Origin of the sequence: Flavobacterium sp. NRK F7, from assembly GCF_024054195.1 — a bacterium.
Lineage (GTDB): Bacteria > Bacteroidota > Bacteroidia > Flavobacteriales > Flavobacteriaceae > Flavobacterium.
In genome coordinates this window covers 704,164-761,834 of the sequence record NZ_JAMXLB010000001.1, presented here as the reverse complement: position 1 = coordinate 761,834, position 57,671 = coordinate 704,164, and the positions used below count along the sequence as shown (strand labels likewise).

Genomic DNA, 57,671 nt, shown 5'->3' with positions numbered 1-57,671 from the left:
ACTAAATCACATTCCGATTTAAAGAGATTGCAACAAAAAGAAACCATTAAAAGATATCAGTTTATTAATGACACTTTAAAAATTGGTCAAAAAATAGACATCACAAAAGCTTTCGATTTAAGAGCTAAATTAGATCGTATTCTTACTCATAAAGTATTTGGCTATCTTATTTTCTTTAGCATTTTATTGTTGATTTTTCAATCTATTTTTGATTGGAGCACAGTCCCAATGGAATTTATTGATGAAACCTTCACTTCTTTAAGTGCCTTTACAAAAAATCATCTGCCTCCTGGAGAATTTACTAATTTATTGAGCGAGGGAATTATACCTGGCATAAGTGGTATTGTTATTTTTATTCCTCAAATAGCCTTTTTGTTTTTATTTATTTCCGTTTTAGAAGAAAGTGGCTACATGAGTCGCGTTGTTTTTTTAATGGATAAAATTATGAGACGTTTTGGACTTTCGGGTAAAAGTATTGTTCCTTTAATTTCGGGGACAGCTTGTGCTATTCCTGCTATTATGGGAGCCCGAAATATAGAGAATTGGAAAGAACGACTCATTACTATTTTAGTGACCCCTTTTACAACTTGTTCGGCTCGATTACCTGTATATGCAATTTTAATTTCTTTAATTATACCTGAAGAAAGAGTCTTTGGTTTTTTAAGTTTACAAGGGTTAACACTTATGTTGCTTTATTTGATTGGATTTGGGATGGCCGTACTTTCTGCCACAATCTTAAATTATTTTTTAAAATTAAACTGCAAATCCTATTTTGTTATTGAGATGCCTTCTTACAAAGTTCCAATGTTCAAAAATGTAGCTTTAAATGTAATTGAAAAAACCAAAGCTTTCGTAACTGGAGCTGGTAAAATCATTTTAGCATTATCTATTATTTTATGGTTTTTAGGTTCACATGGTCCATCTGAAAATTTTAAGAATGCAGAAGCAATTGTTACAACAGAATTAAAACAAGAGAATACTTCTATAGATGCAATGGTGCTCGAAAATAAAATCAATAGTTATAAATTAGAACATTCCTATATTGGTATATTAGGCAAAACTATTGAACCTGTAATTCAGCCTTTAGGATATGATTGGAAAATTGGAATTGCTGTAGTTAGTTCTTTTGCTGCAAGGGAAGTTTTTGTAGGTACTTTGGCAACTATATATAATGTAGGAAATCACAGTGACGAAGAAGTAACCATAAAAAATAGAATGGCCGCTGAAGTACATCCTGAAACGGGAAAAAAAGTTTTCAATTTTGCTTCCGGTATTTCCCTATTGCTTTTTTATGCTTTTGCTATGCAATGCATGTCGACCATTGCTATCGTAAAAAAAGAGACCAATTCTTGGAAATGGCCTCTGTTACAATTTATTTTTATGAGTGGTTTCGCTTATGTTACCGCTTTAGTTGCTTATCAAATTTTAAAATAAAGTATGGATTTTCAACAACTTTTAGTTTACGTTACACTTGCTATTGCCATTGGATTTTTAGTTCGAAAATTTGTTTGGAAAAAAAAGAAACCCAAAAGTTCGAAATCTTGTGGTGATGATTGTTCGTGTCATTAATCCTATTTAATGACTAACTGATACTCACTTTCTTTTATTTCTTGATCTTTTACCCTTTTTGGCAAAACTCCAATAAAAGTGATTTTCTTTGTACTGTATTGATTTGCCCAAGCTACATTTTTGTCTGTAGTTTGTGAATTTACGATTAGCTCTTTTTCTTCAACTAATTCCTTTTCTTTGTATACAGAAACCACCATTTCAACTTGTCCTTCCCACACACAATTTAATCCTTCAGGGCAACGAGAATCAGCGGTAACTTTTTTCAATTTAAATTGATATTCTTCCTTATTTTGATCTAATTGTTCTTCATTCCTATTACTCGAAGTATCCTTAGTTTCATTTTCTTTTGAATCACATTGTGCTACTAAAAGCGTTAAAAAAATTAAAATAGTTTTCATGTGTTTTGTTTATTTGTTTTTTATTATGAATAAAGGTACTGAAATTTTATGACGTAATTTATCTACTGTTGTACCAAACAACAAGTCTTTAATTCCAGAATGTCCGTGTGTACCCATAACTAAAATATCAAAACTATTTTCATTTACAATTTTAGGTAATACTTTTCCAGGTCTACCAAAGCCTAATTGCGTTTCAATTTGATATCCCTTATCTACTAATAAAGTTTTATATTCTAACAATAATTTTTCGTCTATAGAGGTTTCATGATCATCTGTATTTCTACCATACATCATGGCGCCAACCGTTTCCACTACATGAATTAAGGTATATTTTGCTTGTAATCCTCCTAATTCAAATGCGCTGTTTATGGCTAATTCATCCGCTTTAGAAAAATCAACAGCAATAGCAATATTTTTTGCAGAATACGTATTTAATGCTCTTAATTTTAATTTTAAATTATGAGGTGAGTGATTATCAATATTATGTTTAGCTTTAACAAAAAACGGTTTAAAAACGATATACAATAGTAAAAATAGAAATCCGATTGCCAAAGGAACTACCGTCGTCCAAATTAAGGTAGGATGATTCGTAATTTGCAACCAGTTTTTGATCTCATCATAAACTAATTTTCCGTTTAATGTTACAATAATGGAAGCAATCAACCAAGCGGCAACTTGTATGGTTTTGGAAATATGAAATCCTTTCATTTTAGACTTATCACTCACAAAATGGATTAATGGAATGATAGCAAAACCTAATTGCAAACTCAAAATTACCTGACTTAAAATTAATAATTTACCTGTAATATCTTCTCCAAAATAAAGTATGGTTATTACTGCAGGAACAATCGCTAACAATCTTGTAATGATTCTTCTTACCCAGGGTTGAATCCTTAAACTTAAATATCCTTCCATAATAATTTGTCCGGCTAAAGTACCTGTAATCGTCGAACTTTGTCCTGCGGCAATTAAAGCCACTGCAAATAATATAGGCGCCCATTTGGTTCCTAATAAAGGTTCTAAAAGCTGGTGTGCATCTTGAATTTCAGCCACTTCAAATAATCCATTTTTATAAAAAGTGGCCGCTGCTAAAATTAGAATTGCAGCGTTGACAAAAAAAGCTAAATTTAATGCAATAGTACTATCGATTAAATTATATTTTAAAGCTTGTTTAATTCCTTTTTTACTTCTGTCAAATTTTCTGGTTTGAACCAATGAAGAATGCAAATATAAATTATGAGGCATAACGGTTGCCCCAATAATTCCAATGGCAATATACAACGCATTTTCGTTTGGTAAGGTAGGAATTAATCCCGTCATTACTTTTCCTATTTCTGGTTGAGCAAAAAACATTTCAAAGACAAATGAAAAACCAACTATTGCCACTAAAGCAATAATAAAAGCTTCCATTTTTCGTATACCTTTATTAATTAAAAAAAGCAATAAGAAAGTATCTAATACTGTTATAATAACTCCATCGAGCAACGATATATTGAATAATAAATTTAGACCAATAGCCATTCCTAAAACTTCTGCTAAATCACAGGCAGCAATTGCAATTTCAGCTAAAAAATAGAGAATATAATTGACAAATGGGGAATAGGTTTCTCTTGAAGCTTGTGCTAAATCACGTTGGGTTACAATTCCTAATCTGGCACTTAAACTTTGCAATAATAAAGCCATCACGTTACTCATAAGTAACACCCAAATTAAGGCATATCCAAACTGACTTCCTCCAGCTAAATCGGTTGCCCAATTTCCAGGATCCATATAACCCACACTAATTAAATAGGCTGGACCAAAAAAGGCTAGAATTCTTCTAAAAGTAGATGTTTTACCTTGTGTAGCAACAGATTCATTAACTTCTTCTAACGATTTACCCATATTTTATTTATTATTGCACATATAAATTAACAGCTATTTTATTGGAAAGAATTACTTCCTTCCCATCTACCTCAACCTTGATTAATTCATCAAAAGTTTCTTTTTCTAAAATTTTAATTTCCGAACCTAAAGTAATCTTTTGTTTGTCTAAATATTGCAAAAAATCGGCCGAAGAATCTTTGACACCTACACATTTACAAACTACTCCTGTTGGCATTTCTGAAAGTAATTGTTTTTCTTGTTTTTTTATTTCACCTTTTTCATTTGGTATAGGATCACCATGTGGATCAAAGGCAGGAAAATCTAAATAAGCGTCTAAACTATTAATCAATTTTTCGGATTTTATATGTTCTAATTCTTCCGCAATTTCATGCACTTCATCCCAAGTAAATTGTAATTTTTCAACTAAAAAAACTTCCCATAAACGATGTCTTCTTACAATTTTTTTGGCTTGTAACAAACCATTATTCGTTAAAGATACACCTTGGTATTTTTTATAGGTTACCACATCTTTCTCTGCTAATTTCTTGAGCATATCTGTTACGGAAGAAGCCTTAGTATCTAACATTCCAGCTATTGCATTTGTATTAACACCTTTTGGAGAAACCAATGATAAATGATAAATCACTTTTAAATAATTTTCTTCAGAAATCGTCATTATAAAATAAAATTTAATCAAATATAACAATTATATTCTGTTATTGTAAAAAATATTTTTAGTTTTGTCAAAATTTAATTTTTATTGTTTTGAAAAAAATAGTTCTTTTCTTTTTAACTTTAAATATTGTAGCTTTTGCTCAAACCACTATTAAGGGCAAAATAACCGATAAAAAAGATCCTTTAGCATTTGCTTCTGTTTCTATACCGGAACTTAGTAAAGGTGTAAATGCCAATGAAAATGGAGCATATGCTTTAGAAGACATACCTAATGGCAGTTATACCATTCATTTTTCATTCATTGGATATAGAACAAAAAAGAAAACAGTTAGGGTAGAAAATAATAGTTCAATATTATTAGACGTTGTTCTGGAAGAAAACCAAAGTTTAGATGAAGTTGTCGTTACAGGAACTCTCAAAGCCGTATCCCGATTGGAAACACCAGTTCCAGTAGAAGTGTACACGGCAACTTTTTTGAAAAAAAATCCAACACCCAATATCTTTGAAGCCTTACAAAATGTAAATGGTGTAAGACCCCAACTGAACTGCAATATTTGCAATACGGGCGATATTCATATTAACGGTTTAGAAGGGCCTTACACTATGGTCACGATTGACGGGATGCCTATAGTAAGCGGACTTTCAACAGTTTATGGCTTATCTGGTATTCCTAACTCTTTAATTGAAAGAATCGAAATTGTAAAAGGCCCAGCTTCTTCATTATATGGAAGCGAAGCCGTTGGTGGATTAATCAATATTATTACTAAAAGTCCAACTACTGCACCATTACTTTATGTGGATTTTTTCAGTACCTCTTGGTTAGAAAACAATCTTGATTTAGGTGCAAAATACAACTTAGGTAAAAAAGTGCATGCTTTATTAGGGTTGAATTATTTCAATTACAATAACCCTGTAGATAACAATCAGGATAATTTTACGGATGTTACCCTACAAGAACGAATTTCGGTTTTTAACAAATTGAGTTGGGATAGAAAAAGCGAAAAAGAAATTTCAATTGCAGGTCGTTTCTTTTATGAAGACCGATGGGGTGGTGAAATGCAATGGAACAAGAGTTACAGAGGTGGTGATCAAGTATATGGAGAAAGCATTTACACGAAACGATATGAATTGCTAGGTAAATATGAACTGCCCTTTGTAGAAAATGTTACAAGCTCCTTATCTTATACGAATCACCATCAAAATTCCGTGTATGGAACAACCCTTTTTGAAGCAAAACAAGAAATAGCTTATGGTCAACTTACATGGGATATAAAAAGAACAAATCACGATTTTTTGGCAGGAATGGCGTACCGATATCAGTTTTATAATGATAACACCACAGCAACTAAAGCACCAGAGAAAAATAAGATTAGTAGTGTCTTCGTTCAAGACGAAATAAAATTATCCGAAAGAAATCATGTCCTTCTTGGTTCCAGATTGGATTATCATTCGATTCATGGTTTCATCTTTACACCAAGAATAGCCTATCGATGGAAACCTACAAAAAATGATATTTTTAGAATAAATGCAGGAACTGGTTTTAGAGTGGTTAATTTGTTTACAGAAGAACATGCAGCTTTAACAGGTTCTCGGGAGGTTATTATTAAAGAAAATCTAAATCCCGAAAAATCCTACAACATCAATTTTAATTACTTAAAAAAAGGACAAATTGGAGAAAACATTCAATCAATAGTAGAATTTTCTAGTTGGTATACTCATTTTAAAAACCAAATCATTCCAGATTATGATACCAATGCCAACCAAATTATTTATGAAAATTTAAAGGGATATTCGAAAACTTTTGGTATCACTGGAAATGTAGAATTTCTTTTCCCATTTGGTCTAAAGACAATGACAGGGTTTACCTTATTAAATTCTAAAAATAAAAGAGATGCTGTAGTATCAACTCCTATTTTAACTGAGAAATTTAGTGCTACTTGGGGTATTTCTTACACTCTCGCTAAATGGAATGCAACGCTCGATTACACTGGAAATATTTATGGCCCGATGCGATTACCGCTTTTAGGAGATTTAGATCCAAGAAGCGAATATTCTCCTTTTTGGAGTATCCAAAACATTCAATTTACCTACAAAAATATAAAGAATTTCGAATGGTATCTAGGAGCTAAAAACCTATTAAATTGGACACCTAATAAAAAAAATCAGTTTTTAATTGCACGAGCTAATGATCCATTTGATAAAGAAGTCGTTTTTGATGCAAATGGTAATCCTATGGCAACAGCAAACAATCCTTACGCATTAACTTTTGATCCAAGTTATGTGTACGCACCGAATCAAGGAATTCGTTTGTTTTTAGGAATGCGATATTCTTTAAACTAAGCTGCTTTTTCAAAAGCAATATAGTTTAAAAAAGTACCATCAGTATTAAATTTTGGATACGCTTCAATTTCACAAAAATAGGTCTCTCCATTTTTCTTGTAATTTAAAACAATCGCTTTAAAGGGTTCACGATTACCAATCGCTTTTCTTATTTTTAATGTTGTATCTAATGAAGTTTCGCTTCCTTGAAACATTTTTGGAGAATTGCCCATAATTTCTTTATAATGATACCCATTCATTTGGATAACATTACTTGTGGCAAAAACAATTTTAAAATCACAATCCGTTACAATAACTGTACGGTTCTTGTCTTTTTTAACTTTAGCAAAATCAACTTTTTGTGACCAATGCTTTTGAATTTCATTAAACTCTCTTTGTTCTGCTCTTGGTAATTGGTAAAACTCCCATGAAGTTATAGGAATTGGCAAAAGAGACAACCGCTCTTGGTATTTAGCCCAAGCTTTATCATATTCTTTAAACATAACATATCACTTTACAGTTCAAAAATAACGCATTTCTCAATTAAAAGTCTATTTAAGAGTAGGTTTAACGTTTGTTTGACCAAAAATAAAACCTTAAATTCAATATCTTTGGAAGGTGAAACACTACAATTATATATTTTCTGGCACAGGTTTAGCTGCACTATTAACGGTTTATGAAATGAGTCTGTCTCCTTATTTTAGGGATAAGACCATTCTTCTAATTGACAAAGACACTAAAAAAACCAATGACAGAACATGGTGTTTTTGGGATGAAACCCATCTTTTTGACACAATTGTCTCTAAAAAATGGGAAAAAATTGCGTTCATTACCGCTTCTGAAAATAAAAAATGGTCTATTAATCCCTATACCTATAAAATGATAAAAGGGATTGACCTATATCAGTATGTTTTTAACTTAATTCAACAGAATCCTAACATTACTTTTCTTAAGGATGAAGTGCTATATTTTGAAGATCTTGGAAAGCAATGTAAAGTAACTACAAAAAGTAATGCTTTTTATTCAGATATTTTATTCAATTCTATATTTAATGCTGAAGTTGTAACTTCACAAAAAAAATATCCTTTACTACAACAACATTTTATAGGCTGGTTTATCAAATCCAAAGAACCTGTTTTTGATTCTGAGACAGCCACTTTTATGGATTTTTCAGTAGCACAAAATAAAAATACCCGTTTCATGTATTTGCTTCCGTTTTCAAAACACGAAGCTTTGTTAGAATATACTTTATTCTCAAAAGAGCTTCTTCAAAAAGAAGAATATGAGCAAGAAATTAAAAACTATATTCAAAAAATAGGTATAACAGAATATGAAATTCTTGAAAAAGAACAGGGTAATATTCCTATGACTAGCTTCCCTTTTTGGAAACAAAACACAAATACTATTATTCATATTGGTTCTGCAGGTGGTTGGACAAAAGCCAGCACGGGTTATACTTTTAAAAAAGCCTATAAAAAAACTAAAAATTTAGTCCAACTCCTACAAAAAAAGGAAATTGATTTTAGTAATCAAAAAGAACTAACTAAAGATAAATTTTGGTACTACGACTTATTATTTATAGATGTTTTGTACCAAAATAATGAAATTGGTGCGCAATTATTTTCCGATTTATTTCAAACAGACAATCCAACTTTAATCTTCAAATTTTTAGATGAAGAAACTACTCTTCTTGAAGATTTACAAGTCATTTGGAACTGTCCTAAAACCCCTTTTCTAAAAGCGCTTCTTTCTCGATTAATACCATAAACCCGAGGTAATTATCTATTTATAAGATATTTGCATTAATTTAGTTATATTTGTTTTACAACTAAAAAAACTAAATTTACTAACATGATTAAAAAATACTATCTGACCTTAGGTCTGATGGTGTGCTTGGTATTCCAATTTTCTTGTAGTGATGATGACACAAATTACACAGAAATACCCACACCAGAAGTTTCACCCGTAACCGTTACTTTATCTCAAGTACCTTACAGTAAATTATCGGAATATCATTTTTTTACTGGATTATTAAAAAACCAATCGCCTTCTTTAGATGTTTTACCTTATGAACCAGCCAGTAGTTTGTTTTCGGATTACGCACACAAAAAAAGATTTGTTTGGATGCCAAAAAACACACAAGCTACCTACAATGGCGATGATAATACGTTAGAATTTCCAATAGGATCTGTTTTGATAAAGACATTCTATTACGATAATGTACTGCCAAATAATACTCAAAAAATTATTGAAACAAGACTTTTGATTCGAAAAACAGATGGTTGGAAAGCGTATGATTACATCTGGAATGATGCACAAACCGAAGCCAATCTAGATACCGTTGAACAAGGTGTATTTATTCCCGTTGAATGGTCTGAAAATGGTATACCAAAAAGTACAACTTACAAAATTCCTTCTCAAACAGAATGTGTTACTTGCCATAAAATTAATCCAAATCAAGAAGAAAATGGTGAGATTACCATACCTATTGGAGTAAAACCACAAAACTTAAACCTTGCTTATAATTATGGTAATGAAACTGTCAACCAATTAATCAAATGGAAAAGTGTCGGATTTTTAGATCCTAGTACTCCTACTCCTTCAAATACAACTATTAATTGGCAAAATACAAATGAAACTTTAGAAAAAAGAGTACGCTCTTATATTGATATTAATTGTGGTCATTGTCATAGGACTGGTGGTCATTGTGATTATGTAGATTTAAGGTTGAATTATAGCAATACAGACTTGAATACTTTCGGTGTGTGTATGACTCCTTTATTTAGTATTACAAACGGACCTTATGTAATAAATGGAGGGAATGCTGATCAATCTGAAATGATACAAAGAATAAGCTCTACTGAAGAAAGTCTTATGATGCCTTACATTGGACGTACTTTAGTACATGAAGAAGGTGTCGAATTAATTCGATCTTGGATTAACACTTTACCAGAATGTCGCTAATAAAAACATACTAAATAAAAACCAAATTATGAAAAAAACTACCTTATTCTTTTTATTAAGCTTGTGCTTTCACTCATTTGCACAAGATGATTGTGCCTCAGCACCCACAGTAACAGCTGGAACCTACACAGTAGGTCAAATAAACGGCACACAAATTCCTCAAAGCTGTATTAATAATAATGCAAGTGCGGGTGAATGGTATAAATATGTCGCTACTGATAGTTTTACAGTTACGGTTACTACTGACTTAGCTATTAATATTTGTAAAGATACTCGAGTTCATATTTATTCAGGCGACTGTTCCAACTTAATTTGTGTAACGGGTGATGATGATTCTGGGATTATCCAATGCAATAATGGGAATACCAATTCCTACCTGTCAAGAGTAAGTTTTAATACTACTCCAGGAACCACTTATTATATTGCTTTTGATAATCGATGGAGTGCTTCAGGTTTTGATTTTCAATTATCTGAAGTTCCTTATGTAGCCCCACCAGTAAGTTTTACTCAACAAACAATCCCTTCCAGCGCAACCATTTGTTGTGTAGTGGACATGAATGGCGATTATTTGGATGATATTGTTACTGTAAGTTCAAATGCTATGACTATTTTAAAACAAAATATTGGTGGCGGTTTTACTACTTCTACTATTTCTTTGCCTGGCTTAACTGCAACACCTACTTGGAGCATTGCTGCTGGTGATTATGATAAAAATGGTTATAATGATTTAGTGTTTGGAAGCGGAAGTAGGTTAACAATAGTTAGAGCAGATGCAACCGGTAGCAATTATACCGAAGTACCTTACTCTCAAAATATTTTTACACAAAGAACTAATTTTATTGATATCAATAATGATGGAAATTTAGATCTTTGGGCTTGTCATGATGTTGCACAGAGCCATGCTTATAGAAATATGGGCTCTGGTGATCTTGTGTTTGATATTTCTTTGATGGAAACCTTACCAGTAGGCGGAAATTATCAATCCATGTGGTCTGATTATGATAATGATGGTGATATGGATATGTATTTGGCTAAATGTCGTGGTGGCGCACCCGTTGGTGATTCGCAAAGAATTAATTTATTGTATAAAAATAATGGAGACGGCACTTTTACCGAATCTGGAGCAATTGCTGGAATTAATGATGGATCACAGTCTTGGTCAACTGCTATCGAAGATTTTGATAATGATGGAGATATGGATTTTATACTTTCTAATATTTCTGATACTAATAAATTTTATTTAAATAATGGAGATGGAACTTTCACCGATATTTATGCTTCAACAGGAATTGATCCACAAGTAGGATCATGGGAAATACAAGCTGCCGATTTCAATAATGATGGTTGGATTGATTTTCTATGGCAAAATGGAAAAGAATTATATTTAAACAATGGTGATTTAACGTTTACGGGCTATGATATGGTTTTTAGCGAAGGAGGAATAGGAGATTTAAATAACGATGGTTTTCTAGATATACAATTTGCTAGTAATGTTTTTTATAATGTCCCCAATGCGAATCATTGGGTAAAAATTAATCTTCAAGGATTAGTGAGCAATCAAAACGGTATTGGCGCTAGAGTTGAAATTTATGGAAATTGGGGAAAACAAATTAGAGAAATTAGAAGTGGACATGGTTTTAGTCATCAAAGTACTATGAATGCTCATTTTGGAATTGGCTCCGAAACAAGTATTAATCAAGTAGTTGTTAAATGGCCGTCTGGAGTTGTAGATGTTATTGATAATCCTAATATTGATCAGGCTTTAACTGTAATTGAAGGCTCTTCTCCACTAAGCACACCAAGTCTAGAAAGCTCTGCATTTGAATTATACCCAAACCCCAGTAGTGATTTTATCACAATACGTAATATAGAAAACAGAAATATAAAATCAATTGCAATTTATGCAATACATGGGGCATTGGTAAAAAAACCCACCGAAATAGCTACTAAAATTAAAATTAGTGATTTAAAAGAAGGTATTTATATTTTAACCTTAGAAACAAGTGACGGTGAAAAATTCTCTAGAAACTTCGTTAAAACAAATTAAACTAAAGATTTTAGTATAATCATTTTTGTAGTACACGATAACAAATCTTTATGATTTAATTAGATATTCAATTGTTTAATCTTTGTAACTTTGCAACATTAATTAAAATACAAAGAATATGTATCCAGAAGAAATGGTAAAACCAATGCGCGCAGAACTTTCTGAAGCTGGTTTTAAAGAATTATATACTGCAGCAGATGTTAAAAATGAAATTCAAAAAGAAGGAACTACGTTAGTAGTAGTGAATTCTGTTTGTGGTTGTGCAGCTAGAAATGCACGTCCAGGTGCTAAAATGAGTTTAGATGGTGCTAAAAAACCTTCTAATTTAATTACAGTTTTTGCTGGTGTTGATAAAGAAGCTGTTGATGCAGCAAGAGAAGAAATGTTTCCTTTTCCTCCTTCTTCACCAAGTATGGCTTTATTTAAAAATGGAGAATTAGTGCACATGTTAGAACGCCATCACATTGAAGGTCGTCCTGCAGAATTAATTGCAGAAAATTTAAAAGACGCTTACAACGAATACTGTTAATTCTAAAAAACAAAATTACAGGAAAACCATCTTTTACTGATGGTTTTTTTGTTTTATATAGTACCTTTGTTAAAAAGTCTATTCTGTTATGCAAAAGATTCTTTCTTATCCCATTTCTATTGTATATTATATACTATTTTTATTTTGGTTGTGTGTGTTTCACCTCATCCAATGGGTTTGTTTAAATGTATTTGGCTATAATGCGCATCGATGGAGTGTGGCTATTCTTAATTTATTTTTAGTACGAACCACTCATTTATTAGGAACCACTTATAATTTTCAAGGCAGAGAAAAATTACCTAAAAAGCAACCTTTAATTATTATTTCCAATCATCAAAGTTTGTATGATATTCCTCCTTTTATTTGGTTCTTAAGAGCTTGGCATCCAAAATTTATTAGTAAAAAAGAATTAGGAAAAGGAATTCCGAGTGTTTCTTACAACTTAAAACACGGTGGTTCTGCATTAATTGATAGAAAAGATGGAAAACAAGCCTTAGCAGAAATAAAAAAATGTGCAGAATTTATCAATAAAAACAACTATTCTGTCGTTATATTTCCAGAAGGAACACGTGCAAAAAAAGGGGAACCAAAACCTTTCTCTGTAAATGGTTTAAAAATGCTTTACAAATTTGCACCCGATGCCTATTTTGTTCCTGTGACTATTAATAATTCATGGAAATTAGCTAGATACGGAGCTTTCCCTTTAGGACTTGGAAACCGATTGGATTTCCAAATTCACGAACCTCTAAAAATTTCGGATTATACTTTCGAAGAAATTTTTGAAAAAACGGAAAAAGTAATAACAGATCATATTAAAAAATAAAAAAATGTCCCTAAAAAATGTTCGCTTAGAAGTAATGCAGTTTTTGGAAAAAAAAATTGATTCCTTTGTGGAAGAATTTTTAATTCCAGTTGAAAAAATTTGGCAACCTACTGATTTATTACCCAATTCACAAAATGAAAAATTTTTTGATGAAGTTACGGAGTTACGAGAAATTGCAAAAGAATTACCTTATGATTTTTGGGTAGTTTTAGTTGGAGATACTATCACAGAAGAAGCTCTACCTACTTATGAATCTTGGTTAACCCAAGTAGAAGGTGTTGATCAAGAAAACGGTGGAAATGGTTGGAGTAAATGGATTAGACAATGGACGGGTGAAGAAAACCGTCATGGAGATACTTTAAATAAGTACTTATACTTATCAGGACGTGTTGATATGCGTGAAGTAGAAATGACAACCCAACATCTAATCAATGATGGTTTTGATATTGGTACCAGTAATGACCCATACAAGAATTTTGTATATACCAGTTTTCAAGAATTAGCCACTTACATTTCGCATAATCGAGTGGCTCAAATGGCTAAGAAATTTGGTGATAATAAGTTGTCCAAAATGTGTCGTTTAATCGCAGGTGATGAAATGCGTCACCATCAAGCCTATAGTACTTTTGTAAACAAAATATTTGAAGTAGATCCAAGTGAAATGATGTTGGCTTTCCAACACATGATGAAACATAAAATTACAATGCCTGCTCATTTTTTAAGAGAATCCGGACAAAAAATAAGTACGGCTTTCGAACAATTTTCAGATGCTGCCCAACGAATAGGCGTGTATACCGCACATGACTATGTTGACATCATGCAAAAGTTAATTGACAAATGGCAAATTGATAAAATTACTAACCTAACAGACGAAGCTGAAAAAGCAAGAGATTTCTTAATGAAATTACCAGCAAGAATGGCTCGTGTTTCTGAAAGATTAGTAATCCCAGAAACAGGTCATGTCTTCAAATGGGTACAACCTGCTTTAGTAAAATAATTCTTTAAATTCTAAAAATAAAATTCCAAATTCCATTAGTAATGAATAGAATTTGGAATTTTTCTATATAAAAATGACAGTAATAGATACGACCATACTTTTTGTAAAAAAACAATTGCAACAGGCTGAAGGAGGTCATGATTGGTTTCATATTGAAAGAGTGTACAAAAATGCGCTCCTATTGGCAAAAGAAGAAAACTGCAATCTGGAAATTGTAAAGTTAGGTGCTTTACTACATGACATTGCAGATAGTAAATTTCATTATGGAGATGAAACCATCGGACCTAAAATAGCTCGTGATTTTTTGGTGAGCCAAAATGTTGCTGTAGATACTATAGACGCAGTAGTTGCTATTATTGAAAATATTTCTTTTAAAGGAGGAAATTTTGAAAAAACATATACTTCCAAAGAATTAGAAATCGTACAAGATGCGGATCGATTGGATGCTTTAGGTGCTATTGGAATCGCGAGAACCTTTAATTATGGCGGTTTTAAAAACAGAACGCTTTATAACCCTGAAATTCAACCCAATCTCAACATGACTAAAGAAGAATATAAGAAAAGTAATGCGCCTACTATAAATCATTTCTACGAAAAACTATTGCTTTTAAAAGATAAAATGAATACCAAAACGGGGAAAAAAATAGCAGCAGAAAGACACCGATTTATGGAACAGTTTTTAGCTCAATTTTATGCCGAATGGGAAGGCGAAAAATAATTAGAATAAAAAAGCGATTCCAATTTGAACCGCTTTTTTAATGTCTTTTTTATTTAAAATTCGCTTTTCTTTTTTCTAAGAAAGCAGTTGTTCCTTCTTTAAAATCATCCGTACCGAAACAAGCTCCAAAGTTTTCAATTTCTACTTGATATCCGTTGGTACCGTCTACAAAATTTGCATTAATAGCTTCAATAGCCTTTGCGATTGCAGTACTGGAGTTTTTAGTAATTTTTGCAGCAATTTCTTTGGCAAAAGAGAGTAATTCAGCTTGTTCCACTACATGATTTACTAATCCATAATGTAAGGCCGCAGAAGCATCAATCATTCCAGCAGTCATAATCATTTCCATTGCTCTTCCTTTTCCTACTAATTGTGCCAATCTTTGTGTTCCTCCATAACCAGGAATAACTCCTAAAGTCACTTCTGGTAGACCCATTTTTGCATTCGTTGAAGCAATTCTAAAATGACAAGCCATGGCCAATTCTAATCCTCCACCTAATGCAAAACCATTTACCGCAGCAATAACAGGTGTTGTTAAATTTTGCACAAAATCAAACAATAATTCTTGTCCTTTAGCTGCTAATTTTCCACCATCCTCTACTGAGAAATTGGCAAATTCAGAAATGTCTGCTCCAGCAACAAAAGCTTTTTCTCCACTTCCTGTTAAAATAATTACTTTTACTGTTGCATCTTTATTTAACGAATGAAAAGCTTCATGCAATTCTAAAATTGTAGCTTTGTTTAAAGCGTTTAATTTTTCAGGTCTGTTAATGGTAATAATAGCAATTTGGTCTAATTTGTCAATTAAAATATTTTCCATTTTAGTTTGATTGTTTTATGTATGTTTTTAAATTATTTCTTGTTCCGCTGTTATGGGAAAAGAGACTGTAAATTCAGTTCCTTTACCTTCTTCACTTTCAAAAGTAATGGTTCCATTATAATTTTCAATGATGTTTTTTATAATGGCTAAACCAAGTCCCATTCCACTCGATTTTGTGGTAAATTTAGGTTCAAAAATACGCGCTTTATTTAGTTCCGAAACGCCTTTACCATTGTCTTTCACTGTAATAATCGCATGATTGTCTTTTCTAAAGACACGTACAAAAATATCTTTATTTTCTTGATTTTCAGGAATCGCTTGAATGGCATTTTTAACCAAATTCGTAATCACACGTATCAATTGCGTTCGATCCAAACTGGCTATAATTTCTTCTTCCGAATAAGAAAAACGGATAAAATCTTCATTAAAGATATCCAAAGCCAATTGAACCACCTTAACCACATCTAAGGTTTCATTTTGTTGGGCTGGCATCGAAGCAAAATTAGAAAAGGCACTAGCAACCGAACTCATCGTATCTATTTGCTGAATTAAAATTTTCGCAAAATCATCTAATTTTTCTTTAGCCTTTGGATCATTTAAATCAAATCGTCTTTGATAACTTTGTACCGTTAATCGCATGGGCGTTAACGGATTTTTAATTTCATGTGCCACTTGTTTTGCCATTTCTCTCCATGCTTGCTCTCTTTCACTTTGTGCTAATTTGGTTGCACTATCCTCTAATTTATCCACCATGTTATTATAGGATTCAATCAACAAATTGATCTCTTTACTACCTTCATCTAATTCAATCTTCTGATTTTGCTGATTGAAATTGGTCTCTTGAATTTTATCAGATATAATTTTTAAAGATTTTGTAATATAACTGGATAAAAAATAGGACAAGAAAATAGAAATCAATAACATCACAAAATACACTTGTCCAAAACGTATCAAAAAATTCTTGATTTCATTATCATAGAATTCGGTATCTTCTTCATAAGGCAAATTTAAAATCGCCAGAGGTTTAAATTTATTATCTTTAATATAACAGTAAGAAGAACGATAAGGCAATCCATCTATTTTCTTAAATTCAACATAGCGTTTATCTATGGTTCCTTGCAAAATTTTAAGTGTGGAAGCATTTATTTCTGGTCGTATGCTATCCATCTTAAAAACAGGCTTGGAAGAAATAATTAAATTCCCTTGCAGGTCAAAAAAATTAATCTCTAAACTATGAATATCCGCAATTTCATGAATCTTCTCTTTAAAGATATATTGAATGTTTTCTGTTGTTAGAGGAAAACTCGTGTTATTTAAAATATAATTGATGTTTTCAATAATGGCATTTTCTTTACGTTCTAACCGATCTTGATGATATTCCCTTGCTTCTTTTTTAAATTGATAATACGATACAAAAGCAATTAATATAGAAGCAATAAGCGTTAAGAATATCATTGAAATAAAAATTCTTAACCGTAGAGAAATATGTTTAATATTGAAGAGTGCGTACATTATTTGTTTTTTTCTCGTATCCTTTTATAAAACTTAAAACCTAGCATAATTAAAATGGAAAAAATAAAAATCCCGACCACACCATAAATCCAATTGATGGCGCTTTTTAAAATAACTAAAAAAACGATAGCAAATAAAATAATGGTAGCCCCTTCATTCCAAATTCTAAAAAAATTGGAGCTATGCTTTACTTCATCTTTTTGTAATTGTTTAAAAAATTGATGGCATTTTCCATGATACAAATAAAGTAACAAAACAAATGCCAGTTTTACATGCATCCAAGGTTGGGTTAACCAAAATTTTCCAGATTCTGTAAAAAAAAGCATCCAAAAAGCAAAAAAACTAGCTAAAACTGCACTTGGCCATGTAATGATATACCAAAGTCGGTATTGCATTAATTGGTATTGTTGAATTAAAATATCTTGTTCTGGTTGTGGTTTTTGCTTGGCTTCTGCATGGTATACAAACAAACGAACGATATAAAATAGTCCAGCAAACCAAGTAATCACAAATATGAGATGTAAAGCTTTAATGTAATTATATTCCATCTTGAACGTACGTTAATTTTCTATTCATTTCTCTTTTTAAAAAAAAACCTGTGACTAAAGTAGATAAAATATCTGCAATGGGAAAGGCAATCCATACTCCAAAAATACCATAATAATTTGGTAAAACTAAAATTAATGGAATGAGAAAAAATCCTTGCTTGGTTAAAGTTAACAATAAAGCAGGAATTGCTTTTCCAGCGGCTTGAAAGTAAGCTGCTCCAATTAATTGTATCGCTATGATAGGGGAAGCTGCAAAAACCAATCGCAAAGCACTTGGTGTTTCTTTGATAATCGTGGCATCTTTAGAAAAAATAGCAACGATGGGTTCCGCTAAAACTAGTATTACAATGAAAATTACGGTGGCTAAACCGGCCGCCCATTTTATAGATTTAGAAATGGTTTCGTTCACTCTTAGATAATTTTTGGCTCCATAATTATATCCTGCAACTGGTAAAAACCCTTGTGTTACTCCTAAAATAGGAAAAAGAGCAAACATCAACATTCGACTTATAATGCCATAAATGGCAACTGAAATTTCTCCTCCATGAATATACAACGTATGATTTAAAATAATCGATAAAATAGCTACAACACCTTGTCTTGCAAAAGTAACAAACCCGAGTGAAGTTATTTCAGAAACTATCTTAATTTGAAGCACATAATGATGCATTTGCAAGCGCAATTCACTTTTGAAAATAAAAAACCAAAAGATAAAAACAAAACACATGAAATAGGACAAAGAGGTGGCTAGTGCAGCACCAAACATACCTAAATTTAAAAATTTTATAAAAATGACATCTAAAATAATATTGCCAAAAGCAGGAATAATCATGGCAATCATGGCAAATTTTGGTTTTCCTTCAGCTCGAATAACCGTATTTCCCATCATACATAAAGCTAAAAAAGGTACTCCATATAAAACCGGAATAAAAAAATCCATGGCTGGTTGCATGATTTCACCATTGGCACCAAATAAAAGAAGTACTTCTTCAGAATACAATAAACCAATTAGCACTGCCAATATAGCCAATCCTAAAGTAAGTACAATTTGGTTTCCAAAAGTTTGTAGTGCCTTTTCTCTGTTTTCTGCTCCTAAGGCTCTAGAAATAATGGAACTTCCTCCTATTCCTAAAGCCATTCCTAAGGAGGAAATTAAAAAAGTTATGGGCAAAACGACAGAAACAGCAGCTATTGCAAGCGATCCTATCCATTGCCCTACAAAAATAGTATCAATAAGTATATTAACAGACATAAACAAGATGCCTATAGAAGCAGGTACTGATTGTTTTATCAGTAGTTCTTTAATAGGTAATGTGCCTAATTCTGTTGATGATACTGCCATTACACATTTTGTTCTTCCGATTGAAAGGCCCATTGATCAATCCAACGGCTCAAAGTCTTACACCAATCGTCATCATCATTTAAACACGGAATTGCCTTAAATTCTTCACCACCATGTGCTTTAAATTCATGATTAGCTTCCATAGCAATTTCTTCCAAAGTCTCTAAACAATCCGAAACAAACGCAGGAGTTACCACTGCTAATTTTTTAATCCCTTTTTCTGGCATTTTATTAATTTCAACATCGGTGTAAGGTGTTAGCCATTTATCTCCTGCTAATCGAGACTGAAAAGTTTGGCTGTATTTTCCTTCTTCAATACCAAGAAATTCGACAACTTGTTTTGTGGTTTCATAACATTGATGACGGTAGCAAAATTCGTGAGCTGGTGATGGAGTATGGCAACAACTACCGTCTATTTTACAATGGCTTTTTGTAATATCTGTTTTGCGAATATGACGTTCTGGAATACCATGATAGGAGAACAGTAAATGATCGTAATCAAATCCTTCTAAATGTTTTTTGATGAGATTAGATAAATCCCTGATATAATCTTTTTGATTATAGAAAGCAGGAACAATCGTAAAATTCATATGCGGAAATTTCTTTTTACGAATTTCTTCTGCCAAAACCAAAATGGTTACCGTTGAAGCCATTGCATGTTGTGGATACAAAGGAAACAACAAAACTTCCGTAACACCCTTATCGCTTAACTCTTGCAAACCACTTTCAATACTTGGGTTTCCATATCGCATCGCTAAAGCAACAGGTATACTTACATTTTGTTCTACCTTAGCTTTCATTCTTTTGGAAAGCACAATTAAAGGAGAACCTTCTTCCCACCAAATTTTTTGGTAAGCTGCAGCCGATTTTTTAGGTCGGGTTTGTAAAATGATACCTCTAACTAATAAAGCACGTAATAAAAAAGGAACGTCTATTACGTATTTATCCATTAAAAATTCATCTAAATAAGGTTTTACATCCTTTGGGGTTGGACTATCAGGGGAACCTAAATTCACTAATAATACGCCTTTCTTCATGGTTATAACTTGGATTTCTATGATTATTAACTTGAGTAAAAATAGATAAAGTCAGTTTTATATTTCTCTCAAGGTTAGTTTTTATTTCTATTTCAATATTATGTAAATCGATGATACAACAATTACACATTAAGGTTTAAATTCATCAAATATTTTTTAGGTGTAATCCCAAATTTCTTTTTAAAAGCGGCTATAAAATGACTGGAAGTGCTGTATCCAACTTTTAACCCTACTTCATTTACATTATAAGAACCTGAATCGAGCATCTTTCGAGCATATTCCATTTTATAATCAAATAAAAAGCTGTATACACTATCACCATAGATTTGTTTAAAACCTACTTTTAACTTTTTTAAAGTTAACCCAACTTGGTCAGCCAACTCTTGCAAACCTGGAGGTTCAGCCATGTTGTTTATAACAATCTCTTTTGCTTTCTTTATTTTTAAGACATTTTCTTCGTCAATTAAAAAAGGGCAGTGTTCGGCATTGGGGTCCTCATTTTGATTGAAATACAAACTCATTAGTTCGTACCCTTTCCCTTTGAGATACAAGTTCTTAATAGACGAATTTTGATTGTAATGGAAAATTTGATTGAGTACAATAGCCATGGACGGGCTTATGTCTTCTTCTCCGTAATATTTTTTATCTAAATTTTCTTTACTTAAGAAAGGAATTACATCAGCTTCGTTAGAAAATAAAGCATGAAATTTTTTAATAGAAATAAGCATGGATATAATCCACGATTTCGGACTTACTTCAAGATGCAGTGGTAATTCCTTTTGAGGATTATAAAGCAGTAATGACTTTTCTTCATTCAAATCCAAAGCATAAGTACCTTGATTAAAAATAAATTTTGCTTTTCCTTTAACATTAAAGTGAAATTGAATCAAACCTGTTTTTACTTGTTTTTCAATACGTTCCATATTATCTGAATCGTTTTGAAAACGCAATAGTGTAAAGTCTGTCTCAATTTTTATTTCTTCAAATGAACTCATAGCGTTGTTTTTTGAGTTATTAAAGCCAATTTAAAATTTGAACTTATTTAGATTGGTTATAAATAAAAAAGTTCTCGTGAACCAATTTTACTACAAAAATAGCGTAAATACTAAAAACAAATCATAAATTTTACAAAAAATCTGCAATCGACACAAAAAGTCCTTTGAGCGTTATTTTTAAAAACACTTCTATACTAATTTTGTTTTTCTATAAGGGAAGTAGAATTTTATGGAGAACTTTACAGGAGTCAAACACACTAGTTTTTACGCAATTGGTCTCAGCTATAAAAAAGCAGATGCCGAAATGAGAGGTAAATTTAGTTTAAATGAAAAAACTAGAATTGATTTATTAAAACAAGCCAAAGAAGAACATATTGAAAGTTTATTTGTAATTTCTACTTGTAATCGAACAGAAATTTATGGCTTTGCAGAACATCCTTTTCAGCTTATCAAATTACTTTGTGATAATAGTTTAGGAACTGTTGAAGATTTTCAAAAAATAGCTTACGTATATAAAAATAAAGAAGCCATAACGCATTTATTTCGAGTAGGAACTGGTTTGGATAGTCAAATTTTAGGGGATTTTGAAATTATTTCACAAATAAAAATTGGGTTTACCGAAAGTAAAAAAAATGGGTTAGGAAATAGTTATATAGAACGTCTAGTAAATGCCGTTATTCAAGCTAGTAAAAGAGTAAAGAATGAAACCCAAATTAGTTCAGGTGCTACTTCTGTTTCATTTGCTTCTGTTCAATATATTATGAATACAATTACCGATATTGGTTCCAAAAATATTTTGCTTTTTGGAACAGGTAAAATTGGTAGAAATACATGTGAAAATTTAGTAAAACACACTAAAAACGACCATATTGTTCTCATAAACAGAACCAAAGAAAAAGCAGAAAAAATTGCGGGTAAATTTAATTTACTAGTAAAAGATTATGCAGATTTACAGTTAGAAATTCAAAAATCTGATGTTTTAGTAGTCGCAACAGGTGCCCAAAACCCAACCATTGATGCTAAAATTTTAAATCTAAAAAAACCTTTGCTTATTCTAGATTTATCTATTCCAAAAAATGTAAATGAAAATGTTACGGACATAGAGGGTGTCTCTTTGGTTCACTTGGATTATTTATCACAGGTTACAGATGAAACTATTGAAAAAAGGAAAGCCCATATTCCAGCTGCAGAAAAAATTATAAATGAAATTGTAGAAGAATTCATAAATTGGTCCAAAGCACGCAAGTTTGCTCCCACCATTCATTCCTTAAAAGAAAAATTAGCAGATATTAAGAATTCGGAATTAAATTATCAAAGAAAAAAAATGGATAATTTCAATGAAGAACAAGCTGAAATTATTAGCAATCGCATCATTCAAAAAATTACTACACATTTTGCGAATCATTTGAAACATGAAAACACCATGGTGGATGAAAGTATTGAATGGATTGAGAAAGTCTTCCGATTAAACCCATAAATTACTTCTTTTGAAAAAAACAATACGCATTGGTACCCGTGATAGTGAATTGGCTCTTTGGCAAGCACATACTGTTCAAAATAAGCTCAACACATTAGGATATAGCACAGAAATTATTGCCGTAAAATCTACTGGTGATCTTATCTTAGACAAACCTTTATATGAATTAGGAATTACAGGAATTTTTACCAAAACTCTTGATGTTGCTATGTTAAAAGGCGAAATAGATATTGCCGTTCATTCCATGAAAGATGTTCCCACAAGTTTACCCAAAGGAATTGTTCAAGCAGCGGTTTTAGAAAGAGCGAACACTTTAGATATATTGGTTCACAAAGGAAATTTAAACTTTTTAGATACCGAAGGAATTATTGCAACTGGAAGTTTAAGAAGAAAAGCCCAATGGCTTCATAAATATCCGACTCATATAGTTGAAGATTTAAGAGGAAATGTGAATACGAGAATGCAAAAATTACATGATCATTCCTGGAATGGTGCAATTTTTGCAGCAGCTGGTTTAGAACGAATTAATTTAAAACCAGAAACCTTTATCAATTTAGATTGGATGATTCCTGCTCCTGCTCAAGGTGCAATGGTAGTGGTAGCGATGGAAGAAGATACTTTTGCAAGAGAAGCTTTGCAGCATTTAAATCATAAAGAAACTGAAATTTGTACCGCAATTGAAAGAAACTTTTTGAAAACTTTAGAAGGAGGTTGCACTGCTCCAATAGGTGCGCTAGCAACTATAGAAAAGGATTCCATTTCATTTGAAGGTGTCTTGTTTTCTTTAGACGGAAAAGAAAAACATTACATCAAAAAAAGTTGTAATTTTGCTGATTATAAATCTTTTGGAAAAAATTGTGCGGAAACTATTTTAGAACAAGGAGGAGCCGTTTTAATGCAACAACTTCGTTCTCAATTGAAAGTGAAATAAATCACTGCTAAAAATGGAAAGAGAATCATTACTCAATTATATTTATCGGTTTTTTGATATTATTGTCCTGCTTTTTATAGTCTTTGATTTTGGCTATGACTTTGCAGAGAATTTCAACAGCCCGCATGTTATAGGATTAATCATTCTGACCATTCTATTGTTAGTCTTTAATACTTTTAAATTCTTTATTTATAAGTATAAAAGTAATAAAAAGGTGGCCTTAGTGAACATGATTATCATTTCACTTTTACTAGCTATATCTTTAATTATTGCGATTTTAAATACCGATTTTAGTTACCACTATATTTTACAAAAAATCAAACCTGTTTTAGAAGGTGGTTTAATTATGTATTTCCTTCTTCGATTACTGGTCTTGGTACGTCATATTTATGACATTTATTTCAATCCAGCTATTGTATTCGTAGGTAGTTTTTTAATATTAGCCTTGTCAGGCGCTTTTTTATTAATGCTGCCCAGTGCCACAACTAATGGAATAAGTTTTACCAATGCATTATTTACAGCAACTAGTGCTGTTTGTGTTACTGGTTTAGCGGTAGTGGATACAGGAGTTGATTTTACGACTGTTGGTCAATCTATTATTTTAGTGTTGATTCAACTTGGTGGAATTGGTATCTTAACTTTTACTTCCTTCTTTGCTTTTTTCTTTAGAGGTAGTTCGTCGTTTAAAGAAGGACTAAATACCAAAGACTTTATTGCTCAAGAAGGCTTAAAAGATGTATTTAGAGCTGCTTTAAATGTGGTTATTTTTACGGTTAGTATAGAGATTATTGGAGCCTTATTTATTTATTCTTCCATTGCGAATAATTATGCCATAACAAATAAATTATTCTTTTCATTATTTCACTCTATTTCAGCCTTTTGTAATGCTGGCTTTTCCATTTTTTCCAATGGATTATATGACGAAAGTATTCGTTTTCATTATTATTTCCAATGGATAATTATGATACTTATTGTTTTTGGAGGATTGGGACATAATATTATTTTTAATTTTTACCGCTATCTGAAAACGTATGTTTTAGAATTATTTGATAAAAAATTGATTCACAAACAAGTTCCTGTAATTACTTTAAATACTAAAATTGTTATTTACACCACTATCATTCTTTTATTTGGGGGTTGGGTGTTTTTATTTATATCTGAATACAACAATACCTTGCTAGAACATCCAACGGTTTTTGGTAAAATTACTAATGCGGCTTTTAGTTCAGTAACTCCTAGAACAGCTGGTTTTAATGTAGTGGATTATACGAGTATGACGGTTCCTTCTTTATTATTTATCATTTTTTTAATGTGGATTGGAGCGTCACCTGCATCCACTGGAGGTGGTGTTAAAACAAGTACTTTTGCTTTAGCCACTTTAAATATATTTGCGGTTGCAAAAGGAAAAAGTAGAATTCAAATTTTTGGCAGAAGAATTACAAGTGAATCTACCTCTAGAGCCTTTGCCATTTTATGTATTTCATTAATTGTAATTGGTGTGGCTATTATGGCTTTGCTCATTTTTGAACCCAAAGACACTCCTGTATTAACGGTTGTTTTTGAATGTTTCTCGGCATACAGTACCGTAGGTTTAAGTTTAAATTTTACACCTACCTTATCGGAACCTAGTAAATATGTGATTATTGCGGTAATGTTTATAGGACGAATAGGAATGCTCAATTTAATGATTGGTTTACTTAGACAAATGAACCATCAATTTTATGAGTATCCCAAAGAAAATATTTTGATTAACTAAAAAAATTTCAAATGAAAATAATTGTTTTTGGACTTGGAAATTTTGGAATGTCACTCGCTTTAAGTTTGACAGAAACAGGTAATGAAGTAATTGGAATAGACAAACAAATGGATAAAGTGAATTTAGTAAAAGATAAAATTTCACATGCCATTTGTATGGATTCCACTAATGAATTAGCCTACGATGCTGTTCCTTTAAAAGATTCAGACAAAGTCGTTGTAGCCATAGGTGAGAATGAAGGTGCTGCGATTATAACTACTGCGATTATTAAAAAATTAAGTAATGTAAAAATCATCAGTAGAGCGCTATCGCCCATACACGATACGGTTTTGGAAGCCATGGGTATTTACAGTATCATTCATCCAGAACAAGATTCTGCAGATCGTTTAACCAAACAAATTAATTTTAAATCTACTTTAGAAAATTACCAATTGGATAACAATTTTACAATTTCTGAAGTACGTGCTAAAAAAGAATTTTATGGGAAAACTTTAGGCGAATTAGACTCTGTAGACAAGTATAGTTTAACATTAGTCACTATCATTCGTAAGAAAGAAAAACGCAACTTAATCGGAAAAAAAACAATAGTGAAAGAATCTATTGGAAGACCCAATCCAGAAACTATTGTGAAAGAAGATGATATTTTAGTGGTTTATGGAAACAACAAAGACATCGAAAATTACTGTATGGGTCAAGAAGAATATGATTTGAGAAATAAAAAAATATAAATGGTTATTTTAAGTACAAAAGAACTTAACAAAAAACAACTTGCTTTATTTGATAAAAAAAAATTTGCACTCATTCATGTCAACTTTATCAAAATCAAATGGCTAAAATTTGTAGCAAATACAATAAATGAATGCCTTATTTTTACGAGTAAAAATGCTGTTAAGAGCGTTTTAAAAAATAAAAATATTGGTAATTTAAAAGATAAAGATTGTTTTTGTGTAGGTGAAAAAACAAAAAAACTATTGGAAACAAACGGATTTCGTGTAGTAAGTCATGAAAAAGATGCCAATACTCTAGCCGAAACCATTTGTGAAAAGTACTTTCAAAAAACATTTACTTTTTTCTCTGGAAGTTTACGTAAAGAGATTTTACCAAAAAAGCTTTTAGATAACAAAATTCGATTAGAAGAAATTACCACCTATAAAACAATTTTACAACCCAAACGAATTGTTTTAGAAACAGCAGCCATATTGTTTTTTAGTCCTTCTGCAGTAGAAAGTTTTTTGGAAAAAAACACCATTCAGAATCAAATTTGTTTTTGTATTGGAAATACTACCGCTCAAAGCTTAGAAAAAAACAGTACTTATATTGATACGGATAAAATTATTATTGCTAATGAGCCTACCGTCGAAAGTGTAATCGAAGAGGTAATACAGTATTATAATTCCTAACTTAAATAGATTCTTTAGAACCAAAATAGACCAAATTCTTTAAAAAAATAAAAAATAATGATAAAAAACGATTTGTTTTTAAAAGCTTTAAATAATGAAACTGTGGAGCGTCCACCTGTTTGGATGATGCGTCAAGCAGGTAGGTATTTACCAGAGTTTATGGCTATCAAAGAAAAATATGACTTCTTTACCCGTTGTAAAACTCCTGAATTAGCATCAGAGATTACGGTGCAACCAATTCGAATTATAAAACCGGATGCTGCTATTTTATTTTCAGATATTTTAGTGGTGCCACAGGCAATGGGAATACAAGTAGAATTACAAGATAATATTGGTCCTGTTTTACCAAATCCAATTCGTAGAGCGAGTGATGTAGATCATGTTTTTATCCCAGATATTAATGAAACGTTGGGTTATGTTATGGATGCCATAGACATGACTCGCGAAAAGTTAGACAATGAAGTTCCGTTAATCGGTTTTGCAGGTTCTCCTTGGACTATTTTCTGTTATGCAGTAGAAGGAAAAGGTTCCAAAAGTTTTGATAAAGCCAAAGGTTTTTGTTTTTCAAACCCTGTTGCGGCACATCAATTACTACAAAAAATTACAGATACTACAATTCTCTATTTAAAAGAAAAAGTAAAGCATGGTGTAAATGCAGTTCAAGTTTTTGATTCTTGGGGCGGGATGCTTTCACCAGCAGATTACACTGAATTCTCATGGCAATATATTAATCAAATTGTAGAGGCTTTATCCGATGAAACTAAAGTGATTGTATTTGGTAAAGGATGTTGGTTTGCTTTAAACGATATGTCAAAATCCAAAGCAGCTGCTATTGGAGTAGATTGGACGTGTTCTCCAAGAAATGCAAGATATTTAACTGGTGGAAAGAAAACGTTACAAGGTAATTTTGACCCTTCTCGATTATTATCTCCAATTCCTGTGATTAAGAAAATGGTGCATGAAATGATAGATGAATTTGGAAAAGACAATTATGTAGTAAACTTAGGCCATGGCATTTTGCCAAATATTCCGGTGGATCATGCGAAAGCCTTTGTGGATGCTGTGAAAGAATATAAAAAATAAATCATTTACGAATTAAAAAGAGTATGGCTCATGGATCTAAAAGTCAAAATAAAAAAGATTTTCATACTCTTTTTTTTCTTACTATTTACAATTTTAACCTTAAATAGTCAGAACAAGATTAAAGGAAATATTGCTTCTGCATTACTAGGTATTCCTAATTTTAGTTACGAAATTAAGATAGGAAGTAAGACTTCCTTTCAAGTGGATGCAACTGCTTCTTTTTGGGAATCTTTTAACCATGCTCCTCAAAAATTTATCATGTTTTTTCCTGAATTTAGATATTATACGCAATCTTTCAATAAAGGATTCTTTCTGGGTACACATGTTGGGGGAAGTAGTTATACCATGCAAAAATATAATTATTGGTCTACCGATTTTTATCAAAAAGGCTATAATATAATGTACGGAATGACTGTCGGTTACACTTTTGAATTTTACAAAAAATGGAATTTAGAGTTGTTTTTAGGAGGTGGCTCAAGTCAAGCTTATTATAAAGGATATAGAATTAGTAATCAAACGCGTTATGATGACGCTAAAAAATTCAATAAAAGTGGAGAATGGATTCTTTATAAAGGAGGATTAATGTTGGTTTATCAATTTTAATATACCAAATAATTAGCTGCTTATGAATAAATTAATGAACAATGAAAAATAAATTTTACGCTTACATACAACAACTACAAGATCAAATTTGCAAAGGCTTAGAACAAATTGATGGGAACGCTTTTTTTAAAGAAGATTTATGGACAAGACCTGAAGGGGGTGGTGGAAGAACACGCGTTATTGAAAATGGTACTGTATTTGAAAAAGGAGGTGTGAATATTTCTGCTGTTCATGGAAAATTACCCGATTCAATGCAGAAATTGTTCAATGTAGGTGAAGCTGATTTTTTTGCTTGTGGATTAAGTTTAGTCATTCATCCTAAAAACCCACTGGTTCCAACTGTTCATGCAAATTGGAGGTATTTTGAAATGTATGATGAGCATGGAACTATTATCAACAGTTGGTTTGGTGGCGGTCAAGACTTAACCCCTTATTACCTTTTTGAAGAAGATGCTGTTCATTTTCATCAAACTTGTAAAACCGCTTGTGACAAACATGATCCAACTTTCTATCCAAAATTTAAAAAACAATGTGATGCGTATTTTTGGAATGCGCATCGTAATGAAGCTAGAGGAATTGGTGGGTTATTTTTTGATTATTGCAAAGAAACGGAGACCTTTTCAATGGAAAATTGGTATGCGTTTGTAACTGAAGTTGGAAATAGTTTCTTAAGCGCTTATTTACCTATTGTTGAAAAACGAAAAAATCTAAGTTATACTCACGAACAAAGAACCTGGCAAGAAATTCGTCGTGGGCGTTATGTTGAGTTTAATTTAGTACATGACAAAGGCACCTTGTTTGGTTTAAAAACAAATGGTAGAATTGAGAGTATTTTAATGAGTTTACCACCTCATGTGCAATGGGTATATAATCACCATCCAGAAAAAGGAAGTGATGAAGAAAAACTAATTGAAGTACTAGAAAAACCGAAGGATTGGATATAAAAAGAAGCAATTGAAATTCTATTTTAGTTTCATATTATTACTTTGTTTTCGTCTTTATGCTCAAGATGAAGGGGCAGTTTTACACGCAAAAAATCATAAATACTATCCAGAGTATCGCATAAATTACTTTGATAAAATGATCTTCAAAATAGATTTGAATAGTGATGTAGACAATTATTCCATTCCTAATTTGAATCGGGCATTGGGAGATGAAAGTAAATTTGTTCCCAACCAAAAAACAAAACTGCGCTTTTCATTTGATTATAAATTCCTAGGCCTTTTCATTTCTTATTCGCCTAATTTTTATGCGAAAGATGAATCTGTTTATGGTGAAACAAAAACCTTGGATTTAAGTTTTAAATTTTTTTATACCGATCGATTGCGACAAGAAGTTGATTTTAAAAACACGCGAGGGTTTTATGTAGAAAGTCCATTACAATCTACACCCTTAGATGTTTATCCTCAACTAGAAATTCGAACTATTGGTGGAAAAACGTTTTATATTATGAATAATAATTTTTCCTATCGTGCCTTTGAAAACATGACCGAAAGACAAGTTAGAAATGCAGGAAGTTTTATCCCATCCATTGGTTATTATTTCAATAAGTTAAAATCGAAAAGAGTAGATGAAAACGAGAAATCATTATTAAAAGTGTATTCGTTTGATGCTTTGTTTCAATACGGTTACATGCATAATTTCATATTAAGTAGAAAATGGTTTGCCACATTAGGAGCGCATCCAGGATTTGGGTTAAATAATTCAAGGAGTTATTATTACGAAAAAGCAACTGATGAACAAACTATCATAAAATCACTTAATATGAATTTTAATTTGGATTTAAATTTAGCATTAGGATATAATAACAAGAATTTATTCGGTGGGTTTAAAGTAAATTTTAGAGATTATCAATACGACAACTCCAAAACTGCTGAATTAATTAATTCCAAATTGTATATCGATTTTTTTGTAGGCTATCGTTTTAAAGAAAATAAGAAAATAAAAAAAGTATTTGAATTACTTGAAAAGAAAATATTCTAAAAAACAAAGCCGCATTTGATATCTAACAAATACGGCTTTTGACTTTACTACCTTCTTTTTTTAATTATTTAAAATAGAAATTAAATCTAAGGTTTGCAAAATAATGTTTTTATCCGCAACTGAAGAACGCAAACTCATCTCAATTTGCAGTTTGTTATTTTCCATCTTTTTAGACGATTTAAAATCTATCGCTTCAAATTGCTGACTTACTTTGTGCATCTTATCCTTATCTTTATTAGAATGTTCTTTGGCTGCTAATTGTGCCATCAAATCTTTCATGTTTAAGTTACCAAAGGCAAAATTATGTTTCATTTGTTGTTTGAATTGCGTACTAAATGAAGTATTAGGGCGATTGATGTGGTTATATCCATTGGTTATTACCATAACATCTCCCTCTTTTAGAATTCTTAAATCTCCTAATTCATTTTCTACACCTCTAACTTTATAATAGTTGTTTTCTTTTATAAGACCCCCTTTTCTTTCAGCTAAATTCAATAATTTTTGACCCATCGTTTTATGTGTGGAAGTCAATACAACTGTAAAAATGGGAGTGTTTTTTGTATCAGTCTTTTCAATTGCTATCTCTTCATAATTTTCATCATATTCATACGAAGTGTATGTATATTCTGTTTGTGAAATATCATGTAAGAAAAATGTAAAATCACCATCCATTAAAGAAGCAATTGCTTTTTCATCTAATAGTGTTTCAATAAAATCAGTTAGTAATTCTACATCTTCTTTTTGTAGGAATTTATTCTCTGGATACATTTGTGCCGTAATCGCTGGAAAGCCATTTAACATTTCTTCCGAATTAATGTGATAGCTCATATAAGCTAAAGGCGATTCATTTGGAAAATACTTAAAAATATTCTTGTTTACTTTTCTATTGACTACTTTTTTCATTAGAGAAGCTAACGGACTAGAATATTCTACTATCTGTTCCATTCTTGCTTGGTCATTATCAAAATACATATTAAAATTAACTCCTTTAATAAAACTATCGATATCATCTGTACTAAAATCTCTAGACCCTTTTGCTATTGATTGTATAATGCCTGAAAAATCTTTTATAGAATTAAAAACAGATTGATAATTTACCCAAGCCGAAATATCTGCTTTAGTTGTAATTTTATCAGATGTTGGTACCTTAAACCCATTTTCAAATAAGAAAGCAATCTGTTGTTGCTGTAAGGCAATGCGCTCCAGTCTTTCTTCTTCTAGTTGTTTTAAATAGGCTTCATTTTCTTTTTCATAATCATAATTTTCTATGAAAACAACAGGATCTTCTCCTTCTTCCTTCCATTCTTCAGGTGTTTCTTCTTCTACTACAACTTCTGTGTCAACTTCTTCTACAGCTTCATCTACAATTTCTTCTGTTTCTTCAACTACAACTGGCTCTTCATAATCTGGATAGGGAATATCATATAAGTTCGAATAATTGTCATGGGTTAACCTAGGTTTTAGAAACTCAATAAAAATCAAATACTCCTTATTCCATGCCATAGATACAGACTCCTTCGGATTCGTATAAACCGTATAGTTTTCGTGTTCAACTAGAGCTGAACCTATTGAATCCTGAACTTTACTGCTAGTTTGTTTTATAATAAAATCTTTAAGACCTTGACTATTTGTAATGGGAATTGTAATTTGATAAAAAGGACGACTGTGAGAAGTATAATTTCCATGAATAAAGCTATTTTTATCCAAATTAACAAAAGACAAATATTCTTTAATATTAAAATCGGAATTGGAATTGGAAATCTTTTTTAAAGCATCATGATTTAATATTTCATCTAAGGCTACTTTTTTAGAAAACTGATTTCCATTAAATTGAATAAAATAATCTAACTCATCAGGAGTAGATTGACCAAAAACAATAGTACTGGCTAATAGTAATAAAACATGCAACTGTTTTTTCATAATTATGGATTAAAATAAATTGTATTATTCATTAAAGTGTTGTTTTTTAAAACATTATAAATATTATGCTTTAAAAAGACAGTTTGTTTGTTCTTTGAAATTTTACTGCTTGGATTTGAAATTTTAGAAATTTCTTTATCGAATGTATAAATTGTAGTAATATGAGCGTCTTCCAAATCTTCTTTTTTATCTTCTTTATTTACCAAATTTTTTGGAATAGGATACGAAGCATAACGCTGAAAAAGGTTTTCTTTAGAAATGCTAAAATGTGTAATGGGGTCCTCGGTATTCATACTGTTTAAAACAGCATTTAAAGTAGCTAAATTCTTATACTGAAAGGTAATTGTAAAAATATACGATTTGAAATTATAAGTAGTAGCAACATTGGTAATACCTTCAATTTTAGAAGCCTTTGTTTGAAAATCTGCCAATTTGTTTTTTATATCTTCTTCACTTGGAATACTTACTCCATCTACTTCTTCTAACCAAATAGCAGATCGCGTTCGAATCCAAGATTTTGAAAAATCTACCTTTAAGCTATATTCGCCACTTTCATTACTATTGTGCTTTATTCTTTCTGTTATTTCAAAGCAACTGGTTAAAAGGAAACACCAACTTAAAAGTATCATTTTTTTCATTTTGCAAACTTACTATTAATAATTTAAATTTTTAAATTTTCATCCGTATTAAACCTTGTTAAAACCTTTATTTTAGAGTAATTTCATTAACTTTGTGAACGAAATTTTTACATAGATATACGATCATAATCCTTCTAAAAAACAATATTATATGTTCCCATTACGAAGAAACAGAAGATTAAGAACCAGCGAAAATCTACGAGCATTGGTTCGTGAAACGATACTTACACCCAATGATTTTTTAGTACCTCTTTTTGTCGTAGATGGAAAAGGCATAAAAGATGAAATTCCGTCCATGCCTAATTATTTCAGGTATAGCTTAGACTTACTTGAAAAAGAGGTTAAAGAACTAGCGGCTATGGGTCTAAAATCAGTTTTACTTTTCGTAAAAGTTCCTGAAAATTTAAAAGACAATAAAGGTGTTGAAGCCTTAAACCCAAATGGCTTAATGCAACGTGCTATTAAAACCATCAAAAATGCAGTTCCAGAAATGATTGTGATGACCGATGTAGCTTTAGACCCTTATTCTATTTATGGACACGATGGGATCATTGAAAACGGCCAAATTGCAAATGATAGTACTTCTAATTTTTTAGCTGAAATGGCTTTATCTCACGCACAAGCTGGTGCCGATTTTGTAGCTCCTAGCGATATGATGGACGGACGCATTTTGGATATTAGAGAATTATTAGAAGAAGAAAACTTTATCAATACTGGAATTATGAGTTATAGTGCAAAATATGCTTCTGCACATTATGGCCCTTTTAGAGATGCTTTGGATTCTGCTCCAGTGGATTTGATGGATATTCCAAAAGATAAGAAAACCTATCAAATGGATTTTCATAATAGAACAGAAGCAATCAAAGAAACAAGAATGGATATTGAAGAAGGAGCCGATATTGTAATGGTAAAACCTGGTATTGCTTACTTGGATATTGTTAGAGAAATTAAAAACATGTCGGAAGTACCTGTAGCAGTATATCAAGTTTCGGGTGAATATTCCATGATAAAAGCAGCCGCGGAAAAAGGTTGGCTAGACCATGATGCCATTATGATGGAGCAAACCACAGCGATGAAAAGAGCAGGAGCAGATATCATTGCGAGTTATTTTGCAAAAGATATCGTAAAGCTTTTAAAATAACGTTTATTTTCAAGAGGAATTCATTATTTAGTTTGCTTTGTCTTTTTTATTGCTTACTTTAGAATTTTAAAATTTAAATTAATGACACTATTAATTATTTACGCAGTCACTTCTATTTTCTTTTCTTTTTTATGTTCCATTTTGGAAGCGGTTTTGTTAAGTGTTACTCACACATTTATTACCGTAAACAAACGAGAAGGGAAATCATTTGCCTTGCGTTTAGAAGCGTTAAAAAGTGATATCGACAAACCTTTAATTACGATTTTAACCCTCAATACAGTAGCACATACTGTTGGCGCTATTTTAGTGGGAGTTCAAGCAGAGAAAACATTTGGTAATGGAAATAATGCGGTTGCAATCGTTTCATCCATTATGACTTTTTTAATCTTAATCCTGTCTGAAATTATCCCGAAAACCATTGGAGCCAAATTTTGGAAACCTTTAGCATCTTTCACAACAAGTACCTTGTATTTTTTGATGTTTCCTTTAAAGATAACTGGTATCCTTTGGTTATTGCAATTGGCTACCAAATTAATTGGTGGTTCTGGGCATGTTTCTATTTTAAGTAGGGATGACTTTACTGCTATGGCTGATTTAGCCGAAAAAGAAGGAGTCTTTAAAGAATCAGAATCTAAAGTTTTAAGAAATTTACTAAGTTTAGAATCTGTCTTTGCAAAAGATATCATGACACCTAGAACCGTTGTAAAAATTGCTAATGCGGCAACTTCAATTGCTTCCTTTTATAATGACAATAAAACCCTTCGTTTTTCTAGAATTCCAATTTATGATAATTCCTCTGATAATATTATTGGACTTGTTCTAAAAACGGATTTGTTAGATGCTATCATCAACAATAATAGTGAAGCGACACTTGGATCCATCAAAAGACCTATTATATTAACCAAAAGAAATCAGCCTGTTCCGCAACTTTTTGAAGAATTAATCCAAAACAAAAACCACATGGCTGCAGTCTTTGATGAATACGGTTCTTTTAGCGGTTTAGTCACCCAAGAAGACGTTATTGAAACACTTTTAGGTTTGGAAATTATGGACGAAAGTGACTCAGTAGAAGACCTTCAAAAATTAGCCAAGAAGAATTTAGAAAAAAGAATAGAAGCACTAAAAAAGAATTAAAATGAAAAGGTATCTAATTTAAGATACCTTTTTTATTCGATTTGGTTATTCCAAAATTAACCCTACTTTTGTGTATTATATAAGCCATTTATTTATTACACGCCATGTTACAAAACGATTTATACTACACGCTTGCATTATTGCAAGTGGAAGGAATTGGTGATATTCTTGCCAAAAAACTAATTCAAAATTGCGGTTCCGCAGAAGCTGTTTTTAAAAGTAAAACCACAACTCTTGCTAAAATTGAAGGTATTGGCAAAACCATACTGAAAAATCTCCAAGACTCAACCATTTTTCAAAAAACGGAAAAAGAAATGCTTTTTATCGAAAACGAAAACATTTCAGTTTGGTACTATTTAGATGACTTTTATCCTGAAAAACTCAAACAATGCTTTGACGCACCTGTTCTACTTTTTACCTCTGGTAACATAAACCTCAACAATTCAAAAATAATTAGTATTGTAGGCACACGACAGGTGACCACGTATGGTTCAGAAATGACCAGAAAAATAATCGAAGAATTAGCACCTTTACAACCCATAATTGTAAGTGGCTTTGCATATGGTGTGGATATCGTTGCACATCAAGCAGCTATGGAATTTGGACTACAAACTATTGGTGTTTTGGCACATGGTTTAAACCAAATATATCCCAAAAATCATAAAAAACATATGGTTAAAATGGAAGAAAATGGTGGCTTTATTACTGAATTTTGGAGCAATTCAAAACCAGATAGAGAAAATTTTGTAAAAAGAAATCGCATTGTAGCTGGAATGAGTGAAGCGACACTTGTGATTGAAAGTGCCGAAAAAGGAGGTTCATTAATCACAGCTCAAATCGCAAATGATTATAACCGAGATGTTTTTGCTGTTCCAGGAAGAACTACTGATAAATACAGTCAAGGCTGTAATAATCTAATTAAAACCCAACGTGCCCATACGCTTACTTGTGCTGCCGATATACTTTACATGTTAAATTGGGAAATCAAAGCCAAACATAAAACAAATCAAAAAGCCATACAAAAACAATTATTTGTTACTTTATCGGATGAAGAACAAAAGATATACAATTATTTACAAACCCATATTTCCGAATCAATTGATACGATTGCCTTAGAATGTGCGCTACCTGTTTTTAAAACCTCATCCATTTTATTAAATATGGAATTAAAAGGCGTAATACGACCCTTACCGGGAAAAATATTTGAATTAATTTGAAAAATTCATAAAAAAATAACAATGTGTTTAATTTGTAACTGTCTTAGTAGGAATTCTTTAAAATTATTACCGTAAATTAGTGACAAATTTATTTGCAATGTATTCTTTACCCAAACTAGAGCGTTTTGAACAAAACGTAGCTTCCAAGTTTAATATTTACAACAGTATTTTTATCACGCTTCCTTATGATGAAATTAACAATACAGGCGTTTTATTACCGTTGTTTTCAGATGTTTGTCAGCAAGGCTATAAAAACAATCATAGTCCCGATGAGATTTTTGAAAATTTTACCACCAAATATCTCGAAAACGCTTCTGAAAAAGAGAAAATAGACTTAATGTTTCGTTTTATTCAATATGTGGAAAGACAAGTGGTATTATTTGATGCCATTGAAGATGCGGCTTTTGATGTGGTAAACAATTTAGAAGGAAGTGGCTCACTACGTAGTATGAAAGAAAGAGCAGAACAACGTTTTAAAAAAGAAGAATTAATTACTTTTTTGAACGAGTTTAAAGTGCGAACTGTTTTAACAGCACATCCAACCCAATTTTATCCAGGCTCTGTTTTAGGAATTATTACCGATTTAACCGAAGCAGTTAAAATTAATGACTTGAATTCTATCAAAGAACTGCTAGCTCAATTAGGAAAAACACCTTTTATAAAAAAAGAAAAACCAACACCTTTTGACGAAGCAGTAAGTTTAATTTGGTATTTGGAAAATGTATTCTACCATACTGTCGGTGAAATGATGCAATACATTCAAAAGAATATTTTTAAGAAAAAATCAGTATTGCAAAATGATATTTTAAATCTTGGCTTTTGGCCAGGTGGAGATCGTGATGGGAATCCATTTGTAACCACAGAAATAACCTTAAAAGTAGCCGACCGATTACGAACCGCTATTTTGAAATGCTATTATTTAGATATTCGAAAATTAAAAAGAAAACTAACCTTTTCTGGTGTAGAAGAAGTAATCAGTGTTATCGAAAATAAATTGTATCGATCCGTATTTTATTCGGAAGGAACCGTCTTCATTTCCAAAGAAGAATTACTTGCCGAATTAAATAAGGTGAAAGACCTTTTAATTCACAAACACCAATCGTTGTATTTAGATGAGATTGAAGATTTACTCAATAAAGTAAAAGTGTTTGGATACCATTTTGCTACTTTAGACATTAGACAAAATAGTAAAATTCATCAAGCAGTTTTTCAAGATATTATTTCTAAAAATCCAGCTTTATTTTCTGTAAATTATAATGAATTAGACGAAGCTGCAAAAATTGAAATTTTATCCACGGTTACTGCAAATTTAAATGAAGATGATTTTTCTGAAATAGGTACAAAATCAACATTGGGTTCTATAAGAGCCATTAAAACCATCCAAGAAAAAAACGGCGAATTAGGTTGTAATCGCTATATCATTAGTAATAATGAAAATGCTTTAAATGTCATGGAAGCCTTGTCTTTATTTCGTTTGACCAATTGGAAAAATCCTCCTGTAGATATTGTGCCTCTTTTTGAAAGTGTAGCCGATTTGGAAAAGGCAGATGTTGTTATGGAACAATTGTATACCAATCAAACGTATAAAGAACATTTAGAAAGAAGAGGAAACCAACAAACCATTATGCTTGGTTTTTCTGACGGTACCAAAGATGGTGGTTATTTAATGGCCAACTGGGGAATTTATAAAGCCAAAACGGCTATTTCAGCCATGTCTAGAAAATACAACATTAAAGTAGTCTTTTTTGATGGTCGTGGTGGTCCTCCAGCGCGTGGTGGTGGAAAGACACATCAGTTTTATGCTTCTTTAGGTCCCGAAATTGAAAACAAGCAAATTCAATTGACCATTCAAGGACAAACGATTAGCTCTAATTTCGGCACGCTAGATTCTTGTCGCTACAATCTAGAAAATCTTTTGAGTGCTGGAGCCAATAATCAGGTTTTTCATCATGAAGAAAATCATTTGACAGAAAAAGAGAAAGAAGTGATGCAGAAACTTTCTGAAATTAGTTATCAAAAGTATATCGATTTTAAAAAGCACCCCAAATTTGTTCCATACTTGGAAAACATGAGTACCTTAAATTATTATGCTAAAACCAATATTGGAAGTCGCCCTTCGAAAAGAAAACAATCGGCCCAACTCAATTTAGACGATTTGAGAGCCATTCCTTTTGTAGGTTCTTGGAGTCAATTGAAACAAAATGTACCTGGTTTTTTTGGTGTAGGAACTGCTTTAAAATATTTTGAAGAAAACGGAAATTGGGAAGATGTTCAAAATTTATACAAGAACTCCTTATTCTTTAAAACGCTATTAGAAAATAGTATGATGGCTTTGAGTAAGTCGTTTTTCCCATTAACGGCTTATATGCAAAAAGATCCTGAATATGGTGCGTTCTGGACGATTATTCATGACGAATATTTGGAAACGAAACTATTGTTATTGAAAATATCTGGTTTTACCGAATTAATGGAAAATTATCCCGATGGAAAAGCTTCGGTAGCCATGCGTGAAAAAATTGTCTTACCCTTGCTCACCATACAGCAATATGCTTTATTAAAAATTAAAGCCTTAAAAGAGAGTGACAACCCAGATGAAAATCAAATTGCAGTTTATGAAAAAATCGTAACCCGATCCTTGTTTGGAAATATCAATGCGAGTCGAAATTCGGCTTAATTTTTGAAGTACCTTTTCTTATTAATATTGTGTTATGAGAAAAGGTACTTTTATTTTAATACTATCCTTGTTTTTTATCAATTGTAAAGAAAACACAAAAACAATAGATAAAACCTACGAACAACTAGAAGCAGAAGTACTGTGCGATGTGTTGCCTGAAATTATACCACCATTTATTCAATTAGATTTAGTTCCACCACAACCACAAAGTTCTGATTTATTAAATAAAATTGATGAAACTTTTTCAGAAGATGATTCAATTGTAATCAACTTGAAAAGTAAATTAGAATACATAAAGAAACTAGCAAAAGAAAAAAACAAAATATATATTGGTTTAAATTCACTCATGTTTTCTATCAATAAATCTGAATTTAATTGCTTAAACCAAAATCAAATCATGTTTGACAGCATAAAAGAAAGAAAAATCAGAAATAATGAAATAGTAAAATCTACATTAAAAATAAAACTTTTAGATAACGATACTATTGCGTCTATGGGAGAGTTCATATTGGATCGGAATCTTACTGCAATGATTAGTACAACACGAGTTCTTTTTAACAAAACTAAATCAAAAGCCTATTTTAAATTACATCCCTTTGGTTGTTTACCATATTCGATTGAAGTTATGGCAGAAAAAATAAATAATAAATGGACAGTAAAAGAAATTGTTAAGTAATAAATTTGACATGAAAAATATTTGTGTGCTTTTAATTTCTTTACTATTGTTTTCTTGTATAGATAAAACCTACGAACAACTAGAATCAGAAGTATTGTGCGATGTGTTGCCTGATATAATTAAAGATTATTACAAAAAACAACCTGTATTTATACCTCCACCGTATGAAACACATAGTAAAATCATTTCCAAAAAGGAATTAGATAGTATAAATACTGCTAATACAAAAGAATGGCTAAGGACAAACAATGAAATTCAAAAATATAGGTCTAATTTTATAAAACTAATACCTCAACATAAAAAAGTAACCTTTGGAATAGTTGACTCATTATGGGAGATTTCTTCAGATGAAATTAAAGGAACAGAAAACTATTTCTTCTCTATATATGATTCTTTAGGTACAAGAGCAGTTTATAATCGTGATTTTTTGAATTGTTCTGTAAATATTAAAACAATTCCTGTTGATTCCATTTTTGAAGGAGAAGTTAGGAATAATACTGGTTTAGCAGTTATTAGTTTAAGTAGGGTTTTAATAGACAAACCACAAGAAAACGCTTACTTAGAGGTTTTTGACTATTTTAATCGAAAAAAAGTTTCTTGTTTTTATTCAAATAAACAAAAGAAATGGGTTGTAAAAGAAATCAAAGATAATGATGAATTGCCTTAAAGTTTAAAATCAAAAAAGCAGCTCAATTGAACTGCTTTTCTATATCTCACATTTTCTTAATACCCTAATTTCACTCGTACTCTTCCTAAAACACCATTAGCAACTATGCTTGCTTTTGCAGCACCTTCTTTTAATAACGCATCCACCTCATCCAAATTATTGATGTAGTAACTGTATTTTTCACGTACAGTTTCAAATTTTTCTACAATCAAGTCAAACAACGCTTGTTTCGCATGACCATAACCGTAATTCCCTCCTAAATAATTAGCTCTCATGGTTGCTGTTTGTTCAGCAGTAGCTAAAAGTTGGTACAAAGCAAAACAATTGCACGTATCGGGGTTTTTAGGTTCTTCTAGAGGAGTGCTATCCGTTTGAATAGACATAATTTGCTTGCGCAAGGCTTTATCATCTAAAAAAATATTAATCGTGTTATTTCTAGACTTACTCATCTTTTGTCCGTCGGTTCCTGGAATCAACATCGTGTTATCATCAATTTTGGCATCTGGCAATACAAATGTTTCTCCCATTTGATGATTAAAACGAGAAGCCACATCTCTAGTGATTTCTAAATGCTGCAATTGGTCTTTTCCAACAGGAACAATATTTGCATCATACAATAAAATATCCGCTGCCATTAACATTGGATACGTAAACAAACCTGCGTTTACATCTTCTAATCTATCGGCTTTATCTTTAAAGGAATGCGCTAAGGTTAATCTCTGAAAGGGGAAAAAACAACTCAAATACCAAGACAACTCAGCGGTTTGCGGCACATCGGATTGTCTATAAAAGACAACTTTATTCGTATCCAATCCACAAGCAAGCCATGCAGCAGCCGTACTGTAGGTGTTTGCTCGCAAGGTTTTTCCGTCTTTTATTTGCGTAATCGAATGTAAATCGGCAATAAAAAGAAACGATTCATTGGCTGGATCATTTGCCATTTCAATTGCTGGTAAAATGGCACCTAATAAATTTCCTAAGTGTGGAGTTCCTGTACTTTGAACGCCAGTTAAAATTTTTGACATTTTTTTCTTGTTGTTTCTCGCAAAAATACCACTTTTACAGAAATGGGAAAAGGTTATTTCTAAAGAGTTGAATAATATTGCTATTTTTGAGAGAATTTTAAAAAACACCCTTTGTTTGAGTCTACTCCTGATAGTAGTGATATCCTTTTAAACAACGTTTAAAAGATAAAACGAATAGCAGGAAAATGATGGAAACGACACCCTAACGTTTGGTTTTAAAAATATGAAGATACTAAAATATGCTTTTTGGATTGTATGGCACATTTGGTTTTACCTTTTGGTAATTGTTCCAATTCTAATTCTTTTTCCAATATTATTTCTCACTATTTTAAGTGAAAAGACCTATCCTCAATTTTTCTTTTTAGCTCGTTTTTGGGCGAAACTTATTTTTTATGGAATGGGTTTTTATCGTAAAGTAGAATACGAACAAAAACTAGTCAAAGGAGAAAGTTATATGTTAGTGGCCAATCATACTTCTATGACCGATATTATGTTGATGCTTTTAGTGGTTAAAAAGAATCCTTTTGTATTTGTTGGTAAAAAAGAATTGGCTAAAATTCCTGTTTTTGGTTTCTTTTTCAAACGCGTTTGCATTATGGTAGATCGAAGCAGTAGTAAAAGCCGTTTTAAAGTGTTTGAATTGGCTCAAAAACGTTTACACCAAGGATTAAGTATTTGTATTTTCCCAGAAGGTGGTGTTCCTGATGATGAAAGTATTGTTTTGGATGAGTTTAAAGACGGTGCTTTTCGTTTGGCAATCGAACATCAAATTCCTATTGTTCCGATGACTTTTATAGACAATAAAAAACGCTTTCCTTTTCGTTTTTTTAGTGGAACCACAGGGCGTATGCGTGTAAAAGTTCATCCTTTTATTGAAACCAAAGGCTTGACTTTAGATCATAAGGTAGCCTTGAAAGAACAAACACGAGCTGTTATTTTAAACGAATTGGAAAAATACAATAAGTAACTGTTTTCTACAAAACACTTTCTATTTTAGAGGTAACCGTTTGTGGAGCAATCGATCGCATCACGTCTTCGTATCCTGCAACTTTTTTATTTCCATAAACCGATGTGGGCAACAGTGGGTATTGGGTTCTGTCTGCAGTAATACAAAAGGCATCCGGTTGATGGAAGGGCTTAAAACCAGCATAAGGATGGGTTGCTCCCCAAAGGGTAATTACTTTAATACCTAACATGGCTGCGATATGCGCATTCCCAGAATCCATAGAAAGCATCAAATCTAGATTAGAAATTATCATAAGTTCTTGTTCCAAAGTTAATTTACCAGCCAAAACAATGACATTAGAATAATTCGATTTTAATTGTTCCAATAACTGAATTTCTTTTGCTCCACCTCCAAAAAGATAGATGTTATAATGAGAATGAGACGCTAATTGTTGGATTACTTGTTGCATCAAATCGAAAGGATATACTTTACTTTCATATTGTGCAAAAGGGGCAATTCCAATATTTTTTTTATGGGTATCAAAGGGTACTTTTTCAAGAATTGCTTCCGATAAAATTGCTTTTTCAGGAAATGGAACTACAGACAAATCCATTGGAAAACCTAATTTTTGAAAAGTGTCTGCATGATTTTGAAACATGGGTTTTACGGGAGCGAAAATCTTATTCTCTAATCGGGTTAATTCTTTTTTAGCTTTTCTGCCTTTATCAGTTGCTGCCACTTTTTTTCCAGAAAGAAAAAACAAGATTCGGATTATTTTGGAACGCAACACATTGTGTAAATCAGCAACAGCATTGATGTTTAATTTTCGTAAATCAAAAAACAAGCGTAACAGTCCTAGAAATCCTTTATGCCTTTTTACTAAATCCACTGCAAAGAAATTTACATTTGGAATATCTTGAAAAAAGGGTTTAAAAAAAGGCCGAGAAACTACAGTTATAGAATGTTCAGGGTATTGCATAGAAAAAGCTCTCAACACAGGAACTGTCATAGCAACATCACCCATAGCTGAAAGCCTTATTACTAAAATATGTATTGGTGTAGACATCTAGCGATGACTATTTTTTATTTTGATACAACACAGGATTCAATTCCTCGTCGTTATACATTTTCATTTGTTTGTATACTTTCATGTACTTATCACCATTTTCAATATCTTCAATCAATTGGCTAATGGAAGTAAACATGTCATTTTTTTGGTCTAACAAAACATTCAATTTTTCTTGACATTTTGCTCTATGTTCTGGGGTTGCTTCTGTTCTTGTAGCTTCTTCATTCATATGATAAATTTTCAACGCTAAAATCGAAAGTCTATCAATGGCCCAAGCCGGACTTTCTGTATTGATTTTTGCATCTGCTTTGACCTGAACATTTGCATATTTTTGAAGAAAATAACTATCTATATACTCTACCATATCCGTACGTACTTGATTAGAAGCATCAATTTTTCTTTTTAAATCTAAAGCCGCTACAGGATCTATTTGTGGGTCACGAATAATATCTTCATAATGCCATTGCACTGTGTCTACCCAGTTTTTTGCATACAATAAGTACTCAATAGTTCCTTTTTCATATGGATTTTGTACGGGTTGGTACACATCGTCAATAACGTGATAATCGTTAATCGCACGCTCAAATATGGGAAATGCAAATTCTGCAAACATGATTATAATTTTTAAATTTCTACAAAAATAAGGTTTTTTTGTACTTTTAACCTGAAATTTAAAAACTAATCCAATGCATATTCATTATATTTCAGAAGAAAACAGCATTTTAAATCATTTTTTAGCCCAAATTAGAGACGTTTCAATCCAGAAAGACAGTATGCGTTTTCGTAAAAATATAGAGCGTATTGGTGAAATTATGGCCTATGAATTGAGTAAAACATTGGAATACAAACCAATTCAAGTGCAAACACCATTAGGAATCAAAAATACAACCCAAATTTCTGATAAAGTGGTTTTATGTTCTATTCTACGTGCTGGTCTAGCACTACATACTGGCTTTATGAACATTTTTGATGCAGCAGACAATGGTTTTGTTTCAGCGTATCGATATCATCCTAATAATGATGCTACTTTTGAAATACGGGTAGAATATCAAGCAGCTCCGAATTTAGAAAATAAAACCCTTATTTTAATTGATCCTATGTTAGCAACAGGACAATCCATTGTAGCTGTTTTACATAAATTACATTTAGAGCAAAAACCGAAAGAAATTCATATTGCTGTAGCAATTGCTGCTCCAGAGGGCATTCAATATTTACAAGAAAATTTACCAGAAAGCGTACATTTATGGGTAGCCGCATTAGATGAAAAACTGAATGAAAAAAACTATATCATTCCTGGTTTAGGTGATGCGGGTGATTTAGCTTATGGTATCAAATTATAATTGAGCCACAAAAAAGAAAATACCTAGTAAAGATAAAATGTATAACGTGCCTTCTTTAATAATTTTATTTTCTTGATTTTCTACAAAATTAGCTCCTAATATAGCTAACGGTGCTATTGAAAAAGCCAAACAGCTGTTATTTTTATCAGGTGAAAAAAGATATACAATTACACCTAATATAAAAGCAAAAATAATCTTTTTATAAGAGGTTTTCATGTTCATTGGTTTTGATGCCAAGGTTAAAATCATATTGATAAAAAATAAAAAACCAATTGATGTGAAAACAGCTAGCGCAATGTTTTGATAGGTGTTTTCAAAATAAGTAAAATCGAAACTTATAAAGGACTTACTAAAAAAGGCTTCTAAAAGCTCATTATCACTCCAAATATTAAAAATAAAGAATAAAACAATAACGCTAAACAGAGCGATTCCAGGTATAATCCAGTTTCTATAATCTCTTGATACATGTAAGATAATAGAAGCAAATACAAGAAAAATAAATAGAATACTCCAAAAATGAAATAATGCTGCTAAAAAAATCCAGAATGAGGCATCAAAGATTTTTTCTTTGGTATTTTTCATTGATTTTAATGAAATTAATCGTCTTAGAGAAAGTAGTAACAAAAAATTAGAAAGTAAGATATTTTTATTTTTAAAAATGGTGGGAAAGAACAGTAAAAAAATAAAAAAGAGTAAAATGGCATAATTATTATTTCTAGACAAATTATTTTTTAAAGCAATAAAATTGACCAAAAAACAAGAAGCTGTAATTGTTATAAAATAAAAACTTCCATATAAAACACCTTCCCATCCTGTATAAGTCTGGTGAGAAACAGAATAGGAAACAAAGGCTATTAAAAGCAATGTTCCAATAATTACATAATTAAAAGGTCTTGTTTTATTAAAAATGCTTGCTATCATCAGGATATTTTATACTTTTGTAGTGTAAATATAATACATTATTAAAATGAAATCATTTTTTGAAGGAATTGGTACACTTTTCACAGATTATTTATTTGTCCCTTTTCATTGGTTAAGAGAAATGGAATTAACAAATTGGTGGGGTGCAAACACTATAAACTGGATTTTTATCATTATTTGTTGTGTAGCTATGGTGTATTGGGTAAAACAATTAAATCTTCATAAAGCAAATAATGAAGATGCTCAAGATACAACTGCACATTCCTTTTTAAAATAAAATTCCCCTTTTAAAGAGGAACTTTATTTATAAGTCAAAGCCAATATCTTTACGATAATACATCTTATCAAATTGTAGTTTTGCTATACTTTGATAAGATTTTTTTATGGCTTCTTGAAAATCATTTCCATAGGAAGTTACCGCCAATACTCTTCCGCCATTTGTAACAATTTTGTCATTATCTAGTTTCGTACCTGCATGAAAAACTAAAGAATCTGTAATGGTTTCTGTTCCTGTTATTTCATGTCCTTTTTCATACTCTTCAGGATAACCTCCAGAAACCACCATAATTGTTGTAGCCGTTCTCTCATCAATTTCTAAAGTAATTTTTTCTAATTCTTGTGCGTGCATTGCTTCAAAAATAGCAACTAAATCGCTTTTTAATCTTGGCATAACCACTTCCGTTTCTGGGTCTCCCATTCGAACGTTGTATTCGATTACCATAGGTTCTCCTTTTACATTGATCAAGCCAATAAAAACAAATCCTTTGTAATCTATCTTTTCTTTTTGTAATCCTTCAATGGTAGGTTTTACAATTCGAGTTTCAATTTTATCTAATAATACTTGGTCCGCAAAAGGAACTGGTGAAACAGCTCCCATTCCTCCCGTATTTAAACCTGTATCACCTTCACCTATACGCTTATAATCTTTCGCAGTTGGTAATATTTTATAACTTTTTCCGTCAGTTAAAACAAAGCAACTCAATTCAATTCCATCCAAAAATTCTTCTATAACGACCTTAGAGGAAGCTTGTCCAAATTTAGCATCTACTAACATACTTCTTAATTCTTTTTGAGCTTCGGTTAAATCTTGCAAAATGAGAACTCCTTTTCCTGCTGCTAAACCGTCAGCTTTTAATACATAAGGAGGTTGTAAGGTTTCTAAAAAAGCACATCCCTTTTCAACAGTAGCCGCTGTAAAGCTTTCGTATTTAGCTGTTGGAATATTATTTTTAACTAAAAATTCCTTAGCAAACTCTTTACTACCTTCTAATTGCGCACCAACTTTAGAAGGTCCAATAACTGGAATTTCATTTAATTCGCTGTCTTTTTTAAAATAATCATAGATTCCATTTACTAAAGGGTCTTCTGGTCCTACTACAACCATATCCACTTGTTCTTGCAAAACAAATTGCTTTACAGCATCAAAGTCATTCGGATTGATTGAAATATTTTTTGCGATAGTTGCAGTACCTGCATTTCCTGGAGCCACAAATAAAGAAGTGCATTTGGGACTTTGTAACATTTTCCAAGCCAAAGCGTGTTCGCGTCCTCCCGAACCTAAAAGTAGTATTGTCATTTTGTTGTGTTGTTATTTTGGCAAAAATACGTTTTCTAGTGAAGAAAGAAAAAGAAGAAAGAAAAAGAATTTTGTTTCTTACAGTTTTTATACTTTTGAGAAAATTAATTCTTATGTTTCCTCTTTTTGAATTGACATTAAAAATAAATGGTTTTCCTATACAAAAAGCGAAAGAAGATTTTGCATCCATTTTAAAAATTGAAGATGAAAATTATCAAAAATATATTGAGGAAAAACGAAAAGAAATCGTTGCTTTTCATCTTAAAAACAATGTTTTTTATCAAAATTTAGTAGGTGAAAATCAGTTCAGCAAGTGGGAAGACTTACCGATATTAACCAAAAAAGATTTGCAACAACCTTTATCGGAAAGACTTTCAAAAACCTACAATGAAAAAGCTGTTTTTGTGAATAAAACTTCCGGTTCTAGTGGCGATCCCTTTATTTTTGCAAAAGATAAAGAGGCACATGCGATTACTTGGGCATCCATAATGTATCGTTTTGGATGGTATAATATTAATTTTAATACTTCTTATCAGGCTCGTTTTTATGGTATTCCTTTAGATTTTTTTGGGTACCAAAAAGAACGTTTTAAAGATCTTTTAAGTAAGCGATATCGGTTCCCAATTTTTGATTTATCTGATGCTGTTTTAGAAAAAATAGTACATCAGTTCAAACGAAAAAAATTTGATTATATTAACGGTTATACTAGTTCTATTGTATTATTTGCCAAATTTTTAAAAAAGAAAAACCTCATTTTAAAAGACATATGCCCTACATTACAGGTTTGTATGGTAACTTCAGAAATGTTGTTTGAAACCGATAAACAATTATTAGAAGCGCAATTTGGTATTCCAATCGTTAATGAATATGGTGCTTCGGAATTAGATTTAATTGCTTTTCAAAACATAAAAGGAGAATGGCAAGTGAATAGTGAAACCTTATTTGTTGAAATAGTAGATGAAAACAACCAACCCGTGCCTTATGGAACAGAAGGAAAAATCGTAATTACTTCCTTATATAACAAAGCACATCCTTTTATTCGCTATGAAATAGGTGATAGAGGAATTTTAGATGAAAAAAGTACTTGGAAAAAGCCCATTTTAAAACAACTTTTAGGAAGAACCAATGATATTGCTATTCTACCTAGTGGAAAGACTTCACCTGGACTTACCTTCTATTATGTAACCAAAAGCATTATTGAAGATGATGGCAATGTGAAAGAGTTTGTCATTCGCCAAATCAAAACTGATACTTTTGAAATTGATTACGTAAGTAGTTATGAACTTACATCCCAACAAATAATGGGGATTGAAAAGGCCATTTCAACATATTTAGAACCTAATTTAAAGTTCACCTACCATCGAAAAGAAATATTACAACGTAGTAAGCGAGGTAAATTGAAGCAATTTGAATCCTTACTCTAATTGCGGTATTTCATAAAACCGCGATACATCCAATGAAGCATATAATAAGTTGATTGCAATAGATTTAATTGTTCTACATCTCTATAAAATTGCCATTGGTACTTAATTAAATCTGATTTTTTCCTAGACAAAGAATTTTCTCTAATTCTATATATGGCTTGTGGTTGTTGAATACCAAACGCAAAAGGAATCATTTTTAAATACTGCAACCACAACCCCATATCTTGACGTTTACGAATAAAAGGCATTTGTTTCTTTCCTAATGTCTTTATATCCACAAAAGCTGTTAAACAACTAATAGAATTTGATTTTAGAATATCGGTATACGTTACTTTTTGAGGAACAATAAAATCAGAGTAAATAAATTCTAAAGCCTCGTTAGCGCGTCTATAAGAGGAAAAAACAAAGGGAACATTTTGTTCTTTTATTGTTGTTATACTATTTTCAATAAATGTGGGAAACCATATATCATCCGCATCAATAAAAGTCATAAAAAGACCTTTTGCCTTTTCAATTGCAGTATTTCTAGCTACAGCTGGTCCAGAGTTTTGATCCAATTTATAAAATTGAATTCGTTTATCATTTTCAATTATCGAAGCAACAATGTTCTCTGTTTCATCTGAAGATCCATCATCTACAATAATCATTTCCCAATTAGAATACGTTTGATTTTGTACAGAAGCAATGGTTTCAGCAATATAATTAGCGGAATTAAAAGTAGGTGTTATGATTGAAACTAAAGCTTCCATTAATAGGCTTTTTCTTCTCCTTTGATTGCATTTAATACAGTAGAAAAAATAATTTTAATATCTAACACTACAGACCAATTTTCGATATAAAAAATATCATATTTAACCCTATTAATAATGTGTCTATTGTTTTCTACTTCACCTCTAAATCCATTGGTCTGTGCAAGACCAGTAATTCCTGGCTTAATAAAATGTCTTACCATAAATTTATCTACACTTTTAGCGTACATCTCCGTATGGCTAACCATGTGTGGTCTTGGACCAACTACGGACATATCACCTAAAAGGACATTAAAAAACTGAGGTAATTCATCTAAACTTGTTTTCCTTAAAATAGCTCCTAATCGAGTAACTCTAGGGTCGTTTTTTTGTACTTGTTCAATGTCTGCAATTGGATTTAAATGCATGGATCGAAACTTATAGCAATAAAATTCTTCATAATTTAATCCATTTCTTTTTTGTTTAAAAAAGACAGGTCCTTTTGATTCTAGCTTTATTAATAAAGCAACGATTGGTGTTAACCAAGATAAAATTACAATAATGACAAGTAGCGAAAAAACAATATCAAAAATTCTTTTTGTAATTTGATTGGTTCGTTTATCTAAAGGAATGTTTCTAAGAGAAACAATAGGAATATAGTCGTAATAGTCTAGAATTAAATTCCGAGATAATACATTTTTATTATCTGGTAATAGTTTTAATTTTTTTAAATTATTATCCGTAAAATCTACAAATAGATTCAATTCGCTATTACTTAAACTAGAGATAGAACAATATATTTCATCTATTCTTTCATTTAAGACAAAATCAAAACAGGAATTAAAACTGTCCTTTTTACCTTCTTTAACATCAATAACTTTTTCAAGTTTATAGCCATAATCTGGATTTTCGTTAAAAAAATGGATTAATTTTTCAACTTGCTTTCCATGACCTACGATAATTACTCTTCTAAAATTTCCTCCAAAAGTGACTCTAAATCTTTTTAGAAAGTAATAAATCGCAAATTTTTCAGTAGAAACAAAAAGTAAAGAAAAAGAAATAAACTTTACCATTTGAGAAGGTTCAGAAAACTTATAAAAAAAACCTAAATAAGCGAAATTAAATATTAAAAAAAACAAGTATTGTTTTATTAACTTGCCAAGTATTTGAAACTCTTTTGTAAATCTATATACCTCATAAAAGGCTACATTTGAAGATATTAGTATCCAAGAAAATGAGATGAAAAAATGATACCCAAAATTGTTCAATTGCTCTGGAAGAAAATAAAAGGCAAGTACATTGACTATTAATAAATCAACGACATATGAAAAGGGTCTTATGTATCCTGAATATCTTCCTGTCTTTGGTGACATTAATAAATATATTTGGTAAAATCTTTATGTTCTTCTTTTGCTAATTCGTCTGGGGAAAGAGATTTAAAATATTCATAGGTTATTTTCATACCTTCTTCTCTTCCTACTTTGGGTTCCCATCCTAGAATATTTTTAGCTTTAGTAATATCGGGTTGTCTTTGTAAAGGATCATTTATAGGTAAGTCTCTGTATACAATTTTTTGATTAGTACCCGTTAACTTCATAATTTCTTCTGCAAAATCTTTGATAGTAATTTCATCAGGATTCCCTATATTAACAGGTAAAGTATAATCAGAATGCAATAATCTCCAAATGCCTTCAACTTGATCATCCACATAACAAAAGGAACGTGTTTGACTACCATCACCAAAAACAGTTAAATCTTCCCCTCTTAAGGCTTGACCTATGAATGCTGGTATTACTCTTCCGTCATTGAGACGCATTCTAGGCCCATAAGTATTGAATATTCTTACAATTCTTGTTTCTACTCCATGAAAGGTATGATAAGCCATTGTTATAGATTCTTGAAAACGCTTTGCTTCATCATAAACCCCTCTTGGACCAATAGTATTCACATTTCCGTAATATTCTTCTGTTTGTGGATGTACTAAAGGGTCTCCGTAAATTTCAGAAGTTGAGGCAATTAAAATACGCGCTTTTTTAACACGTGCTAAGCCTAATAAATTATGTGTTCCTAAAGAACCTACTTTTAATGTTTGAATTGGAATTTTTAAATAATCTATTGGACTAGCTGGAGATGCAAAATGCAAAATATAATCTAATTCTCCAGGCACATGCACAAATTTTGTTATATCATGATGATAAAATTCAAAGTTTTTTTCTTTGAAAAGATGCTCAATATTCTTTAAATCTCCTGTTATTAAATTATCCATTCCGATTACAAAGTAACCTTCTTTTAAAAAACGATCACAAAGATGAGAGCCTAAAAATCCTGCAGCACCTGTTATTAATATTCTTTTCATTTTACTTTTTTATAGATTAATGCATAATTTTTTGTGTTTAAAAGACAATAAAAAAGAACAAAGAATAACACTCCTCTTTGTCTCCACAAAAATGATTCTGTCAAAAATAAGCTTATCATTACAATTGCAAAAGCAATATGAATAAAATCTTTACTTCTTAAGGCTATTTTTATATTTATTGCTACTATTATTAAAAGTAAAATAAAGCCAATAATTCCTAATTCTGCAAAATTTTGAATGTATTGATTATGAAAATTTAAATTACCATAACCTGGATATAAATTATATTGTTTTTCTTTTTCTAGTAATTTTTCTCTTGAGGCTTCAAAACCAAAACCTTTAAAAAATATAGGTTCTTCTTTTAAAAAATCTATAAAAACTCTTACTTGATAAGCTCTAAAGGAGGTTCCAGGAAAAAAATCATTATGCGTAAAAACTTTGTTATTCCATGCTTCATAGATACTTATGCTATTAACACCATTTGTATTATTAACATTTACGTTATGAGACAAGCTTTTTTTAGTATTACTAGTAAATTCTATTAAGAATCGTTCTTTTATATTTTTAAATGAAATAACAAATCCAAATAGTATAAAAATAAGTATTAAATTTCTCAATCTTAACCTATTGGCAGCTTTTGAATAGAAAAAAATATGGATTAAAATTAATAATATAAAAATTAAAATAATATTTTTTGAAGACAACAAAATGATAAAAACAAATAGCAATGTAGAAAAAACATAATCTAATTTAGCCTTATTCGTTTTTGTGAAAAAATAAAAAAAAGCAATAACTAAATAGGCGGAAAAATGAATGGCATTTAATAATCTTGGCACTAATCCTGTATCTGTTAAATTATCTGGACCATGGTAAAAAAAGACATCTATATTTTTACTAATACTATATCTAACAATTGCTCTTATTGTAAAATATAGGACATAAACAATCATAGAATAACTATAAAAAGATAGCACCTTGTTACTTTGTTCTTTTGTAAAAGTAGGAATGAACATGAAAGCTAATGGAACCAATAAAAATGGCAATTCCTTTGGAAGATTTAGGAGTGTTTTATTACTATCTATAGACCAAAAATAAGATAAACACATCCATAAAAAAAAGACAATAAGTGGTACTAAAACAACAGAAAAATATTGTTTTTTTCTTACAAAAGAAAGAGTTGATGTTACTAGGAAAATTGCCAGTAAAACATTATTAATACCCATTGCTAAAGGCAATGTACTAATTAATAACAAAAAAGGAATAAACGAAATATTTTGTTTATTTTCTAGTTGAATTTCTTTCCAAACATTGTTCAAAAAGTTGTAAATATTGTTCATTTATCTTCTCCCAATTAAACGATTTTGCAATTGCTTCGTAGTTATTCTCTACGAATTGCAAGTTATCACTTTTTTTAATTGTTTGTAGTATTTTTTTAACTTCTTCAGCAGAAGAAAAATAATAGGCATTTTCATTTAAAACACCTTTATTAAAATCATTATTATGAGCTGCAATTAATGCTTTAGAACCCATTGCTTCTAATAAAGATGGATTTGTTCCCCCTACCGTATGACCATGAAAATATAAATTTGAAAAGAAACGAAGGTTATCTAAATGATTTAAATTATAAATGGCTCCTAAAAAAATAATGTTCTTAAATTTTGAAAACTTATCTTTTAGATACATTCCATATTTTGTATTATGATTACCAATTACCAAAATAGGTTGTTTATCATCACTTAAAGCGACACCTTCCAATACCATATCAATATTGTTTTCTGGTTCAAAACGTGCCATTATCATATTATATTTTTCTTTTTCTACATGGTATTCATTTAAAATTTTAATATCGGGATTGTCAAAGCAGTTTGAACCATAGGCAATATAAGTGCTTGGTTTATTATATTTTTGTTGTATATAACTTTGAATTCCTAAAGAATCGGCAATAAGATAATCACTTTTTTTTACCGCAATTTTTTCAGCAACTTGAAGTGCTTTCCTTACTTTATTTGAATACTTAGTTCTTTTCCACTCTAAACCATCCATATTAGTAACCACTATTGCTTTCTTTGGATGGAAAGAAAACCAAACTGCACTACTAGTGTAGCCTAATTGTAAAATAATGTCAAATTGTCGCTTTCTTGCGTCTCTAATACAATTTAAATCATAGATAAATTGTCCGGCTGTACCAATTTTATTTTCGGGATCATAACAATGAACAATGTGCACTCCCTTAAAATTGTTTAATTTATATGGGTGTGAGTGAGAATTATAAACATAGACTTCATGTCCTTTTGATGCAACATAAGTGGCAAAAAATTCAGCAAATTGTTCGAAACCTCCATAATGGTTTGGTATTCCTCTAGTTCCAAGTATTCCTATTTTCATTTTTCAAAAGAATGGGAAACAAAAATACTAATTTGAATTTTTAAATTGAATTGCTTCTAAATAATTCTTTGCACTAATTTTCCAGTTATATGTAAACTTCATTTGTTCGATACAGTCATCCATTCCATTCTTTTCCAATGCCAAGTCTATTTTTTCTTTTAAACTCAAACAACTCGTTGGACAAAATTGATACTCCTTAAGAAAATGAAAATCTTTCATAGCGGTAGTATTTGAACAAACTGTTGGAATATTTGCTGCCAAAGTCTCAAGTGGTGGAATTCCAAAACCTTCTGCTAATGAAGGATAAACAGACAATGTGGCGCCTTGTATTAAATTTAAAAGATCTGAATTATTGACGTTTTCTAAAAAATGAATTCTGTTTTTAATGTTTGATTCAAATTGATTAAAATAAGAATGTAATTCAGAATATTTTAAGTCTTTTTTTCCAACAAAAACTAAATCATATTTCTTATAATATTCATAATCTATAAAAGTTTTTAAAAGTAATAAATGATTTTTTCTTGGTTCAATTCTACTTACTAATATAAAATAAGGTCGTGAAAGGGAATACTTTTGATTTATTAATGATTTGATTTCTTCTTTATTGTATTTTTGAAAATAAACGGCATTAACTGCATTTGGCGTAATATAAATTGGCTTTTTTACATTTAGTTTTGCAATCAAGCGATCTTTAGAGTAGTTTGAAACAGTTAATATTACATCTGATAATTTAGAAGAGAGATTAAATAGAAATCTATTCTTTATAATATATTTTTGATTGAAAAATTGTGGATAATCTAAAAATAATACATCATGTATCGTAGTTATATATTTGCATAATTTAATTGGTGGAACGACATATTGAAAATGAGCATAGTCGATTTTATTTTTTATAATTATTCTAGGAAAATCTAAAAGCAATCGGAACCATTTATTTGAAAAATACAGTCTTTTATAATGTATGTTTGTGGCATCACCAAAGACTTCTTTTAATAAAATAATGTTCTTTGCAGCAAAATAGAAGTTTATTTCTTTGTGTGTAATTAATTCTTTATAAAGGCCTTCTATGTAAGTTGTAATGCCTTGATAATCTTCATCAAATTTATGACAATCAACTAATATTTTTTTCATTCTTGATTAGATGTGTTTTGATCTTCTAAATTTTTAAAAATTGAAAACCGTAATGCTAATAAATAACCAATAATAATCGATTTGTTATCTAGTTTAAGATATAAACCCATAAATACCCAATTGGAAACAATTAAAAATACTGCAGTTGCCATCAGCATAAAATTAATATGATTTATTAAAGGGTTTGAAGACCTTTTTTGTCTATATAATAAAATAATAAATAGTATTAAAAAACAAACCCCTAGGATTCCAGATTTTAAAAAGACAGTCATAAAACCATTATGCAAAATTGGAATATATTGAATATCTGATCCATCATTCGTTCTAATTTTTCTACCTAAATTAATATTGGAACCTAATCCTTTACCAAACATTACACTTAAAATTCCTCCATGACTAACTTGCTTAATAGTTGTAATGTTTTCATAAGACCTGTAATTATCATTAAAATCTTTCCAATCCTCTTTGTCTATTCTAGTTTTAAAAGGTTCAATAGGTGCTATTTTAATCTTATACAAAAAAGCTTCTAATCCTTTACCTTGTCTTTTAGGATTAATATACCAAATTGATCCATAAGCAATAGAAACCGTTATCAAGGATATAAATATAATTTTAACCGCTTTTTTTGTAAATAATAAATATCCCTTAAGTCCTAAATATAAAATTATAAATTGAATAAAATTAGTTCTCGATAAATATAAAAAACATGAAAATGATACGATTAATAATAATGTGTTTCGCTTTTTTAAAGAATATTCTAAATCAAATTTTTTGTAAAAGATTAATATTATTATTACATATACTTCAAAATCGCTAAAATAACCTCCTACAGTTCTTATATAATTTACATTAAAAGATCCTAATGTTATTGTTGATTTTATAACTAAAAACAAATGAATAATTGCTATAATTGCACCCGTTTTAATGATTGTTTTGAAGGCTTCTTTTGGTTGAGAACGCAGCAATTGATATCCTAATAATATACCTAATATTGGTTTAAATAAATAGGTGAAGTCTTTAATTTTTGAATATAGACTGCTGTCATAAAAAAAAGATATAACGATTGCTATAACTAAAATAATTGCATAGGGTAGTATATATTTAACTAATTCTTTTGTATATACATTTTTGATAGTTATTAAAAAACTTAACAACCAAACCATAAATGTTAATTCAAAAAAATTAAAATAAGTAACTCCTATGCAAAGAAAAAATAGGATTGTATTGACATTAATCTTGTTTTTTAAAACTAACATTCTCTAAATTTTAAAAATTTCATTTATAAGAACCTCTTTGTTGGCCTCTAAATCAAAAACAAATTTGTTTTTAATAATTTCTAATCTTTCATGATGTCTTAAAAAAGTTAAATTCCCCTTTATATCCTTAGAGTCACGATTATCTGATTCATTAAAACCAGCTGCTTCTTTCAATTTTGCAAACGGTGATGATAACTCTTTCCTTACAAAATAAGCATTAACTCCCGCAGAACTTGTACCAATAAAATCATATCCTTTTTGATCTGCTAAATCACAAAATGCAGCTAATGAGGCCCCAAAATACAATTCAGAAAAATGCTCTTTATTTCTTACAAAATTCTCTTTGTATGGAACAGTTACCTTTTTATTTGCACCAAAAGCTGAATTATATTCACAAATTACGATTCTTGGTTTTATTGTATCTATTGCTTGCCAAACCCAATAATCATTTCCGTCTATATCAACACTTAATAATCCAATATCTTCAATTTTTGTGTAATTTGAGATCAAAGAATTAATGTTGTCTTTCGTAATAAAACTTTCAACAGCCGTTACATTGTATTTCCAATAAATAAAATCATTTTTTATGAAATTTATATTTTTTTTGCTTCCATCGATAACTAATCCAGACCAGTTATTATTCATTAATAGGAACCTTGTATTAGACTCTACATACGTTTCAACACCAAATTCTATAAAAATTGGATTTGGTATTTCAATTTTATTTATAATATACTGTATGATTCCATCTTCCCCTCTTTGAGAAAAAACTTGAAATTCAACTTCATCTAAGGATGCAATATCTTGTTTTTGGTTATTAAGTGTTGCAAGTATTTTTCCATTAATCAAAAGTGATTTATGAACATCATAGTTCCATTTCTGGTAAACTTTTTTATATAAAAACTTAATTTTTTCTATCATAATAAGTTTATTTTGATCTATTAAGGTTACTTGAAAACAGATTTAACACTTTCAAATAAATAAATATTAATATAAGTTCAGTAAGTATTAATGTTACAAATACTCCATATAGTTTAAAATAATTCATCACTATT

55 protein-coding genes (2 of these 55 only partly in view) are annotated in these 57,671 nt (G+C 30.8%); 29 read left to right on the top strand and 26 right to left on the bottom strand.

Annotated elements, in window-relative coordinates; all coding sequences use genetic code 11:
- Both feoB and NHF47_RS03200 read left to right on the top strand, forming a co-directional pair.
- A protein-coding gene (gene feoB / locus NHF47_RS03205) for a ferrous iron transport protein B (protein WP_252763579.1) crosses the window boundary here: on the top strand, positions 1–1,434 show its 3' portion. It extends 675 nt beyond the left edge of the window; 1,434 of the gene's 2,109 nt are visible here — the last part of the coding sequence; the start codon falls outside the window, past its left edge; its stop codon occupies positions 1,432–1,434.
- A 3-nt stretch (positions 1,435–1,437) separates the two neighbouring features.
- Complete coding sequence (locus NHF47_RS03200; RefSeq protein ID WP_252763578.1) at positions 1,438–1,569, top strand: FeoB-associated Cys-rich membrane protein; 132 nt, start codon at positions 1,438–1,440, stop codon at positions 1,567–1,569.
- Between the two features lie 2 nt (positions 1,570–1,571).
- On the opposite strand, the gene NHF47_RS03195 is transcribed toward NHF47_RS03200, so the two are convergent.
- From NHF47_RS03195 to NHF47_RS03185, 3 genes are read right to left on the bottom strand one after another with little or no spacing between them, the layout of a single operon-like run.
- Positions 1,572–1,967, bottom strand: a complete 396-nt coding sequence (locus NHF47_RS03195) for a hypothetical protein (RefSeq protein WP_252763577.1) — start codon at positions 1,965–1,967, stop codon at positions 1,572–1,574.
- 9 nt (positions 1,968–1,976) lie between these two features.
- Positions 1,977–3,851, bottom strand: coding sequence for an Nramp family divalent metal transporter (locus NHF47_RS03190; RefSeq protein WP_252763576.1), 1,875 nt, complete (start codon positions 3,849–3,851; stop codon positions 1,977–1,979).
- Positions 3,852–3,861: 10 nt separating this feature from the next.
- Entirely contained in the window at positions 3,862–4,509 is a 648-nt protein-coding gene (locus NHF47_RS03185) for a metal-dependent transcriptional regulator (protein WP_252763575.1), read from the bottom strand.
- 89 nt (positions 4,510–4,598) lie between these two features.
- Between NHF47_RS03185 and NHF47_RS03180 the strand changes: the two genes are divergently transcribed.
- Positions 4,599–6,848 carry a TonB-dependent receptor gene (locus tag NHF47_RS03180; RefSeq protein ID WP_252763574.1) on the top strand — a complete coding sequence of 750 codons (2,250 nt, stop codon included), beginning with the start codon at positions 4,599–4,601 and terminating at the stop codon, positions 6,846–6,848.
- Here the strand turns inward: NHF47_RS03180 and NHF47_RS03175 are convergent.
- On the bottom strand, positions 6,845–7,330 hold the full coding sequence (locus NHF47_RS03175; protein ID WP_252763573.1) for a PAS domain-containing protein: 486 nt from the start codon (positions 7,328–7,330) through the stop codon (positions 6,845–6,847). The genes NHF47_RS03180 and NHF47_RS03175 overlap by 4 nt on opposite strands.
- A gap of 115 nt (positions 7,331–7,445) precedes the next feature.
- Between NHF47_RS03175 and NHF47_RS03170 the strand changes: the two genes are divergently transcribed.
- The 7 genes from NHF47_RS03170 to NHF47_RS03140 all read left to right on the top strand — a co-directional run bounded on the left by NHF47_RS03170 (position 7,446) and on the right by NHF47_RS03140 (position 14,905).
- Positions 7,446–8,594: a lycopene cyclase family protein gene (locus tag NHF47_RS03170; RefSeq protein ID WP_252763572.1), complete on the top strand. Its 1,149-nt coding sequence runs from the start codon at positions 7,446–7,448 to the stop codon at positions 8,592–8,594.
- 84 nt (positions 8,595–8,678) lie between these two features.
- Positions 8,679–9,791 carry a hypothetical protein gene (locus tag NHF47_RS03165; RefSeq protein ID WP_252763571.1) on the top strand — a complete coding sequence of 371 codons (1,113 nt, stop codon included), beginning with the start codon at positions 8,679–8,681 and terminating at the stop codon, positions 9,789–9,791.
- 28 nt (positions 9,792–9,819) lie between these two features.
- Positions 9,820–11,838 carry an FG-GAP-like repeat-containing protein gene (locus NHF47_RS03160; protein ID WP_252763570.1) on the top strand — a complete coding sequence of 673 codons (2,019 nt, stop codon included), beginning with the start codon at positions 9,820–9,822 and terminating at the stop codon, positions 11,836–11,838.
- A gap of 118 nt (positions 11,839–11,956) precedes the next feature.
- Positions 11,957–12,367: a BrxA/BrxB family bacilliredoxin gene (locus NHF47_RS03155; protein WP_140997914.1), complete on the top strand. Its 411-nt coding sequence runs from the start codon at positions 11,957–11,959 to the stop codon at positions 12,365–12,367.
- A gap of 88 nt (positions 12,368–12,455) precedes the next feature.
- Positions 12,456–13,190 carry a 1-acyl-sn-glycerol-3-phosphate acyltransferase gene (locus NHF47_RS03150; RefSeq protein WP_252763569.1) on the top strand — a complete coding sequence of 245 codons (735 nt, stop codon included), beginning with the start codon at positions 12,456–12,458 and terminating at the stop codon, positions 13,188–13,190.
- A 4-nt stretch (positions 13,191–13,194) separates the two neighbouring features.
- Positions 13,195–14,187: an acyl-ACP desaturase gene (locus tag NHF47_RS03145; protein WP_252763568.1), complete on the top strand. Its 993-nt coding sequence runs from the start codon at positions 13,195–13,197 to the stop codon at positions 14,185–14,187.
- Between the two features lie 73 nt (positions 14,188–14,260).
- Entirely contained in the window at positions 14,261–14,905 is a 645-nt protein-coding gene (locus NHF47_RS03140; protein WP_252763567.1) for an HD domain-containing protein, read from the top strand.
- A gap of 49 nt (positions 14,906–14,954) precedes the next feature.
- Here NHF47_RS03140 and NHF47_RS03135 read toward each other — a convergent pair whose 3' ends face one another.
- The 6 genes from NHF47_RS03135 to NHF47_RS03110 all read right to left on the bottom strand — a co-directional run bounded on the left by NHF47_RS03135 (position 14,955) and on the right by NHF47_RS03110 (position 21,159).
- Positions 14,955–15,725 carry an enoyl-CoA hydratase/isomerase family protein gene (locus NHF47_RS03135; RefSeq protein ID WP_252763566.1) on the bottom strand — a complete coding sequence of 257 codons (771 nt, stop codon included), beginning with the start codon at positions 15,723–15,725 and terminating at the stop codon, positions 14,955–14,957.
- A 27-nt stretch (positions 15,726–15,752) separates the two neighbouring features.
- On the bottom strand, positions 15,753–17,180 hold the full coding sequence (locus tag NHF47_RS03130) for a PAS domain-containing sensor histidine kinase (protein ID WP_252763565.1): 1,428 nt from the start codon (positions 17,178–17,180) through the stop codon (positions 15,753–15,755).
- 56 nt (positions 17,181–17,236) lie between these two features.
- Complete coding sequence (locus NHF47_RS03125; protein WP_252763564.1) at positions 17,237–17,785, bottom strand: CopD family protein; 549 nt, start codon at positions 17,783–17,785, stop codon at positions 17,237–17,239.
- Positions 17,775–19,127 (bottom strand): MATE family efflux transporter, encoded by a 1,353-nt coding sequence (locus tag NHF47_RS03120; protein WP_252763563.1) that lies wholly within the window; start codon positions 19,125–19,127, stop codon positions 17,775–17,777. Before NHF47_RS03120 ends, NHF47_RS03125 begins: the two co-directional genes overlap by 11 nt.
- Entirely contained in the window at positions 19,127–20,164 is a 1,038-nt protein-coding gene (gene hemH, locus NHF47_RS03115) for a ferrochelatase (RefSeq protein ID WP_252763562.1), read from the bottom strand. Before hemH ends, NHF47_RS03120 begins: the two co-directional genes overlap by 1 nt.
- Positions 20,165–20,286: 122 nt before the next feature.
- Entirely contained in the window at positions 20,287–21,159 is an 873-nt protein-coding gene (locus NHF47_RS03110; protein WP_252763561.1) for a helix-turn-helix transcriptional regulator, read from the bottom strand.
- A 229-nt stretch (positions 21,160–21,388) separates the two neighbouring features.
- On the opposite strand from NHF47_RS03110, the gene hemA reads away from it, so the two are divergent.
- From hemA to NHF47_RS03065, 9 genes are read left to right on the top strand one after another with little or no spacing between them, the layout of a single operon-like run.
- A complete protein-coding gene (gene hemA, locus NHF47_RS03105) occupies positions 21,389–22,636 on the top strand; it encodes a glutamyl-tRNA reductase (protein WP_252763560.1) in 1,248 nt (415 codons plus the stop codon).
- Positions 22,637–22,646: 10 nt separating this feature from the next.
- Complete coding sequence (gene hemC, locus NHF47_RS03100; protein ID WP_252763559.1) at positions 22,647–23,567, top strand: hydroxymethylbilane synthase; 921 nt, start codon at positions 22,647–22,649, stop codon at positions 23,565–23,567.
- A 13-nt stretch (positions 23,568–23,580) separates the two neighbouring features.
- Positions 23,581–25,323 (top strand): TrkH family potassium uptake protein, encoded by a 1,743-nt coding sequence (locus NHF47_RS03095; protein WP_252763558.1) that lies wholly within the window; start codon positions 23,581–23,583, stop codon positions 25,321–25,323.
- An 11-nt stretch (positions 25,324–25,334) separates the two neighbouring features.
- Positions 25,335–26,051, top strand: coding sequence for a TrkA family potassium uptake protein (locus NHF47_RS03090; RefSeq protein ID WP_252763557.1), 717 nt, complete (start codon positions 25,335–25,337; stop codon positions 26,049–26,051).
- The gene (locus NHF47_RS03085) at positions 26,052–26,723 is read left to right on the top strand and encodes a uroporphyrinogen-III synthase (RefSeq protein WP_252763556.1); all 672 of its coding nucleotides are present in this window, start codon (positions 26,052–26,054) and stop codon (positions 26,721–26,723) included. It begins immediately after the preceding gene.
- Positions 26,724–26,780: 57 nt separating this feature from the next.
- The gene (gene hemE, locus NHF47_RS03080) at positions 26,781–27,806 is read left to right on the top strand and encodes a uroporphyrinogen decarboxylase (RefSeq protein WP_252763555.1); all 1,026 of its coding nucleotides are present in this window, start codon (positions 26,781–26,783) and stop codon (positions 27,804–27,806) included.
- Between the two features lie 30 nt (positions 27,807–27,836).
- Positions 27,837–28,409, top strand: coding sequence for a DUF3575 domain-containing protein (locus tag NHF47_RS03075; RefSeq protein ID WP_252763554.1), 573 nt, complete (start codon positions 27,837–27,839; stop codon positions 28,407–28,409).
- A 41-nt stretch (positions 28,410–28,450) separates the two neighbouring features.
- Positions 28,451–29,353 carry an oxygen-dependent coproporphyrinogen oxidase gene (hemF, locus tag NHF47_RS03070; RefSeq protein ID WP_252763553.1) on the top strand — a complete coding sequence of 301 codons (903 nt, stop codon included), beginning with the start codon at positions 28,451–28,453 and terminating at the stop codon, positions 29,351–29,353.
- A 10-nt stretch (positions 29,354–29,363) separates the two neighbouring features.
- Positions 29,364–30,392 carry a DUF4421 family protein gene (locus NHF47_RS03065; protein ID WP_374670039.1) on the top strand — a complete coding sequence of 343 codons (1,029 nt, stop codon included), beginning with the start codon at positions 29,364–29,366 and terminating at the stop codon, positions 30,390–30,392.
- 60 nt (positions 30,393–30,452) lie between these two features.
- On the opposite strand, the gene NHF47_RS03060 is transcribed toward NHF47_RS03065, so the two are convergent.
- Together NHF47_RS03060 and NHF47_RS03055 are read right to left on the bottom strand one after the other, a co-directional pair.
- Positions 30,453–32,312 carry a DUF4836 family protein gene (locus NHF47_RS03060; RefSeq protein WP_252763551.1) on the bottom strand — a complete coding sequence of 620 codons (1,860 nt, stop codon included), beginning with the start codon at positions 32,310–32,312 and terminating at the stop codon, positions 30,453–30,455.
- 2 nt (positions 32,313–32,314) lie between these two features.
- The gene (locus NHF47_RS03055) at positions 32,315–32,950 is read right to left on the bottom strand and encodes a hypothetical protein (protein ID WP_252763550.1); all 636 of its coding nucleotides are present in this window, start codon (positions 32,948–32,950) and stop codon (positions 32,315–32,317) included.
- A 151-nt stretch (positions 32,951–33,101) separates the two neighbouring features.
- Here NHF47_RS03055 and hemB point away from each other — a divergent pair, with 151 nt between their 5' ends.
- The 6 genes from hemB to NHF47_RS03025 all read left to right on the top strand — a co-directional run bounded on the left by hemB (position 33,102) and on the right by NHF47_RS03025 (position 40,459).
- On the top strand, positions 33,102–34,091 hold the full coding sequence (gene hemB / locus NHF47_RS03050) for a porphobilinogen synthase (protein WP_252763549.1): 990 nt from the start codon (positions 33,102–33,104) through the stop codon (positions 34,089–34,091).
- Between the two features lie 81 nt (positions 34,092–34,172).
- Positions 34,173–35,225 (top strand): CNNM domain-containing protein, encoded by a 1,053-nt coding sequence (locus NHF47_RS03045; protein ID WP_252763548.1) that lies wholly within the window; start codon positions 34,173–34,175, stop codon positions 35,223–35,225.
- Positions 35,226–35,329: 104 nt separating this feature from the next.
- Positions 35,330–36,442 carry a DNA-processing protein DprA gene (dprA, locus tag NHF47_RS03040; protein ID WP_252763547.1) on the top strand — a complete coding sequence of 371 codons (1,113 nt, stop codon included), beginning with the start codon at positions 35,330–35,332 and terminating at the stop codon, positions 36,440–36,442.
- Between the two features lie 97 nt (positions 36,443–36,539).
- Complete coding sequence (locus NHF47_RS03035; RefSeq protein ID WP_252763546.1) at positions 36,540–39,116, top strand: phosphoenolpyruvate carboxylase; 2,577 nt, start codon at positions 36,540–36,542, stop codon at positions 39,114–39,116.
- 34 nt (positions 39,117–39,150) lie between these two features.
- On the top strand, positions 39,151–39,792 hold the full coding sequence (locus NHF47_RS03030; protein ID WP_252763545.1) for a hypothetical protein: 642 nt from the start codon (positions 39,151–39,153) through the stop codon (positions 39,790–39,792).
- A 10-nt stretch (positions 39,793–39,802) separates the two neighbouring features.
- Entirely contained in the window at positions 39,803–40,459 is a 657-nt protein-coding gene (locus tag NHF47_RS03025) for a hypothetical protein (protein ID WP_252763544.1), read from the top strand.
- A gap of 56 nt (positions 40,460–40,515) precedes the next feature.
- On the opposite strand, the gene trpS is transcribed toward NHF47_RS03025, so the two are convergent.
- Positions 40,516–41,484, bottom strand: coding sequence for a tryptophan--tRNA ligase (gene trpS / locus NHF47_RS03020; RefSeq protein ID WP_252763543.1), 969 nt, complete (start codon positions 41,482–41,484; stop codon positions 40,516–40,518).
- A gap of 223 nt (positions 41,485–41,707) precedes the next feature.
- Here trpS and NHF47_RS03015 point away from each other — a divergent pair, with 223 nt between their 5' ends.
- Positions 41,708–42,451: a 1-acyl-sn-glycerol-3-phosphate acyltransferase gene (locus NHF47_RS03015; protein WP_252763542.1), complete on the top strand. Its 744-nt coding sequence runs from the start codon at positions 41,708–41,710 to the stop codon at positions 42,449–42,451.
- Between the two features lie 7 nt (positions 42,452–42,458).
- Here NHF47_RS03015 and NHF47_RS03010 read toward each other — a convergent pair whose 3' ends face one another.
- Positions 42,459–43,496: a glycosyltransferase family 9 protein gene (locus tag NHF47_RS03010; RefSeq protein WP_252763541.1), complete on the bottom strand. Its 1,038-nt coding sequence runs from the start codon at positions 43,494–43,496 to the stop codon at positions 42,459–42,461.
- A gap of 10 nt (positions 43,497–43,506) precedes the next feature.
- On the bottom strand, positions 43,507–44,112 hold the full coding sequence (locus NHF47_RS03005) for a DUF4254 domain-containing protein (protein WP_252763540.1): 606 nt from the start codon (positions 44,110–44,112) through the stop codon (positions 43,507–43,509).
- A 73-nt stretch (positions 44,113–44,185) separates the two neighbouring features.
- Between NHF47_RS03005 and upp the strand changes: the two genes are divergently transcribed.
- Positions 44,186–44,839, top strand: coding sequence for a uracil phosphoribosyltransferase (gene upp / locus NHF47_RS03000; RefSeq protein ID WP_252763539.1), 654 nt, complete (start codon positions 44,186–44,188; stop codon positions 44,837–44,839).
- On the opposite strand, the gene NHF47_RS02995 is transcribed toward upp, so the two are convergent.
- Complete coding sequence (locus tag NHF47_RS02995) at positions 44,834–45,760, bottom strand: DUF6427 family protein (RefSeq protein WP_252763538.1); 927 nt, start codon at positions 45,758–45,760, stop codon at positions 44,834–44,836. The genes upp and NHF47_RS02995 overlap by 6 nt on opposite strands.
- 46 nt (positions 45,761–45,806) lie before the next feature.
- Between NHF47_RS02995 and NHF47_RS02990 the strand changes: the two genes are divergently transcribed.
- Entirely contained in the window at positions 45,807–46,037 is a 231-nt protein-coding gene (locus tag NHF47_RS02990; RefSeq protein ID WP_252763537.1) for a uracil phosphoribosyltransferase, read from the top strand.
- A 27-nt stretch (positions 46,038–46,064) separates the two neighbouring features.
- On the opposite strand, the gene purD is transcribed toward NHF47_RS02990, so the two are convergent.
- Entirely contained in the window at positions 46,065–47,336 is a 1,272-nt protein-coding gene (gene purD, locus NHF47_RS02985) for a phosphoribosylamine--glycine ligase (RefSeq protein ID WP_252763536.1), read from the bottom strand.
- A 113-nt stretch (positions 47,337–47,449) separates the two neighbouring features.
- Between purD and NHF47_RS02980 the strand changes: the two genes are divergently transcribed.
- Complete coding sequence (locus NHF47_RS02980) at positions 47,450–48,760, top strand: phenylacetate--CoA ligase family protein (RefSeq protein WP_252763535.1); 1,311 nt, start codon at positions 47,450–47,452, stop codon at positions 48,758–48,760.
- On the opposite strand, the gene NHF47_RS02975 is transcribed toward NHF47_RS02980, so the two are convergent.
- The 9 genes in view from NHF47_RS02975 to NHF47_RS02935 are tightly spaced (at most 27 nt apart) and all read right to left on the bottom strand, a layout consistent with a single transcriptional unit that may run on beyond the window.
- On the bottom strand, positions 48,757–49,509 hold the full coding sequence (locus NHF47_RS02975) for a glycosyltransferase family 2 protein (protein ID WP_252763534.1): 753 nt from the start codon (positions 49,507–49,509) through the stop codon (positions 48,757–48,759). The two genes, NHF47_RS02980 and NHF47_RS02975, sit on opposite strands and share 4 nt — an antisense overlap.
- The gene (locus tag NHF47_RS02970; protein WP_252763533.1) at positions 49,509–50,861 is read right to left on the bottom strand and encodes an undecaprenyl-phosphate glucose phosphotransferase; all 1,353 of its coding nucleotides are present in this window, start codon (positions 50,859–50,861) and stop codon (positions 49,509–49,511) included. The genes NHF47_RS02975 and NHF47_RS02970 overlap by 1 nt, the downstream gene beginning before the upstream one ends.
- On the bottom strand, positions 50,861–51,844 hold the full coding sequence (locus tag NHF47_RS02965) for a UDP-glucuronic acid decarboxylase family protein (protein WP_252763532.1): 984 nt from the start codon (positions 51,842–51,844) through the stop codon (positions 50,861–50,863). Before NHF47_RS02965 ends, NHF47_RS02970 begins: the two co-directional genes overlap by 1 nt.
- On the bottom strand, positions 51,841–53,181 hold the full coding sequence (locus tag NHF47_RS02960; protein ID WP_252763531.1) for an O-antigen ligase family protein: 1,341 nt from the start codon (positions 53,179–53,181) through the stop codon (positions 51,841–51,843). Before NHF47_RS02960 ends, NHF47_RS02965 begins: the two co-directional genes overlap by 4 nt.
- Positions 53,123–54,229, bottom strand: coding sequence for a DUF1972 domain-containing protein (locus tag NHF47_RS02955; protein ID WP_252763530.1), 1,107 nt, complete (start codon positions 54,227–54,229; stop codon positions 53,123–53,125). Before NHF47_RS02955 ends, NHF47_RS02960 begins: the two co-directional genes overlap by 59 nt.
- A 27-nt stretch (positions 54,230–54,256) precedes the next feature.
- Positions 54,257–55,360 carry a glycosyltransferase gene (locus NHF47_RS02950; RefSeq protein WP_252763529.1) on the bottom strand — a complete coding sequence of 368 codons (1,104 nt, stop codon included), beginning with the start codon at positions 55,358–55,360 and terminating at the stop codon, positions 54,257–54,259.
- The gene (locus tag NHF47_RS02945; RefSeq protein ID WP_252763528.1) at positions 55,357–56,616 is read right to left on the bottom strand and encodes a hypothetical protein; all 1,260 of its coding nucleotides are present in this window, start codon (positions 56,614–56,616) and stop codon (positions 55,357–55,359) included. The genes NHF47_RS02950 and NHF47_RS02945 overlap by 4 nt, the downstream gene beginning before the upstream one ends.
- Before the next feature lie 3 nt (positions 56,617–56,619).
- A complete protein-coding gene (locus tag NHF47_RS02940) occupies positions 56,620–57,537 on the bottom strand; it encodes a hypothetical protein (protein ID WP_252763527.1) in 918 nt (305 codons plus the stop codon).
- Positions 57,538–57,544: 7 nt separating this feature from the next.
- Positions 57,545–57,671: the 3' end of a lipopolysaccharide biosynthesis protein gene (locus NHF47_RS02935; RefSeq protein WP_252763526.1), read on the bottom strand. The gene runs 1,148 nt beyond the window's last position; 127 of the gene's 1,275 nt are visible here — the last part of the coding sequence; its start codon lies off the right edge, out of view — the gene reads right to left on this strand; the stop codon is at positions 57,545–57,547.

What these genes read in the sequence shown, in the direction of transcription:
- NHF47_RS02945 (WP_252763528.1), bottom strand. Translation starts at nt 56,616, where the DNA reads ATGTTAGTTTTAAAAAACAAGATTAATGTCAATACAATCCTATTTTTT.
- NHF47_RS03015 (WP_252763542.1), top strand. Translation starts at nt 41,708, where the DNA reads ATGAAGATACTAAAATATGCTTTTTGGATTGTATGGCACATTTGGTTT.
- NHF47_RS03185 (WP_252763575.1), bottom strand. Translation starts at nt 4,509, where the DNA reads ATGACGATTTCTGAAGAAAATTATTTAAAAGTGATTTATCATTTATCA.
- NHF47_RS03145 (WP_252763568.1), top strand. Translation starts at nt 13,195, where the DNA reads ATGTCCCTAAAAAATGTTCGCTTAGAAGTAATGCAGTTTTTGGAAAAA.
- NHF47_RS02940 (WP_252763527.1), bottom strand. Translation starts at nt 57,537, where the DNA reads ATGATAGAAAAAATTAAGTTTTTATATAAAAAAGTTTACCAGAAATGG.
- NHF47_RS03200 (WP_252763578.1), top strand. Translation starts at nt 1,438, where the DNA reads ATGGATTTTCAACAACTTTTAGTTTACGTTACACTTGCTATTGCCATT.
- hemE (WP_252763555.1), top strand. Translation starts at nt 26,781, where the DNA reads ATGATAAAAAACGATTTGTTTTTAAAAGCTTTAAATAATGAAACTGTG.
- NHF47_RS03030 (WP_252763545.1), top strand. Translation starts at nt 39,151, where the DNA reads ATGAGAAAAGGTACTTTTATTTTAATACTATCCTTGTTTTTTATCAAT.
- NHF47_RS03095 (WP_252763558.1), top strand. Translation starts at nt 23,581, where the DNA reads ATGGAAAGAGAATCATTACTCAATTATATTTATCGGTTTTTTGATATT.
- NHF47_RS03140 (WP_252763567.1), top strand. Translation starts at nt 14,261, where the DNA reads ATGACAGTAATAGATACGACCATACTTTTTGTAAAAAAACAATTGCAA.
- NHF47_RS03195 (WP_252763577.1), bottom strand. Translation starts at nt 1,967, where the DNA reads ATGAAAACTATTTTAATTTTTTTAACGCTTTTAGTAGCACAATGTGAT.
- NHF47_RS03120 (WP_252763563.1), bottom strand. Translation starts at nt 19,127, where the DNA reads ATGGCAGTATCATCAACAGAATTAGGCACATTACCTATTAAAGAACTA.
- NHF47_RS03135 (WP_252763566.1), bottom strand. Translation starts at nt 15,725, where the DNA reads ATGGAAAATATTTTAATTGACAAATTAGACCAAATTGCTATTATTACC.
- NHF47_RS03190 (WP_252763576.1), bottom strand. Translation starts at nt 3,851, where the DNA reads ATGGGTAAATCGTTAGAAGAAGTTAATGAATCTGTTGCTACACAAGGT.
- NHF47_RS02965 (WP_252763532.1), bottom strand. Translation starts at nt 51,844, where the DNA reads ATGAAAAGAATATTAATAACAGGTGCTGCAGGATTTTTAGGCTCTCAT.
- NHF47_RS02950 (WP_252763529.1), bottom strand. Translation starts at nt 55,360, where the DNA reads ATGAAAAAAATATTAGTTGATTGTCATAAATTTGATGAAGATTATCAA.
- NHF47_RS03035 (WP_252763546.1), top strand. Translation starts at nt 36,540, where the DNA reads ATGTATTCTTTACCCAAACTAGAGCGTTTTGAACAAAACGTAGCTTCC.
- NHF47_RS02980 (WP_252763535.1), top strand. Translation starts at nt 47,450, where the DNA reads ATGTTTCCTCTTTTTGAATTGACATTAAAAATAAATGGTTTTCCTATA.
- purD (WP_252763536.1), bottom strand. Translation starts at nt 47,336, where the DNA reads ATGACAATACTACTTTTAGGTTCGGGAGGACGCGAACACGCTTTGGCT.
- NHF47_RS03005 (WP_252763540.1), bottom strand. Translation starts at nt 44,112, where the DNA reads ATGTTTGCAGAATTTGCATTTCCCATATTTGAGCGTGCGATTAACGAT.
- upp (WP_252763539.1), top strand. Translation starts at nt 44,186, where the DNA reads ATGCATATTCATTATATTTCAGAAGAAAACAGCATTTTAAATCATTTT.
- NHF47_RS03130 (WP_252763565.1), bottom strand. Translation starts at nt 17,180, where the DNA reads ATGATATTCTTAACGCTTATTGCTTCTATATTAATTGCTTTTGTATCG.
- NHF47_RS02975 (WP_252763534.1), bottom strand. Translation starts at nt 49,509, where the DNA reads ATGGAAGCTTTAGTTTCAATCATAACACCTACTTTTAATTCCGCTAAT.
- NHF47_RS03160 (WP_252763570.1), top strand. Translation starts at nt 9,820, where the DNA reads ATGAAAAAAACTACCTTATTCTTTTTATTAAGCTTGTGCTTTCACTCA.
- NHF47_RS03060 (WP_252763551.1), bottom strand. Translation starts at nt 32,312, where the DNA reads ATGAAAAAACAGTTGCATGTTTTATTACTATTAGCCAGTACTATTGTT.
- NHF47_RS03155 (WP_140997914.1), top strand. Translation starts at nt 11,957, where the DNA reads ATGTATCCAGAAGAAATGGTAAAACCAATGCGCGCAGAACTTTCTGAA.
- hemF (WP_252763553.1), top strand. Translation starts at nt 28,451, where the DNA reads ATGAAAAATAAATTTTACGCTTACATACAACAACTACAAGATCAAATT.
- trpS (WP_252763543.1), bottom strand. Translation starts at nt 41,484, where the DNA reads ATGTCAAAAATTTTAACTGGCGTTCAAAGTACAGGAACTCCACACTTA.
- NHF47_RS02990 (WP_252763537.1), top strand. Translation starts at nt 45,807, where the DNA reads ATGAAATCATTTTTTGAAGGAATTGGTACACTTTTCACAGATTATTTA.
- NHF47_RS02970 (WP_252763533.1), bottom strand. Translation starts at nt 50,861, where the DNA reads ATGTCACCAAAGACAGGAAGATATTCAGGATACATAAGACCCTTTTCA.
- NHF47_RS03025 (WP_252763544.1), top strand. Translation starts at nt 39,803, where the DNA reads ATGAAAAATATTTGTGTGCTTTTAATTTCTTTACTATTGTTTTCTTGT.
- NHF47_RS03055 (WP_252763550.1), bottom strand. Translation starts at nt 32,950, where the DNA reads ATGAAAAAAATGATACTTTTAAGTTGGTGTTTCCTTTTAACCAGTTGC.
- dprA (WP_252763547.1), top strand. Translation starts at nt 35,330, where the DNA reads ATGTTACAAAACGATTTATACTACACGCTTGCATTATTGCAAGTGGAA.
- NHF47_RS03045 (WP_252763548.1), top strand. Translation starts at nt 34,173, where the DNA reads ATGACACTATTAATTATTTACGCAGTCACTTCTATTTTCTTTTCTTTT.
- NHF47_RS03150 (WP_252763569.1), top strand. Translation starts at nt 12,456, where the DNA reads ATGCAAAAGATTCTTTCTTATCCCATTTCTATTGTATATTATATACTA.
- NHF47_RS02960 (WP_252763531.1), bottom strand. Translation starts at nt 53,181, where the DNA reads ATGAACAATATTTACAACTTTTTGAACAATGTTTGGAAAGAAATTCAA.
- NHF47_RS03010 (WP_252763541.1), bottom strand. Translation starts at nt 43,496, where the DNA reads ATGTCTACACCAATACATATTTTAGTAATAAGGCTTTCAGCTATGGGT.
- NHF47_RS03110 (WP_252763561.1), bottom strand. Translation starts at nt 21,159, where the DNA reads ATGAGTTCATTTGAAGAAATAAAAATTGAGACAGACTTTACACTATTG.
- NHF47_RS02955 (WP_252763530.1), bottom strand. Translation starts at nt 54,229, where the DNA reads ATGAAAATAGGAATACTTGGAACTAGAGGAATACCAAACCATTATGGA.
- NHF47_RS03090 (WP_252763557.1), top strand. Translation starts at nt 25,335, where the DNA reads ATGAAAATAATTGTTTTTGGACTTGGAAATTTTGGAATGTCACTCGCT.
- hemA (WP_252763560.1), top strand. Translation starts at nt 21,389, where the DNA reads ATGGAGAACTTTACAGGAGTCAAACACACTAGTTTTTACGCAATTGGT.
- NHF47_RS02995 (WP_252763538.1), bottom strand. Translation starts at nt 45,760, where the DNA reads ATGATAGCAAGCATTTTTAATAAAACAAGACCTTTTAATTATGTAATT.
- NHF47_RS03085 (WP_252763556.1), top strand. Translation starts at nt 26,052, where the DNA reads ATGGTTATTTTAAGTACAAAAGAACTTAACAAAAAACAACTTGCTTTA.
- hemB (WP_252763549.1), top strand. Translation starts at nt 33,102, where the DNA reads ATGTTCCCATTACGAAGAAACAGAAGATTAAGAACCAGCGAAAATCTA.
- NHF47_RS03175 (WP_252763573.1), bottom strand. Translation starts at nt 7,330, where the DNA reads ATGTTTAAAGAATATGATAAAGCTTGGGCTAAATACCAAGAGCGGTTG.
- hemH (WP_252763562.1), bottom strand. Translation starts at nt 20,164, where the DNA reads ATGAAGAAAGGCGTATTATTAGTGAATTTAGGTTCCCCTGATAGTCCA.
- NHF47_RS03075 (WP_252763554.1), top strand. Translation starts at nt 27,837, where the DNA reads ATGGATCTAAAAGTCAAAATAAAAAAGATTTTCATACTCTTTTTTTTC.
- NHF47_RS03165 (WP_252763571.1), top strand. Translation starts at nt 8,679, where the DNA reads ATGATTAAAAAATACTATCTGACCTTAGGTCTGATGGTGTGCTTGGTA.
- NHF47_RS03125 (WP_252763564.1), bottom strand. Translation starts at nt 17,785, where the DNA reads ATGGAATATAATTACATTAAAGCTTTACATCTCATATTTGTGATTACT.